At 70.8% G+C, this 57,671-nt stretch carries 43 protein-coding genes and 3 pseudogenes (1 of these 46 running past the window's edge); 22 read left to right on the forward strand and 24 right to left on the reverse strand.

Features of this window, described 5'->3' with window-relative positions; genetic code table 11:
* Window positions 1-30: 30 nt before the first annotated feature.
* Together ACFP3V_RS25405 and ACFP3V_RS25410 are read right to left on the reverse strand one after the other, a co-directional pair.
* Window positions 31-2,604, reverse strand: a complete 2,574-nt coding sequence (locus ACFP3V_RS25405; RefSeq protein ID WP_380587895.1) for a right-handed parallel beta-helix repeat-containing protein — start codon at window positions 2,602-2,604, stop codon at window positions 31-33.
* A gap of 121 nt (window positions 2,605-2,725) precedes the next feature.
* Window positions 2,726-3,730 carry a LacI family DNA-binding transcriptional regulator gene (locus ACFP3V_RS25410; protein ID WP_380587897.1) on the reverse strand — a complete coding sequence of 335 codons (1,005 nt, stop codon included), beginning with the start codon at window positions 3,728-3,730 and terminating at the stop codon, window positions 2,726-2,728.
* 220 nt (window positions 3,731-3,950) lie between these two features.
* On the opposite strand from ACFP3V_RS25410, the gene ACFP3V_RS25415 reads away from it, so the two are divergent.
* The 6 genes from ACFP3V_RS25415 (at window position 3,951) to ACFP3V_RS25440 (ending at window position 12,226) form a co-directional block, all read left to right on the forward strand.
* Window positions 3,951-5,330 carry an ABC transporter substrate-binding protein gene (locus ACFP3V_RS25415; RefSeq protein WP_380587900.1) on the forward strand — a complete coding sequence of 460 codons (1,380 nt, stop codon included), beginning with the start codon at window positions 3,951-3,953 and terminating at the stop codon, window positions 5,328-5,330.
* Window positions 5,331-5,421: 91 nt separating this feature from the next.
* Window positions 5,422-6,360 (forward strand): carbohydrate ABC transporter permease, encoded by a 939-nt coding sequence (locus ACFP3V_RS25420; RefSeq protein ID WP_380587903.1) that lies wholly within the window; start codon window positions 5,422-5,424, stop codon window positions 6,358-6,360.
* Window positions 6,361-6,372: 12 nt separating this feature from the next.
* The gene (locus ACFP3V_RS25425) at window positions 6,373-7,257 is read left to right on the forward strand and encodes a carbohydrate ABC transporter permease (protein WP_380587906.1); all 885 of its coding nucleotides are present in this window, start codon (window positions 6,373-6,375) and stop codon (window positions 7,255-7,257) included.
* A gap of 45 nt (window positions 7,258-7,302) precedes the next feature.
* Complete coding sequence (locus tag ACFP3V_RS25430; protein ID WP_380587909.1) at window positions 7,303-9,819, forward strand: discoidin domain-containing protein; 2,517 nt, start codon at window positions 7,303-7,305, stop codon at window positions 9,817-9,819.
* Window positions 9,820-9,901: 82 nt separating this feature from the next.
* Window positions 9,902-11,521 carry a glycoside hydrolase family 13 protein gene (locus ACFP3V_RS25435; RefSeq protein WP_380588069.1) on the forward strand — a complete coding sequence of 540 codons (1,620 nt, stop codon included), beginning with the start codon at window positions 9,902-9,904 and terminating at the stop codon, window positions 11,519-11,521.
* 177 nt (window positions 11,522-11,698) lie between these two features.
* Entirely contained in the window at window positions 11,699-12,226 is a 528-nt protein-coding gene (locus ACFP3V_RS25440; RefSeq protein ID WP_380587912.1) for a DinB family protein, read from the forward strand.
* A 105-nt stretch (window positions 12,227-12,331) separates the two neighbouring features.
* Here the strand turns inward: ACFP3V_RS25440 and ACFP3V_RS25445 are convergent, their stop codons facing one another.
* The gene (locus ACFP3V_RS25445; protein WP_380587915.1) at window positions 12,332-15,565 is read right to left on the reverse strand and encodes a TIM-barrel domain-containing protein; all 3,234 of its coding nucleotides are present in this window, start codon (window positions 15,563-15,565) and stop codon (window positions 12,332-12,334) included.
* 744 nt (window positions 15,566-16,309) lie between these two features.
* On the opposite strand from ACFP3V_RS25445, the pseudogene ACFP3V_RS25450 reads away from it, so the two are divergent.
* Window positions 16,310-16,881: pseudogene (locus ACFP3V_RS25450) on the forward strand (MerR family transcriptional regulator).
* A 115-nt stretch (window positions 16,882-16,996) separates the two neighbouring features.
* On the opposite strand, the gene ACFP3V_RS25455 reads toward ACFP3V_RS25450, so the two are convergent.
* Window positions 16,997-17,512, reverse strand: coding sequence for an NUDIX hydrolase (locus tag ACFP3V_RS25455; protein WP_380587918.1), 516 nt, complete (start codon window positions 17,510-17,512; stop codon window positions 16,997-16,999).
* A gap of 264 nt (window positions 17,513-17,776) precedes the next feature.
* Between ACFP3V_RS25455 and ACFP3V_RS25460 the strand changes: the two genes are divergently transcribed.
* Window positions 17,777-19,561, forward strand: a complete 1,785-nt coding sequence (locus ACFP3V_RS25460; protein ID WP_380587921.1) for a cellulose binding domain-containing protein — start codon at window positions 17,777-17,779, stop codon at window positions 19,559-19,561.
* A 163-nt stretch (window positions 19,562-19,724) separates the two neighbouring features.
* Here ACFP3V_RS25460 and ACFP3V_RS25465 read toward each other — a convergent pair whose 3' ends face one another.
* Window positions 19,725-20,021 carry a hypothetical protein gene (locus tag ACFP3V_RS25465; protein ID WP_380587923.1) on the reverse strand — a complete coding sequence of 99 codons (297 nt, stop codon included), beginning with the start codon at window positions 20,019-20,021 and terminating at the stop codon, window positions 19,725-19,727.
* 427 nt (window positions 20,022-20,448) lie between these two features.
* The gene (locus ACFP3V_RS25470; protein ID WP_380588072.1) at window positions 20,449-21,108 is read right to left on the reverse strand and encodes a TetR/AcrR family transcriptional regulator; all 660 of its coding nucleotides are present in this window, start codon (window positions 21,106-21,108) and stop codon (window positions 20,449-20,451) included.
* Between the two features lie 157 nt (window positions 21,109-21,265).
* On the opposite strand from ACFP3V_RS25470, the gene ACFP3V_RS25475 reads away from it, so the two are divergent.
* From ACFP3V_RS25475 to ACFP3V_RS25485, 3 genes and pseudogenes are all read left to right on the forward strand, one after another.
* Window positions 21,266-22,753: an MFS transporter gene (locus tag ACFP3V_RS25475; protein ID WP_380587926.1), complete on the forward strand. Its 1,488-nt coding sequence runs from the start codon at window positions 21,266-21,268 to the stop codon at window positions 22,751-22,753.
* A gap of 481 nt (window positions 22,754-23,234) precedes the next feature.
* Window positions 23,235-23,369, forward strand: a pseudogene (locus ACFP3V_RS25480) (hypothetical protein); the annotation flags it as partial.
* A gap of 39 nt (window positions 23,370-23,408) precedes the next feature.
* On the forward strand, window positions 23,409-23,621 hold the full coding sequence (locus ACFP3V_RS25485) for a hypothetical protein (RefSeq protein ID WP_380587929.1): 213 nt from the start codon (window positions 23,409-23,411) through the stop codon (window positions 23,619-23,621).
* A gap of 137 nt (window positions 23,622-23,758) precedes the next feature.
* On the opposite strand, the gene ACFP3V_RS25490 is transcribed toward ACFP3V_RS25485, so the two are convergent.
* The 5 genes from ACFP3V_RS25490 to ACFP3V_RS25510 all read right to left on the reverse strand — a co-directional run bounded on the left by ACFP3V_RS25490 (window position 23,759) and on the right by ACFP3V_RS25510 (window position 31,299).
* Window positions 23,759-26,809 carry an alpha-mannosidase gene (locus ACFP3V_RS25490; RefSeq protein ID WP_380587932.1) on the reverse strand — a complete coding sequence of 1,017 codons (3,051 nt, stop codon included), beginning with the start codon at window positions 26,807-26,809 and terminating at the stop codon, window positions 23,759-23,761.
* A gap of 55 nt (window positions 26,810-26,864) precedes the next feature.
* Window positions 26,865-28,130, reverse strand: a complete 1,266-nt coding sequence (locus tag ACFP3V_RS25495) for a glycoside hydrolase 5 family protein (protein ID WP_380587935.1) — start codon at window positions 28,128-28,130, stop codon at window positions 26,865-26,867.
* Window positions 28,131-28,191: 61 nt separating this feature from the next.
* Window positions 28,192-29,112 (reverse strand): carbohydrate ABC transporter permease, encoded by a 921-nt coding sequence (locus ACFP3V_RS25500; protein ID WP_380587938.1) that lies wholly within the window; start codon window positions 29,110-29,112, stop codon window positions 28,192-28,194.
* Complete coding sequence (locus ACFP3V_RS25505; protein WP_380587941.1) at window positions 29,112-29,984, reverse strand: carbohydrate ABC transporter permease; 873 nt, start codon at window positions 29,982-29,984, stop codon at window positions 29,112-29,114. Before ACFP3V_RS25505 ends, ACFP3V_RS25500 begins: the two co-directional genes overlap by 1 nt.
* 64 nt (window positions 29,985-30,048) lie before the next feature.
* On the reverse strand, window positions 30,049-31,299 hold the full coding sequence (locus ACFP3V_RS25510) for an extracellular solute-binding protein (protein ID WP_380587944.1): 1,251 nt from the start codon (window positions 31,297-31,299) through the stop codon (window positions 30,049-30,051).
* Window positions 31,300-31,459: 160 nt separating this feature from the next.
* On the opposite strand from ACFP3V_RS25510, the pseudogene ACFP3V_RS25515 reads away from it, so the two are divergent.
* From ACFP3V_RS25515 to ACFP3V_RS25530, 4 genes and pseudogenes are all read left to right on the forward strand, one after another.
* Window positions 31,460-32,486: pseudogene (locus tag ACFP3V_RS25515) on the forward strand (LacI family DNA-binding transcriptional regulator).
* A gap of 203 nt (window positions 32,487-32,689) precedes the next feature.
* Complete coding sequence (locus ACFP3V_RS25520) at window positions 32,690-34,012, forward strand: ricin-type beta-trefoil lectin domain protein (RefSeq protein ID WP_380587947.1); 1,323 nt, start codon at window positions 32,690-32,692, stop codon at window positions 34,010-34,012.
* A gap of 62 nt (window positions 34,013-34,074) precedes the next feature.
* Window positions 34,075-38,319 carry a glycoside hydrolase family 38 N-terminal domain-containing protein gene (locus ACFP3V_RS25525; protein ID WP_380587950.1) on the forward strand — a complete coding sequence of 1,415 codons (4,245 nt, stop codon included), beginning with the start codon at window positions 34,075-34,077 and terminating at the stop codon, window positions 38,317-38,319.
* A complete protein-coding gene (locus tag ACFP3V_RS25530) occupies window positions 38,316-39,041 on the forward strand; it encodes a DUF7158 domain-containing protein (protein WP_380587953.1) in 726 nt (241 codons plus the stop codon). The genes ACFP3V_RS25525 and ACFP3V_RS25530 overlap by 4 nt, the downstream gene beginning before the upstream one ends.
* A gap of 111 nt (window positions 39,042-39,152) precedes the next feature.
* Here ACFP3V_RS25530 and ACFP3V_RS25535 read toward each other — a convergent pair whose 3' ends face one another.
* The 3 genes from ACFP3V_RS25535 to ACFP3V_RS25545 form a co-directional block, all read right to left on the reverse strand.
* On the reverse strand, window positions 39,153-39,320 hold the full coding sequence (locus ACFP3V_RS25535; protein WP_380587956.1) for a hypothetical protein: 168 nt from the start codon (window positions 39,318-39,320) through the stop codon (window positions 39,153-39,155).
* Window positions 39,321-39,331: 11 nt separating this feature from the next.
* Entirely contained in the window at window positions 39,332-39,688 is a 357-nt protein-coding gene (locus ACFP3V_RS25540) for a PRC-barrel domain-containing protein (protein ID WP_380588075.1), read from the reverse strand.
* A 647-nt stretch (window positions 39,689-40,335) separates the two neighbouring features.
* Window positions 40,336-40,845, reverse strand: coding sequence for an AAA family ATPase (locus ACFP3V_RS25545; protein WP_380587959.1), 510 nt, complete (start codon window positions 40,843-40,845; stop codon window positions 40,336-40,338).
* A gap of 248 nt (window positions 40,846-41,093) precedes the next feature.
* Between ACFP3V_RS25545 and ACFP3V_RS25550 the strand changes: the two genes are divergently transcribed.
* Both ACFP3V_RS25550 and ACFP3V_RS25555 read left to right on the forward strand, forming a co-directional pair.
* Complete coding sequence (locus tag ACFP3V_RS25550; protein ID WP_380587962.1) at window positions 41,094-41,429, forward strand: ArsR/SmtB family transcription factor; 336 nt, start codon at window positions 41,094-41,096, stop codon at window positions 41,427-41,429.
* Between the two features lie 28 nt (window positions 41,430-41,457).
* On the forward strand, window positions 41,458-41,931 hold the full coding sequence (locus ACFP3V_RS25555) for an SRPBCC family protein (protein ID WP_380587965.1): 474 nt from the start codon (window positions 41,458-41,460) through the stop codon (window positions 41,929-41,931).
* A 312-nt stretch (window positions 41,932-42,243) separates the two neighbouring features.
* Here ACFP3V_RS25555 and ACFP3V_RS25560 read toward each other — a convergent pair whose 3' ends face one another.
* Window positions 42,244-43,125: an SDR family oxidoreductase gene (locus ACFP3V_RS25560; protein WP_380587967.1), complete on the reverse strand. Its 882-nt coding sequence runs from the start codon at window positions 43,123-43,125 to the stop codon at window positions 42,244-42,246.
* Window positions 43,126-43,285: 160 nt separating this feature from the next.
* Here ACFP3V_RS25560 and ACFP3V_RS25565 point away from each other — a divergent pair, with 160 nt between their 5' ends.
* On the forward strand, window positions 43,286-43,915 hold the full coding sequence (locus ACFP3V_RS25565) for a TetR/AcrR family transcriptional regulator (protein WP_380587969.1): 630 nt from the start codon (window positions 43,286-43,288) through the stop codon (window positions 43,913-43,915).
* Between the two features lie 447 nt (window positions 43,916-44,362).
* Here ACFP3V_RS25565 and ACFP3V_RS25570 read toward each other — a convergent pair whose 3' ends face one another.
* The gene (locus tag ACFP3V_RS25570; protein WP_380587972.1) at window positions 44,363-44,764 is read right to left on the reverse strand and encodes a DUF4345 domain-containing protein; all 402 of its coding nucleotides are present in this window, start codon (window positions 44,762-44,764) and stop codon (window positions 44,363-44,365) included.
* Between the two features lie 87 nt (window positions 44,765-44,851).
* Here ACFP3V_RS25570 and ACFP3V_RS25575 point away from each other — a divergent pair, with 87 nt between their 5' ends.
* The 3 genes from ACFP3V_RS25575 (at window position 44,852) to ACFP3V_RS25585 (ending at window position 46,865) form a co-directional block, all read left to right on the forward strand.
* Entirely contained in the window at window positions 44,852-45,469 is a 618-nt protein-coding gene (locus ACFP3V_RS25575; protein ID WP_380587974.1) for a TetR/AcrR family transcriptional regulator, read from the forward strand.
* 206 nt (window positions 45,470-45,675) lie between these two features.
* On the forward strand, window positions 45,676-46,065 hold the full coding sequence (locus tag ACFP3V_RS25580; RefSeq protein WP_380587975.1) for a VOC family protein: 390 nt from the start codon (window positions 45,676-45,678) through the stop codon (window positions 46,063-46,065).
* Window positions 46,066-46,424: 359 nt separating this feature from the next.
* A complete protein-coding gene (locus tag ACFP3V_RS25585; protein ID WP_380587978.1) occupies window positions 46,425-46,865 on the forward strand; it encodes a globin domain-containing protein in 441 nt (146 codons plus the stop codon).
* A 198-nt stretch (window positions 46,866-47,063) separates the two neighbouring features.
* Here the strand turns inward: ACFP3V_RS25585 and ACFP3V_RS25590 are convergent, their stop codons facing one another.
* From ACFP3V_RS25590 to ACFP3V_RS25620, 7 genes are all read right to left on the reverse strand, one after another.
* Window positions 47,064-47,534 (reverse strand): SRPBCC family protein, encoded by a 471-nt coding sequence (locus ACFP3V_RS25590; protein WP_380587981.1) that lies wholly within the window; start codon window positions 47,532-47,534, stop codon window positions 47,064-47,066.
* A 95-nt stretch (window positions 47,535-47,629) separates the two neighbouring features.
* Window positions 47,630-49,903 carry a DEAD/DEAH box helicase gene (locus ACFP3V_RS25595; RefSeq protein WP_380587984.1) on the reverse strand — a complete coding sequence of 758 codons (2,274 nt, stop codon included), beginning with the start codon at window positions 49,901-49,903 and terminating at the stop codon, window positions 47,630-47,632.
* A gap of 56 nt (window positions 49,904-49,959) precedes the next feature.
* Window positions 49,960-50,658 (reverse strand): helix-turn-helix domain containing protein, encoded by a 699-nt coding sequence (locus ACFP3V_RS25600; RefSeq protein WP_380587987.1) that lies wholly within the window; start codon window positions 50,656-50,658, stop codon window positions 49,960-49,962.
* Window positions 50,655-52,886, reverse strand: coding sequence for a hypothetical protein (locus tag ACFP3V_RS25605; protein ID WP_380587990.1), 2,232 nt, complete (start codon window positions 52,884-52,886; stop codon window positions 50,655-50,657). The genes ACFP3V_RS25600 and ACFP3V_RS25605 overlap by 4 nt, the downstream gene beginning before the upstream one ends.
* Before the next feature lie 4 nt (window positions 52,887-52,890).
* Window positions 52,891-53,538, reverse strand: coding sequence for a DNA-binding protein (locus tag ACFP3V_RS25610; protein WP_380587993.1), 648 nt, complete (start codon window positions 53,536-53,538; stop codon window positions 52,891-52,893).
* Between the two features lie 722 nt (window positions 53,539-54,260).
* Window positions 54,261-54,686 carry an HIT family protein gene (locus ACFP3V_RS25615; protein ID WP_380587996.1) on the reverse strand — a complete coding sequence of 142 codons (426 nt, stop codon included), beginning with the start codon at window positions 54,684-54,686 and terminating at the stop codon, window positions 54,261-54,263.
* 442 nt (window positions 54,687-55,128) lie between these two features.
* Entirely contained in the window at window positions 55,129-55,620 is a 492-nt protein-coding gene (locus tag ACFP3V_RS25620) for an SRPBCC family protein (RefSeq protein WP_380587998.1), read from the reverse strand.
* A 529-nt stretch (window positions 55,621-56,149) separates the two neighbouring features.
* Here ACFP3V_RS25620 and ACFP3V_RS25625 point away from each other — a divergent pair.
* On the forward strand, window positions 56,150-57,277 hold the full coding sequence (locus tag ACFP3V_RS25625) for an NADH:flavin oxidoreductase (RefSeq protein ID WP_380588001.1): 1,128 nt from the start codon (window positions 56,150-56,152) through the stop codon (window positions 57,275-57,277).
* 370 nt (window positions 57,278-57,647) lie between these two features.
* On the opposite strand, the gene ACFP3V_RS25630 is transcribed toward ACFP3V_RS25625, so the two are convergent.
* Window positions 57,648-57,671, reverse strand: partial view of an anti-sigma factor gene (locus ACFP3V_RS25630; RefSeq protein ID WP_380588004.1) — the 3' end only. 732 nt of this gene lie beyond the right edge of the window; the window shows 24 of its 756 coding nt (coding positions 733-756); its start codon lies off the right edge, out of view; its stop codon occupies window positions 57,648-57,650.

Below are 57,671 nucleotides of genomic sequence, written 5' to 3' on the forward strand. Positions count from 1 at the left end.
GCACCGCTCGGCGACCGTGTTGGTCCGTGCTCAGAAGCCGAGGTCGCCGGCCCCCCGGTTGATCGTGTAGTTCCCCGGGTTGTTCAGTCCCCCCGAGGCGGCCCCCGACACGGTGACGGCGGTGGCCGTCATGCTGCCGGTGACGTTCTCGATGTCGATGCCCCAGGTGCCGGCGCCCGCGAAGGTGTCCCCGCTCAGTTCCAGGTTGGAGATCTGCTTGCCGTAACTGAGCAGCAGTCCCTGGTAGCTGCTGTCGTTCGCGGTGTTTCCGTCGAGGTGGACGGGTTGGGTGAGGTCGTAGTTGACGGCGTAGACCCACAGCGCGCCCAGTGCCGAGCCCCAGTTGGAGTTCCATGAGCCGGCTCGGGTCAGCAGGTTCCCCGACACGGTGGTGGGGCCGGAGAAGCCGGGACCGTAGGCGTTGCTGACGGTGATGCCGGAGCCGAAGGCGACGGTGTCGCTGACCCGGTTGGAGCGAACGGTGTTGTCCGCGCCGCTGTAGACGCCGATGCCGTTCGCCTGGATCGGTGAGGAGACGGTGTTGTAGGCGACGTCGCTGCCGGTGACGGTGCCGCCTTCGGAGTCGAGGGCGATCTCGTCGTCGCCGGTGTTGCGTACCTCGCACTGGTCGACGCGGACCCCCGTGCTGCCTCCGTGGACGTGGATGCCGTCGGCGAAGACGTCGCGGACGCGGACGCCGCTGATGTGCAGTCCGGTGCCGGGCACGGCCCAGATGCCGACCTTGGTGTGCTCGATCCAGACGTCGGAGATGAGCGATCCGGCGGCGAAGCTGCCCTCGATGCCTGCGGCGCCGCTGTCGTTGTTGCGTGAGGTCTGGTCGCCGAGGATGCTCAGGTCGGCGATCTGGACGACGCCTCCGGTGGAGTACAGGCCGCCGCTGCCGTTCTCGGCGGTGGACTTGAGGACGGTCCGCCATGGGCCCGCGCCGCGGACGGCGACGCTGCCGAGGTTGATCCGCCCGGAGATGAGGTAGGTGCCCGGCGGGAACCACAGACCGGTTCCGGTGCCGGACAGTGCGGCGAGCGCGGTGTTGACGGTGTTGGTGGCGTCGGCGGAACTGTCGGGGGTGACGCCGTAGTTGGTGACCGAGACGAAGCCGGCGGGCATGGTGGGCGCCGGGTCGACCTGTTCGGTGTCCAGGACGTCGAGGGTGTAGGAGGCAGCGGTGTCGGCCGCGTCCTTCTGGAGTTTCAGCACGGTGCCGGCGGGCCAGTCGCCGATCAGCGCGTGCACCTCGTCGTAGAAGTGGTGGGCGGGCCCGCTGCTCGGGTTGCGGGTGTCGTAGTACCCGCCGCCGTAGAGCCAGGAGTACTGGCTGGTGAGCGTGAGGTCCTGGAGCTTGGTGCCGTTGGCGTAGAGGGCCAGTGGGGCGGTGGCGGTGGAGCCGTCGGGGTTGCCGGGGATGGAGTAGCGCACGGTCAGTGCGTTGGCCGGCTTGGTGAGCGTGATCTGCAGGTACTGGCCGGTGGCGGTGAGCTGGACGGGCTGGCGGGCCGTGGCCTCGGCCTGCAGGCTCGGGTAGCTGCGGCTGGGGGCGAGCACGGTGCCGTTGGTCTGCGCGGACGCGGCGGGGTATTCGGTGTAGGGCAGGGTGGCTCCGGTGGCGGCGAGTGCGCTGCCACCCGTGACGGTCAGGTCGTCCAGGGCGACGCCGGAGCCGTTGTCGGCGCTGTCGGCCTGCAGGCCGATGAGGTTGATGCCGCTGCGCAGCGGCACGTTCTGGGTGACGGTCAGCCAGCCGCTGCCGGTGGGCAGGCTGAGCTGCTGGTTGCGGATGCCGTCGAGGTAGAGGGAGAGGGTGCGGGTGGCGCCGGTGGCGTTGGCGTACCGGAGGGTCAGCGGGTAGCTGCCGGTGGTGGGGGCGGCGACGGTCACGGTGGCTCGGGCCCCGCTGCTGAAGCCGGTCAGGTATCCGCTGCCCGTGTAGCCGGCGAGGGAGGTGGCGAGGGCTGGGCCGCCGGTGGTGAAGGCGGTCTCCGCCTCGTAGAGCTGCCCGCTGGGCGGCGGCGTGCTGGAGGAGGAGGCCGACGGGGACGGTGAAGGCGAACCACCGGCTCCGCCGGTGGTGTCCAGGGTGATGCTGTCGAGGTTGACGTTGCCGGTGTCGGTGGAATCGAAGCGGTAGGCAAGGGAGTTGGCGCCTGCGGCCAGGGTGACCGTCTCGGTCTCGGTAGCCCAGGTGTTCCAGTCCGCCGTCGCGGGCAACGACACCTGCTTGACCTTCGACCCGCCGACGTACAGGGACAGCGTCATCGTCGCGCCGGTGCCGTTCGCGTAGCGCAGCGCGACGCTGTACGCCCCCGCCGCCGGCGCCTGCACCGAGAACGTCGTCGCCGCCGAACCCTTGTCGGCGTCGGTGTACCCGGCCACGAACCCGCTTCCCGTGTAGCCGGAATGGTCGCTCGCGACCACCGCACCACCCGACAGCGAGGCGCTCTCCGCCTCGTAGCGGGTCGTGGCGGTCGCGCTGGCTCGGGGTGCGGACCAGGTGATCAGGGCGAGGAGGAGGCCGAGGGCGGCGGGGACGCCGAGCCCGGCGGCGCGGACGCGCCGTCGGGGCATGGCTGGGGACAGGGGTGGCATGGGGCGCTCCGAGGGTGGTGGGGGCGGGGGCGGGAAACGGAGCGCACAGTAGTATTCAGGACGGGATGCTGCAATAGGTCGTTCTGATGACGCAATTAATGGACTGTTCGGCCGGAATATCCTACTCCGCTTGCACGGCGGCCCGCAGCATCGGCGCCTGTCCCGTCGATCGGCGGACCACCAACTCCGGTTCGTGGAGCAGCTCTTTCGGCGTGGGGGCGTTGCCGCTGATCTGGTTGAGCAGCAGCGAGACCGCGGCGCGGGCCATGGCCTCGATCGGCTGGCGCAGAGTGGTCAGCGGCGGGTCGGTGTAGTTCATGAAGACGGAGTCGTCGAAGCCCACCACCGACACGTCCTCGGGCACCGACAGACCCGCCCGCCGCACGGCCCGCACCGCGCCCAGGGCCAGCACGTCACTGCCGCAGATCAGCGCGGTGCAGCCGGCCTCGACCAGTTCGGCCGCCACAGCCGTGCCGCCCTCGAAGGAGAACAGGGCGTGGCCGATCCGCGGTCGCACCCCCGCCTGCTGACTGAGCTTCCGGTACGCCTCGGCCTTGTGCAGCGAGGGCGCGTGCTCGGCCGGTCCCACGAGCAGGCCGACGTCCTGGTGCCCGAGCGAGCGCAGGTGCGCCCAGGCCTGCTGCACCGCGGACGCGTCGGAGGTGCTGACCTGCGGGAAGCCGGTGTAGTCCACGGCGGCGTTGACCAGGACCACCGGCACACCCCGGTCCAGGAGTTGACGGTACTCCTCCTCGCTGAGGCCCCCGCAGAAGACCACGCCGGACACCTGCTGGTCGAGCAGCATGGTCACGTACTCGGCCTCGCTCAGTCCGCCCGCGGAGCGGGTGCACAGCACCGGCGTGAAGCCGAGCTGGACCAGGGCGCCGCCCACTACCTCGGCGAGCGCGGGGAAGATCGGGTTCTGCAGCTCGGGAAGCACAAGGCCCACCAAGCGGGCGCGTACGCCCCGCAGTTGGGTCGGCCGTTCGTAGCCGAGGACGTCCAGTGCGGTGAGCACCGCCTGTCGCGTGCTGTCGGAGACGCCCGACTTGCCGTTGAGGACCCGGCTGACGGTCGCCTCGCTCACGCCGACCTTGCGGGCCACTTCAGCGAGTCTGCGAGTCATGGCAACGGAGTATGTCAGCTTTCTGCGTCGGCTTGCACCTGTCCTGAATCAGATTTCTTCCATAGGTAGATTCCTTGCGTAAGTTGGTCGAACTCTTGCGGAGCGCCACCGCCGGGTCCTAGCTTGAGCACCACGCCGGGCCGCAGCAGCCTCAGAACACGGCTCTGAGCTGCGCTTTCGCCCGGCCAGCAGCCGCAGACCACCACCTCCAGGGGCCCTCATGACTCACCATCGGACGGGCAGCAGAAGCCGCACCGCCCTCGCCGCTCTGCTCGCCGCCGGCATCACCCTCACCGCCGCCGCCTGCGGCAGCTCCTCCGACGGCAAGGCGACCTCATCCGCCGACGGCGTCGTCACCATCACCGTCAACGACGAGCCTCCGGCCACCGACCCCGTCCACCGCAAGAACTTCCTGGCCGACGTGGCCGAGTTCGAGAAGCTCCACCCCAAGATCAAGATCGTCCCGCACGAGGGACAGATGGACCCCCAGACCTTCTCCGCCAAGCTGGCCGGCGGCCAGCTGGAGAACGTCTTCTACGTCTACTTCACCGACCCCGCCGGACTGATCGCCAAGCACCAGGCAGCCGACGTCACCCCCTACCTGGACGGCTTCCCGCAGATCAAGCAGGTCAAGCCGGAGCTGCTCAAGGTCTTCCAGGACACCCAGGGCCACACCTACGGCCTGCCCGAGGGCAACTACAGCATGGGCCTGGTCTACAACCGCAAGCTGTTCACCCAGGCCGGGCTCGACCCCGACAACCCGCCCACCACCTGGGACCAGGTCCGCACGGACGCCCAAAAGATCGCCGCGCTCGGCCACGGCATCGCCGGCTACGGCGACTACAGCAAGTCCAACACCGGCGGCTGGCACTTCACCGCCGAGATGTACTCACGCGGCGGCGACGTCGCCAAGCAGGACGCCGGCGGCAGGTGGACCGCCGACTTCGACAACGCCACCGGCCGCGCGGTGCTCCAGCAGCTGCACGACATGCGCTGGACCGACAACTCCATGGGCCAGCGCCAACTGCTCGAATGGGCCGACCTGCTGCAGATGATGGGCGCCGGCAAGCTCGGCATGTACGTCGCCACCTCCGACAACATCCCCACCATCGTCGGCCAGTACAAGGGCGTCGCCACCGACTTCGGCCTCGGCCCGATCCCCGGCGGCCAGGGCACACTCGCGGGCGGCGGCGGCTTCATGTTCAACCCCAAGGACACCCCCGAGCAGATCAAGGCCGGCCTCGCCTGGCTCACCTTCAAATACGACAACCCCGACCGGATCGCCCTGGGCGTGCAGCGCGACGCCCAGGCCAAGCTGCCCGTCGGCCTGCCCGAGCCCAACCTGTGGACCGGCACCGCCGCACAGACCCGCGCCGACGCGGTGAAGGCCAACGCGAACCTCCCGGCCGCCAACTACCAGAAGTTCGTGGACGCTTCGGCGACCATCCCGCTGCATCTCGAGCCGCCGAACGCACAGCAGATCTACGCCGTCCTCGACACCGTCATGGCGCAGATCCTCACCAACAAGGACGCCGACATCGACACGCTGCTGTCCACCGCCACGACCCAGGTGAACAGCATCCTCGCCACCGTCAAGTAGCCACCGCCGCAAGCCCGTCCGGAGCCGGGGTGCCCTCCCGGCCCCGGACGCCCCCGACCGACCGCAGATCCGCACAGAAGGGCCCCGCCCGGTGACCACCACCACCGTCCCCGCCCCGGCCGTCGCCCCGCCGCGACCTGCCCGCTCCGCCCGCAGGGACCGGCTGCGCCGGCGCGCGGGCGACAACCTGATGGCCTACTGCTTCCTGGCCGCCGGCATCGTCTGCTTCGCCCTCTTCTCCTGGTACCCGCTGATCCGCGGCATCGTCCTCAGCTTCCAGCAGGACAACCTGGTCACCCCGCCCACCTGGGTCGGACTGCAGAACTACCGCACCCTGTTCAGCGACCCACTGTTCCTCACCGCCTGGAAGAACACCGCCGAGTTCACCGGCCTGGCCCTGCTGCTCGGCTACGCCGTGCCGCTGGCCATCGCGATCCTGCTCAACGAACTGCGCCACTTCAAGGGCTACTTCCGCATCGCCGTCTACCTGCCGGTCATGCTGCCGCCCGTGGTCGGCGTGATGCTCTGGCAGTACTTCTACGACCCCGGCAGCGGCCTGTTCAACACCCTGCTGCACGACGCCCACCTGCCCACCTCGCAGTGGGTGCAGTCGCCGCACACCGCCATGCTCTCCCTGGTCCTCGTGTCCACCTGGGCCAACATGGGCGGCGCGACACTGATGTACCTGGCCGCCCTGCAGTCCGTCCCCGGCGAGCTCTACGAGGCCGCGGAACTCGACGGAGCCGGCATGTGGCGGCGCATCCGCCATGTCACGCTGCCCCACCTGCGCTTCATCATGCTGGTGCTGCTGCTCCTGCAGATCATCTCCACCATGCAGGTCTTCGTGGAGCCCTTCCAGCTCACCGGCTTCACCGACCCCGACACGATCACCGTGATGACGCTGATCTACCGCTACGCCTTCGCCGTCAACAACGACTTCGGCCTGGCCGCCTCCATGAGCGTGCTGCTCTTCGCCGTCCTCGGCGTCTTCGCCGCCCTCTACCTGCGCCTGACCCGAGAGACCGACTGAGGGGCCGCACCGATGACCGTCCGCAGCCTGATCTCCGAGCAGCAGCTCGCCCGCCCGCGCAACCGCGCCCTCTACTTCACCGTGGTCACCGTGACCATCGTGGCCTTCGCCGCCGCCTTCCTCTTCCCGATCTACTGGATGGCCACCGCCGCACTGGAGACCCCCACCGAGTTCGCCGCCGCCACCCCCACCCTGCTGCCCAAGTCCGTGCACCTCCAGGCCTACAGCGACGCCTGGAGCCAGATGGACCTCGCGCACTTCTTCCTCAACACCGTCTACTACGCCCTCGGCGGCTGGTTCGTGCAGCTGGCAGTGGACGTCAGCGCCGCCTACGCCCTGTCCAAGCTCCGGCCGGCCTTCGGCAAGGCCGTCTTCGCCGCCATGCTGGCCAGCCTGATGCTGCCGGCCGCCGCGCTGCTCGTCCCCGCCTACCTGACCGTCTCCGACCTGCCGGTCCTGCACATCAGCCTGCTCAACTCCCCCTGGGGACTGTGGCTTCCGGGCGCGGCCAACGCCTTCAACGTCTTCGTGCTCAAGCGCTTCTTCGACCAGATCCCCGCCGAACTGCTCGACGCCGCCCAGATCGACGGAGCCTCCCGGCTCCAGGTGCTGCTGCGGGTCGTGCTGCCGCTGTCGCGCCCGGTGCTGGCCGTCATCTCGATCTTCGCGATCATCGGCATCTGGAAGGACTTCCTGTGGCCGCTGCTGGTGCTGCAGGACCCCGACAAGCAGACGCTCGCCGTCGCCCTGCACCGGCTGTCGCTGTCCAGCTCGCAGATCCCGGTCACCGAGTTCATCGCCGGACTGGCCATCGCCGCCGCACCGATGATCGTGCTCTTCCTCTTCTTCCAGCGCCACATCCTCGGCGGCCTGTCCGCCGGGGCCGTGAAGGGCTGAACCGCCGGCTCAACCACCGGCCCTCGAACCCCTCGGAGTCACCCCATGAACCGAGCGCTCGCCGCCGCGCTCCTCGCACTCCCCCTGCTGACCGCCGCCACCCCGCTCCCCGCGACCGCGCACCACCGGCAGGCCGGCGCCGACCTCCCCTTCGTCGAGGAGAACGCCGCCACCAGCCCCCACGCCCGCACCAACGGGACGATCCTCGGCCCCGACTACCACTACGGCACCCTCGCCGCCGAGGCCACCGGCCGCACCGCCGTCCAACTCACCGGCCAGGGCAGCTACGTGTCCTTCCGGCTCACCCGCCCGGCCAACGCCGTCGACTTCCACTACGCCCTGCCCGACTCCCTGCACGGCGGCGGCATCACCGCCCCACTGCACCTGTACGTGGACGGGCACGCGGTCACCGCGCTCGACCTGACCTCGCAGTACAGCTGGCTCTACGGCAACTACCCCTTCAGCAACCGCCCGAGCGTCGGCAAGCCCGACGGCCAGGTACCGCACGACTTCTACAACGACATCCGCTACCGCTTCGACCGCACCCTGCCCGCCGGAACCGTGGTCAAGCTCCAGATCGACCCGGGCGACAACGCTCCCTGGTACGTCGTCAACACCGCCGACTTCGAACAGGTCGCCCCGCCGACACCCCGCCCGGACGGCTTCACCGACGTCACCCAGGCCCCCTACGGCGTCGACAACACCGGCACGACCGACACCACCGACGCCCTGCAGCACGCCATCGACGCACTCTCCGCCGCCGGCCAAGGCGTCTACCTCCCACCCGGCCGCTACCTGCTCACCCACCCCTTCGACGTGGACCGGGTCCGGATCACCGGCGCGGGCGAGTGGTACACCGAACTGACCGGCAAGAACTTCGGATTCGCCGGCAAGCAGGACCCACCCAGTACCGGCGTCGAGATCACCGGCCTCGCCCTCTTCGGCGACGTCGGCGTCCGCGACGACAGCAACAGCCAGGACACCGGCTTCAACGGCGGCTTCAGCGACTCGCATCTGTCCCACGTGTGGATCCAGAACGAGAAGGTCGGCGCCTGGATCCTCGGCCCCAGCCGCGGCCTGCGCATCGACCACCTGCGCATCCAGGACACCACCGCCGACGGCATCAACCTCAACGCGCACGCCGGCCCCGTCGCCGACACCACCGTCAGCGACACCTTCCTGCGCAACACGGGCGACGACGGCCTGGCCCTGTGGTCCCAGAACGCCCCCGACAGCGGCATCACCCTCGCCCACAACACCGTCGACTCCCCCGTACTGGCCAACAACATCGGCGTCTACGGAGCCGGTGCCGACATCACCATCCGCGACAACCTGCTCCAGGACACCGTCACCCGGGGCGGCGGCATCGGCATCGGGCAGCGCTTCGGCTCCGTCCCCATGACCGGCCCGCTGCGGATCACCGGCAACACCCTGGTCCGCACCGGCCAGTGGGACCCCGGCTGGGACCAGGGCACCGGCGCGATCTGGTTCGACGCCGAGCAGGGCGACATGACCGCACCCGTCGAACTCACCGGCAACACCCTGCTGGACAGCCCCTTCGCCGCCTTCCAGTTCAAGGGCGACCCCTACCGCGTCGCAGGCGTCCGCATCACCGACACCACCATCCGCAACGTCGGCACCTACGTCTTCCAGGAACAGGCCCCGGGCTCGGCCACCGTCGCACGCACCCACGCGAGCGGCGTCGCGATCGCCGGCCAGTACCGCTGCGGCGACACCTTCACCCTGACCGACGCCCGCGGCAACTCCGGCTGGAGGAGCACCAGTTGCTCCATGCCCGCCAACTCCCCCCTGTGGGCCTACCCCGGTACCACCACCTTCGAGGCCGCCACCGTCGGCACCGCCACACCGGCCCAGAAGGTCGTCCTGCAGAACACCGGCACCGCCGCGCACACCCTGCGCCGCATCACCGCCTCCCCCGGCTTCACCCTCTCCCCCGACCGCGACCGCCCCTGCGGCACCCGACTTGACCCGGCGTCAGCCACCGACCCCGGCTCCTGGTGCGTGGTCGACGTCGCCTTCACCGCAGGACACGAAGGCATCACCACCGGTTCGCTCACCGCCGACGGAACCACCGTCCAACTCGTCGGATCCACCGACCCCCTCGGCGGCAGCGGCGGCGACGCCCCGCCGAACCTCGCCCTCGACGCCACCATGACGGCCAGCTCCGCGCTCGCGTGGTTCCCCGCCACGCAGGCCGCCGACGACAACGACGGCTCCTACTGGGAGAGCCAGGACGGCCTCCCCTTCCCCCAGACCCTCACCGCCGACCTCGGCACACCCACCGACGAGAGCCGCATCGTGCTCACCCTGCCCGCCACCTGGGGCCCGCGCACCCAGACCATCGAGGTCCAGGGCTCCCTGGACGGCACCACGTGGACCACCCTGGCACCCGCCACCGACCTCCTCTTCGACCCGGCCACCGCCAACCACGTCACCCTCGCCCTGCCGGCCGGCACCCACCAGCGCTACCTGCGGCTCGTCGTCACCGGCAACACCGGCTGGAGCGCCGCACAACTCTCCGAATTCCAGATCTTCGCCTGACGACACCCCCGACCAGGGACCGTCGACAGCCCACCCCACCACCTCCGAGGAGTCCTCCACCGTGGCCATCCACACCCCCGCCGTGCCCACGACCGCGTGGTGGCGCAGCGCCGTGATCTACCAGGTCTACGTGCGCTCGTTCGCCGACGCGAACGGGGACGGAGTCGGTGACCTCGCCGGCGTCCGCAACCGGCTGCCCTACCTCGCCGAACTCGGCGTCGACGCCCTGTGGTTCAACCCCTGGTACGCCTCACCCATGGCGGACGCCGGCTACGACGTGGCCGACTACCGCGCCATCGACCCCTCCTTCGGCACCCTCGCCGACGCCGAGGCGCTGATCCGCGAGGCCCACGACCTGGGCCTGCGCATCCTCGTCGACATCGTCCCCAACCACGTCTCCGACCGGCACGCCTGGTTCCAGGAAGCCCTGTCCGCAGGACCCGGCTCCGCGGCACGGGAACTGTTCTGGTTCCGCCCGGGCCGCGGCAGCAACGGCCAACTGCCGCCCAACGACTGGCAGTCGGTCTTCGGCGGCCCCGCCTGGACCCGGGTCGCCGACGGCGACTGGTACCTGCACCTGTTCGCCCCGGAGCAACCGGACCTGAACTGGAACAACGCCAAGGTCCGCGAGGAGCACGAGTCGGTGCTGCGCTTCTGGTTCGACCGCGGCGCGGACGGCGTCCGCATCGACTCGGCCACCATGCCCGTCAAGGACCCGACCCTGCCCGACTTCGACCCGGCCGCCCCGCCGGTGCCACACCCCTACATCGACCAGGACGACGTCCACGCGATCTACCGCGCCTGGCGCGCCGTGGCCGACTCCTACCCGGAACCCCGCGCCCTGGTCGGCGAAGTCTGGCTGGACGACCCGGTCCGGCTCGCCGCCTACCTGCGCTCGGACGAGATGCACACCGCCTTCAACTTCGACTACCTGAACTGCCCCTGGGACGCCGAGAGACTGCGGGCGGTCATCGACTCCACCCTCGCCGCACACGCCCCCGTGGGCGCACCGGCCACCTGGGTCCTGTCCAACCACGACGTCACCCGGCACGTGACCCGCTACGGCCGCGCCGACAGCGGCATGGGCCGCAACCCCGGCCAGGACGGCGCCCCCTGGGACCTCACCCTCGGCACCCGCCGGGCCCGCGCCGCGCTGCTGCTCAACCTCGCCCTGCCCGGCTCCTGCTACCTCTACCAGGGGGAGGAGCTGGGACTCTGGGAGGTCGAGGACATTCCCGCGGCGCTGCGCCAGGACCCGATCCACGCCCGCAGCGGCGGCGCGGACCAGGGCCGCGACGGCTGCCGGGTACCGCTTCCCTGGTCCGGCACCGAGCCGCCCTTCGGCTTCAGCCCGGCGTCGGCCACCGCCGACCCCTGGCTGCCGCAGCCGACCGACTGGTCCACCTGCACCGTTCAGGCGGAAGCGGCGGACCCCGGCTCCATGCTGTCCCTGTACCGCACCGCGTTGCGGCAGCGCCGCGCCGAACCTGCCCTGCGCGGAGAGGAGTTCGCCTGGCTCTCCGCCCCTGGCGACCGCCTCCTCGCCTTCACCCGCGGCGCAGGCTGGACCTGCATGGTCAACCTCTCCCCCGCCCCGGTCCCCCTTCCGGACGGCTCCCGCGTCGTCCTGGCCAGCGGACCGCTCGGCGAGGACGAGCGGGAGCTGCCCACCGACACGGCGGTCTGGCTCCGCCAGGCCTGAGGCGGGCGACTTCGACCGCGCCGACTGCGGTCATCGTGGTGACGATCAGTTCGACACCGTGGAAGCGGATCCGGACGGGCTCTCCCGGCGCAGGCAGGCATCACCGCCTGCGCCGCGTCGCGGGGCCGGCCCTGTCACTTGTTGATCGTCTCCCGGGGAGCAGTGCAGGCTGGATCCATGGCATGGACGGCACCACGAGTCGGACGCACCCAACGGCTGGGCGACCTGGGGACCGTGTCGGAGCGTCACATGTTGGAGGGCTGGCTGCTCTGGCACCGGGAGACCCTCCTCGTCAAGTGCGCCGGTCTCGAACCCGATCAATTGGCCCGAACGACCGTGAAGCCGTCCAGCCTCACCCTCCTCGGCCTGGTACGGCACATGGCCGAAGTGGAGCGATGGTGGTTCCGGCGCAGCTTCGCAGGTGAGGACATCGGCGACATCTTCACCGGCCCCTCGGACGGCGACGAGGGCCTCGCCGGAGTACGCCCCGCCGATGCCGAGAGAGACTACGGACTGTTCCAGGACGAGGTGCGAGCGTGCGACGCGGCGGCCGCCGGCCATGACCTCGAGGAGACCTTCATCTCCTCGCGCGGCACGCGTCTCAGCCTGCGCTGGGTCTACCTGCTGATGATCCAGGAGTACGCACGCCACAACGGCCACGCGGACCTCCTGCGGGAACGGACAGACGGGGCCACGGGCGACTGAACCCACTCCATCGACAACCCCCCACGACCCCCGCCCGTACGAGGCCGTGCAGGGGCCGCCCAGGAACCGCCGCGGTATGCGTCGGCTCCTGGGCGGTCGCGTCGGCTACCGGTAGGCGACTGTGATCGGCCGGTCCGTCGTGAGCCGCGGCAAGGTGATCGTGAGGATCCCGGTGGCGCAGTCCCAGCGGTAGTCACTCGGATTCAGCTGCGCCCCGAGGGCGGTGACCTTGGCCGGTGCCCGGCTCGTTCCGAGCAGGGTGAGCGTCCACTGCCGACTCTGCACCTGGCCGGGGAAGGAGCCCCGCACCGGGCCGATCGAGATGATGTGAAGCGGACCGCTCTGCTTGTACCGCACCGTTGTGGTGGCGCTGTGGCCCTTGTGCTGTGCGGCAGCCGCAGTCCCGTCGTCCTCGTAGAGGCTGTACGAGCCCGGCGCGCCGGAGGCGATGGTCAGCGTGAGGGCGTCCAGTGGGGCCTTGTCGCTGCTGGAGACGTTGCCGGTGCGGGTGGGCAGGATGCCGCCGGCCTTGACGAACACCGGCATCGTGTTCAGGTCGGTGGTGATGTCCTGGGTGGTGCCGCCCTGGTACGTCTTGCCGGTGAAGTAGTCCGTCCACTGGCCGGGCGGGAACCACACGGACGTGGTTGCGGTCGTACCCGGCGTCGTCACCGGGGCGACCAGAACAGCCGATCCGTAGAAGTACTCGCTGCCTGCCGTGGCGTACGCCTGCGGCTCATCCGGGTATTCCAGGTAGGTGGGTCGGACGATCGGCACCCCGGTCCGGTTGGCCTCCTCGGCCAGCGAATAGGTGTAAGGCACCAGGTTCTCGCGGAGGTTGAGGAACCTGTCGGCCGACCGCCGCGCCTGGGCGCCGTACTGCCAGGGCAGCCGGTCGCTGTGGTTGCTGTGGAGGCGGTCGATGGGTTGGAAGGCGCCGAACTGCACCCAGCGGGCGTACAGGTCGTCGGGCAGCCTGTGCGTGGTGTGCGTGCCGCTGCCGTCGGTGTAGGTCTCCGAGCCGGTCAGCCCCGTGGTGTCGTTGTGGCCGCCGATGTCGTGGGTGATGGCCGCCATTCCGGTCGCGGCGGACTCCCCCGGCGTGTAGCCGACCTCCAGGTTCAAGGTGCCCCAGGTGGAGGAGGTGTCTCCGGTGAAGTGGACTGTGGTGCGCTTGTCGGCCCACGGGCCGGTGGGCAACGCGGCCTGGCCGCTGTAACCGCCCGCCTGGAGCGACCCGTACGCCCGCGACAGGACGAAGCCGCGGCCCGTGCCGGACGTCTGCGCGGTGAGGTTGGCGTACTGCTGGTTGATCCAGGCGTCCGGTGTCACGCCGGGCATCGACGCCTGGGATTGGTCGCAGCACCAGTCGAGCCACCAGAAGTCGTTGCCCTGGTCGTCCAGAGTCCGGTGCAGGTCCAGGTACGCCTTGAGCTGGTCGGGGTCACCGAAGTCGAAGGTGTAGCAGTTGTTCTGGACCGAGGCGTCCGGGGCGCAGCCGCCCTTCGTCAGCTTGCCCTTGGCGGTGGCCATGGCCTGGGCGAACTGCGGATCGGAAGCGAGGATGCTGGGGTGCACGTTGAGCGTGTTGTGCAGGCCTTGCGAGGCCGCCCAGTCGAAGAAGCCCTTGGCGTCGGGGAACTTCGTCGGGTCCATCTCCCAGCCGCTCCAGGAGTTCACGGCCTTGAAGTCGGTATCGGTCACCAGCACGTCCAGCGGCACCCCTTCGGCGCGGAACGCCGGCAGGATCGTGTTCTCGTAGTCCGCAGCGGTCCTGTCGATGTACTCCGAATACCAGACGCCGTAGGCCCACTGCGGCAGAAGTGCGGGCGGTCCGGTCAGCGTTGCCAGGTCGCTCAGGCCCTGCTTGTAGTCGTGGCCGTAGCCGAAGAGGTAACCGTCCTGGTAGGGAGCACCGCCGTGCGAGGTCCGCTGCGTGACCTGCTGGGTCGCGGTGTCGTACAACGCCGACGGGGTGTCGTCGAGCAGGTACCAGCCGTCCTTGTTCAGCAGGCCAGGCGTGGTGGCGGGGGCGGGTCCGTTACCCGTCACGCCGTCGAGCCCGCGGCGGTAGCCGCCCAGCGCCAAGTGCGGCTGCGGCGCGGGGGCGCCGGTCGCGGTGACCGAGAGGGTGTCCAGGTTGACGTGGCAGCTCGTCAGGTCCGGGCAGCTGAGAGTGATGTCGTCCTCACCTGCCTTGAGGGCGACCGGAGCCGACGCGGTCTGCCAGTCGTTCCAGTCCTTCGTCACCGGAAGGGAGACCGTGCTGCTGGTTCCACCAGCGGTGACCTGGGCGGTTCGCGTCTGGTGCAGGCCGTCGCCCCCGGCTCCGTTGGCGTAGCGCATCCACAGCGTGTAGGCACCGTCGGCGGGCACACCCACGAGGTGGGCGGTCAGGCTGGATCCCTGGTTCAGCTCCGCGACGAAACCGCTGCCCGAGTAGCCCAGGTGATCGGTGGCGTCCGTCGCGGTACCGGTGATCCGTCCGGATTCCGCCTCGCAGCTGGTGTCGACCTGGCAACTGGTGATCGCGGTGGTGGACACCGCCGGGAACGGGTCGCCAGGCTGGACCAGGGCGACGCTGTCGATGTTGACGTTCCCGGAGTCCGAGGCGGTCCGGGTGAGCGCGATAGTGTGGCGACCGGCGCTCAAGGAGACCGGCACGGTGGCGAGGCTCCATGTGTCCCAGTTCGCGGTCGTGGGCAGGGGCACCGTCCTCGGTGCGCCCCCGTCCACCGTGAGGGTCAGCGTGCGGGACACGTTCTGGCCGTCACCGCCGAGGGAGTTGGCGTACCGCAGATCGAACTGGTAACTCCCGGTGCTGGTGACATTGACGTCGGCCGTCGCCGAGCTGCCGGTGGTGGTGAAGCCTGCGGCGAAGCCAGGCCCCGTGTGGCCGGTGTGGTCCGAGGCGACCCCCACACCGTTGAGCTGGAGACTCTCGGCCTCGCACAGTGCGCCGAGCGAACAGGTCAACCGCTGCCAGGGGCTCGCCGTCACTTCGGTGCCGCCCGCGGATTGGCGTACGGAGAGGTTGTCCGCGTCGAACGGCCCAGAATCGATCTTGTAGCGCAGCTCCACCTTGCTGGTCGTGATGGTCAGCCAGCCGTTGGAGGTGCTGGTGGCGTAGGCGGCAGGGGCGAAGGCGTCACGGCCGATCGCGTTGAACGTGGGATCGTCCGTGAAATGCCCGTCGCCGGCGTATTCGGTGCGTATCAGCGTCGGCGAAAGGATCTCGAACCGCGCATCGCCGGAGGTGACGGTCGGGATGAGATGGTCGGCTACGGCTGCGGCGGACACGCTCCTGGCGACGGCGGGACCCGTGCCGGTGAGAGTCATGGTGACGGCGATGAGCGCCGCGGTCGTGCCTGTTCGCCGCCGCGAGGGCTTCAGCGGTCGCCATTTCGACTGGACTTTCACACGAACTCCGTCTGCTTGCTCATGTGGTGGATGAGTCGGCTCGGGAACTGACGTCCTGTCATACCTTGGGCCTGCGCGCGGTGTTGCCCCAGGCGCAGGGATGGCAGGGATCGGCTTCCGTAGCGGCAGGACAAGGCCGCCACGGCGGATGACAACGTTGGAAGGATCTGGGGCAGCAAGATGACAGCACGGGACTCCACGAGGTGTCCACCCCTTGCGCCGACCCAGTCCTGAATTCGCCACCGGTCTGTGATCGCGCTCACCGTGCCCACCATGCAACTAGGGCACGGAGCTGCGCCGTTGGCTCACCACACGGTGACTGTGTGCAGATTTGAGTCCGGACCTGCGGGACGTGGCGTGAGCTCAGCCGGCGTCCGGCCATGGAGGTTGACGGGCTCTCGGCCCCATGCCCCACCCCTTCTTACATCGTTGAACGACGCCGCCCGCTGCCCGGGCGTGAGGCTGGAGACGGCATCGGGGGGAGCCTGCCTGGCGGGCGTCCGCGACCGGGTGGATCTCGCGATGGTGCGCGAGCCGGCTCCAGTGGGGCGTCCGCGTATCCAGAGGTGGGGGGTCTCCCTGTCTCGTGCGCCCGGACCGGGCGGTGACGTGTTCGACCCTGACGCAGCGTCATGCCGGACAGTCGACGGCGTGGACGAGCACATGACTGTGGGACGTGCTGCAGAACTGGCCGGCGTGACGGTGCGCACGCTGCATCACTACGACCGGGTCGGCCTGGTGAAGCCGTCCGCGCGGACCGCGGCCGGATACCGCGCCTACTCGCCGGAAAACGTGGAACGGCTGCGGGAGGTGCTCGCCTACCGGCGACTGGGCTTCGGCCTGCGGGAGATCGCGGCGCTGGTGAACGACCCCGATACCGACGCGGTCGCCCACCTGCGCCGGTTGCGCGGGTTGATGGCGGAGCAGCGCGACCGCGCTCACGCCACGGTGAGAGCCGTCGACCGGGGACTGCACGCGCGGGCTCGGGGAGTCAGGACGACACCGGAGGAGCAACTCACAATGTTCGGAGCGCAGTTGGGCGCCGGCCCGAGGCGTATCTGGACGTGGACGTCCGCCGGGCGGTGTCGGTGTGGACGAGGGGAGGACCGCAGGCCGAGCAGCGGGCCGTGAGCATGCTCCGCGACGACCTCGCCTCGGGCCGGTGGGCCGACCGCAACCGCGACCTGGTCGCCCTCGACGCAGCAGAGCTCGGCCTGCGCCTGCTCGTCGCGTGAGGCCAGTGCGGGGTTGCGGCTCCAAAGGAGCGGTCGTCCAGGAAGGCGCGACGGCGACCACCCGGCAGAAACCGAACGCGCCGCTTCGGCAACCACGGCGTCGGCCGGACGGAGGTCACCCGCCCCGGGCGCGTTCCGCACCCTCGGTCAGAGCCCGGTACCGGGTGAAGGCCTCCCGGGCATCGGACACGAAGGTCGGGCTGCGCAGGACGTCGCGGAGTTCGGCCTCGGTCAACCAGGTGAACCAGGACACCTCGGAGGCATCCGGCGTGATCTGCCCGGTGATGGTGGCCTCGTGCACAGCCAGCCAGTAGGGGCTGATCTCACCGCGGCACAGGTACTTGAAGACGAACCGCGGAAATGTCCGGACACCGATTTCCTCGGCGAGCTCGCGGGCCGCGGCGCCCTCGTACGACTCCCCCACGTTCACCGCGCCGCCCAACAGCCAGTTCAGCTGGCCAGGAAAGCGGGAGTCGTCGTCGGGACGCCGGTGGACCAGGAACCGGCCCTCCGGGTCGCGGCAGACGGTGGTCGCCACGCGATGCAACCACTGCCGGCGGATCGCCTCGCCCCGCTCCACGACGGCCAGTACGCGGTCTTCCTTATCTACGCGCTCCACCAGCTCAGGCATGGCGGACACCCTGCCACAGGCCACTGACAAGCTCCCAGGGGGATGGCGCTGCAACCCTGCGCAGTCCGGGGCCACCTGACGGCCTGTCAATCCGCGGGTGCGGGGCCTCCGCTCTCCGGCGCCCGAGGCCGGCAGCAGCGGAGTGGGGCCCGGGGTCCGTCGTCCCGTCGCGCGCTACGGCAACCTTTCGGCTGTCCGCGGCAACTGGAGGGTGCGCGTCCCCCGCGCGATGCTCACCCTTCGGACGGAAGGTTCCTCGGACCTATGCACCGCAAATCCCGCCGCCGCGTCGTCTTCGCAGCCGGCGTAGCAACTGTGCTGGCACTGCCCATCGCCGGCCTCCTGGTCACCCAGGGCGCGGACGCCAGCAACACCGTCGCGATCAACGTCAACGCGTCCCAGAACCTCGGCATCGTGCCGAGCATCGCGAACGGCGTGAACACGGCGACCTTCGACGGCCACCTCAACGACAGCGCGGCCACCGCCGCTCTCGCGGGCGCCGGCGTCGACGCGCTGCGCTATCCCGGTGGTTCCACAGCCGACGCCTACCGCTGGCAGACGAATACGACCGTCGACGGACTGGGCTACGCGAACCCCGCCAACGGCTTCGACGACTTCATGGGCATCGCGCGCAAGATCGGCGCGAGCCCCGTCATCACGGTCAACTACGGCTCCGGTACGGCGGCCGAGGCCGCGGCGTGGGTGAGGTACGCCAACGTCACCAAGCACTACGGCGTCAAGTACTGGGAGCTCGGCAACGAGATCCCCGGCGACGGCACCTACGGATCGATGTGGGAGCACAACCTCAAGCCCAAGGGCGCCACCGCCTACGCGAACAACATCGCGGACTACATCACCGAGATGAAGGCCGCCGACCCGTCCATCAAGGTCGGCGCCGTGCTGACGCTCCACAACAGCTGGCCGGACGGCCTGGTGGCCTCCAAGTACGGCGACACCGCGGACTGGAACACGACCGTCCTCAAGAAGGACGGCCCCAAGCTCGACTTCGTGATCCTGCACTACTACCCGACATCCAAGAGCGAGGCGGACCTGCTCACGCAGTACCGCACCATCGCGTCCATCGTGCAGGCCACGCGAGCCGAGATCACCAAGTACGCGGGCAGCAACGCCGCGAAGATCCAAATCATGATCACCGAAACGGACGCAGGCTTCGAGTCCGACTCCGTCCCGGCGGCGCTGTACACCGCTGACAGCTACATGACCTTCCTGCAGAACAAGGTCCAGAACATCGACTGGTGGGACGAGCACAACGGCCCGTCGAACATCACCACCCTGCCCGACGGCTCCACCGACTACGGCGACGGGGGCATCCTCTCTGCCGGCGGCTGCGCCGGCAGCGTCTGCGAGCCCGCGGCGAACACCCCGTTCCCCGCCTACTACGGGCTCAAGGCCGTGGGCGCATTCGCCGCGCCCGGCGCCCGGATGGTCCGCGCCACGACCTCCAACTCCACGGTCACGGCCTACGCGGTCAGGACCTCGAGCGGCCTGAACCTCCTGCTGGTCAACCACAGCGCCAAGACCAGCGAGCCAGTGAGCATCTCCTACGCCGGATTCAACCCGGCGAACGTCACCTCCGCGCAGCAGTTCAGCGAGGCGAACAAGAAGCTCCAGCAGATCCCGGGCGTGAAGGCCCACGGACTGACTCTCCCCGCCTACTCGATCACGGTCCTGAAGCTCGCCAACGCCGGAGCCGCTCCCATTGCCGCCACTTCCTGCACCGTCACCACCGGCAATTCCGTGTCCTGGCGCGGCGGCTACACCGAGAACGTCCGGATCACGAACACCGGGTCCAAGGCCGCGAGCGCATGGAAGGTCACGTTCGGCCTCCCGGCACATGAGCGCCTCACCGCCAGCTGGAACGCCACACACACCCAGCGCGGCAACCTCGTCACGCTGCGACCGGTGGACTACGACAGGACCATCGCGGCCGGCGCCACCCTCCCCTTCGGGTTCACCGCCTCCGACTCAGGAACCGCGGCGCGCCCCACCTGGTACGCCCTCAACGGCGTGCGCTGCAACGGCCACTGACCCGCCGCCCCGACAGGGGGTGGGCACGGGACGCTCACCCCTCAAGGCACAGCGGGTCGTCGGCGCAGCCCGTCCTGGACGGCTCCACGACAAGCACACGCCGCGGGCCCCGATGGTCGGGCCCGGAAGCACGCGCCGGCAGTCGCGGGTGTCAGGAACGTGCTCAGGACGTGACCACGTTGAACGCGGGGTAGATCTTCGGCCGGACGTCCGGGGCGCCGACCTCCTTCAGCATGGGCATGAGGACCTCGCCGAACTTGCGGAAGGCGTCCTCCGACTCCCAGACGTCGACGACGAGCCAGCCGTCGGGAGTGGGGCCGGCCGCGTGCGAGATGAGACCAGGGACGGGCCAGTCGGACGCCTTCTTGACGCCGCCCTGGCCACCGGTGATCTGGTTGGTGCCCTGTTCGTACATGGCCTGGGTCATGCCCGGCGCATCGAAGACAGCGATGATCGCCACAATGAGCTCCCTTGTGAGGGTGCGGAATCGGACGGAGCCAGTCGAGCACGCCGCGCGTTGCCTCGCCCGCCGGTCTACGACGGCCGGGCGATCGACCGGTCGCGGACCGCCGCGACTGGCCCGCGGCTTCCAGCGCGTGGCGGGGCCCGGGCTCGATCCCGTGCGCAGGCGCCTCGATCAGGCCGTCGGTGTACAGCGGCAGCGGGCATCCAGGCGGCAGCGCCTTGGCTGCGTCCACCCGAAGGCGCGGATACCGGCGCCCATGTGCGGCGGACGAGGAGCCTCCAGGTGCTCGGCTCGCCCGTCAGGGGTCGCCAGGAGTGGCGGCGGATGGCCCGCGTGGGCCGGGTCTGACTGGACCGTGGCGGTGCAGGGGCCGCGACCTGGGGCCCGCCGCCGCAAGGGTGACCGCGTACTCACTCCGCTCTCAGCGACCGGCGCCGGCGCCTGCCTGGAGGCGAAGGCCGGCCAGCGTCAGGTCCAGGGCGGAGCGGAACTGGTCGGCGTCGTCGTGGCCGTCGAACTCGTCGACGATCTCGTGGACGAAGGGGAATTCTGCGGGGTCCAGTTGCCTCCATGTCTCGGCCACACGGCCCAGGACGTGGTTGCGGTCGACGGTGCCGTCGAGGACCTCCTGCGGCGGTTCCTGGCCGAGGTCGACGGCGGAGCCGACGACCACGCCGACGATCGCGGACACCGCGTGGAACCGCTGGCGTGGGGTGAGGTCGAGGCGCAGCGTCTGCGCGCCGAGCCGTTCGTACAGGCGGAGCGAGTTGCTCTGCGCGGTGGTGTTGCGCATGAAGTACGCGCCCAGCCAGGGCCGCGCCACGATCGCGTCGAACAGGGTGACGGCCATCGCGCGCAGATCGTCGATCGGGTCGTCACTGCCCGGCAGCGCCTCGATGTCCTTGAGCAGCGAACCGATCACATGGTCGGTGGCGAGGTCCAGCAACTCGTCCTTGCTGGCGACGTACCAGTAGATGCTGGCGACACCGCCGCCGAGGCGCTGGGCCAGCGCGCGGAAGGTGAGCGCGGGGGCACCGGCCTCGTCGAGCAGGGCCACCGCCTCGGCGAGCACGGACTCCATCGAGTGAGAGGCCCGTCGACGTCCCTGCCCCGGACGGCTCTGCAGACGTTCCATGGCACGCATCCCTCCGGCACTTTGCACAGCATCGAACGATGTTCTACCGTACTTCATCGTACGCCGTTCGATACTCGAACCCCGTTCGACCGAAGGGACCGCCATGACGACCGCAACGCTCCAGCCCAAGCCCTCCTCCCAGCGCACCTACTCCTCACTGCGCGCGGCATGGATACCTCTGGCAGCCCTCTGCCTGGCCTTCTTCGTCGAGATGGTCGACAACACCCTGCTGTCCATCGCGCTGCCCACGATCGGTCGCAGCCTCGGCGGCGGCACAACCGCCCTCCAGTGGGTCACCGGGGCCTACTCGCTGACCTTCGGCGGGTTGCTGCTCACGGCGGGCTCGATGGCAGACCGCTTCGGGCGCCGCCGGGTGCTGCTCGTCGGCCTGGCGGTCTTCGGCTCGCTCAGCCTGTGCGTGGTGTTCGTCGCCACCGCGGGCGAACTCATCGCACTCCGGGCTGCGCTCGGCGTCGCCGCGGCGGCGATGGCACCCATTACCAACTCGCTCGTGTTCCGGCTCTTCGACGAGAAGGCGCTGCAGATGCGCGCGATGACCGTGATGATCGTCGTCGGCATGTCGGGCTTCGTCCTCGGCCCGCTGCTCGGCGGCACCGCACTGGCCCACGTCAGCTGGCAGTGGCTGCTGGTCGTGAACGCCCCGATCGCTGTGCTCGCCTGTATCGGCGTCCGCCTGGGTGTGCCCGCCGACCGCCCGCAGGACCTGACGAAGGACCGGATCGACCTGCTTGGCGCAGCCCTCAGCATCGCCACCATCGGGCTTGGCTGTTATGCGCTGACCAGCGGCGTCGAGAACGGCTGGCTGTCCGCGCCCACGCTCGCGACGATAGGCGGCGCAGTCGCGGCCGCGACCGCGTTCGTACGCCACGAGCGCCGCAGCGCCACACCCATGCTGGACCTGCGCCTGTTCACCGAGGGCACCGTTCGCGGCGCCGCGATCGCGCAGGTGGGGACGTCCATCGCCATGGCCAGTGTGATGTTCGGACTGATCCTGCACTTCCAGTACGCCTACGGCTGGAGTCCGGTCCGCGCCGGCCTGGCCAACCTGCCCATCATCGTCACGATGCTCGTCGCGACGCCGCTGTCCGAGTGGCTCGCGACCCGCTTCGGCCACCGCGTCGCCTGCCTCATCGGCGCGGCCTGCCTGGCCGGCGCGTTGGGCGGCCTGGCCTGGGCAGTCGGTCACGGCTACCCGGCCATCGCCGTCTGCATGGTGCTGATGACCGTGGGGCTGCGCACCGTGATGACGATCTGCGCGGTCGCCCTCGTCGGCGCGATGCCGAGCAACCGCACCTCCATCGGCGCGGCGCTCAACGACACCGCCCAGGAAGTCGGCTCCAGCGTCGGCACCGCCGTGATCGGCACCATGATCGCAGCGTTGGTGACCACCCAACTCCCAAGGGGGGCCTGGAGCACGGAACTCGTCGAGACGTTCTTCCGCGGCGAGCGGATCACCTTCGCCCTGCTGGCCGTCGTCGTCGGCGTGATCGCCGCGGCCGGCGCGCTGAGCCTGACCGACTCCCACAGCGTCGAGGAGGCTCCCGGTCACGAGGACGACGGCCGGGCGTGATCCTTCGATCCGGGCAGGAGCGCAGGGGCGGCTCCTTCCATGCAGGGCCGGCCCGCGCCGACAACCACCGTGAGGCCGCCGTGCCACCAGGGCGCGGCGCCGCACTGGCCGCCCCTGCTCCCGGCTTCGACCTCCTCACTGCGACCGACGACGAGCTCGACGCCAACGGCTACCCGACCCGGCCCGAGGACGACGCGGACCTGCCCGCCTGGCAGGCGGACATCGCCGCCCCGCGGAGCACGACGCTCTGCCCTCACGACACTGCGAACCACACCACCGGCGCGAACGGGGACGCCCACCCGGACGTCGACACCGACATCCCGGTGCCCAGCAGTCTCCCCGCCACCGGGGACGAGGCCACCGCCACCCCCGACTCCACGGCCACCGGCTCCGAGCACAGCGCGAACTGGGCCGGCGCCAAGACCCGCATCGAGGTGTCCAAGGTCAACGTGGGCGGCAGCGGGGACTACTCCTCCTCGTCCTGGGCCGGCATCGGCCGGGGCGTTCGAGCTCACGCCCGCTCGTCCAGGCCGGCGTCGAGGCGGACGCGTCCCACTACTTCTCGCACTACGCGCTCTGGTGGGAGGTCTACCCGCAGAACGCCGCGCAGGTCGTCAGCACGAACGTCACCTTCGGCGACTCCGTCTGGGTCTCGGTGACCTTCACGGACGCCTACGCCAGCTACGGCTCCACCACGAAGCCCCTGGGAAGCCTCAGCCACGACTACACCACCATGTGGAACTGCCACGGCGCGCCGGACACCAAGCTCGCCTATCCGGGAGCCATCAACAGCGCGGGCAACTCCTTCCCGGCACACTTCCGGAGCTTCGGCGCCCGCCACAAGGCCAGCACCTGCAACGTCTGGTGACGAGCCGTCAGTGACCCGCGGGTCGGGCTTGCCAGCGGGGAGGGGGACGTCCAGGGACCGTCCCTCTCCCCCGTGGCCTTCCCGACGTCCGGCGGCTACGACATGCGGGACAGGCGAGTTGCGCCGCGGCGGCGCTGTCAGTCGAGCGCTCCCCCACGGACCAGACGAAGCGTCACCAGCTCGAACGGGCGCAGTCGCAGCCGGATCCCCTCCGTCCCGGCGGCGGCGACGGAGTCGGGCTGCACGTCGAGGGCCCGTTCCAGCAGGTCGCAGGCCTGGACCTGGACGTGCGGGAAGTCGGTGGTGAGCCGGGCCTGCGCCCGTCCTCCGTGGGCCTCGTGCAGGCGCACGACCAGGTCGCCGCTCTGGTCGTCGGCCAGCTTGACCGCGGTGACGACCACGGCGTCGTTGTCCAGGGTCACCAGCGCCGGGACGTCCGCGTCACCGGGGACCCGGCGCTCGGGGAGATTGATGCGGTAGCCCTCGCGCACCGCGTCGGCGATCGCCGCTCCGGGCACCAGCGCGTGGTGGAAGTGGTGCACGCCCTGGTCGGTGTGCGGGTCGGGAAAGCGCGGGGCCCGCAGCAGGGAGGCGCGCACCGTCGTGGTGGTGCCGCGGTCCGCGCGCACGCTGCGGGTCACGTCGTGGCCGTAGGTGGAGGAGGTGACCAGTGCCACGCCCCAGCCGGGCTCCTCCAGGTGGACGAAGCGGTGGTTGCAGGCCTCGAACTTGGCGGCCTCCCAACTGGTGTTGGTGTGGGTGGGCCGGTGGATGTGGCCGAACTGCGTCTCTGCGGCGTAGCGGTCGGTGTGGATGTCCAGCGGGAAGGAGAGCTTCAGGAACTTCTCCGTCTCGTGCCAGTCGACCTCGGTGTCGATGTCGAGCCGGCCGGCGTCCGCCCTGAGCGTCAGCGTCTGGACGGCCTTCGACTTCCCGAAGGAGCGGACGACGCGCACGGCGACGGCCTGATCCGAGTCCGCGCAGACCGCGAGGTCGTCCACGCCCGTGAGGTCGCTGACGCTGTTGCGGTAGAACTGGTCGACGTCCCAGGCGTCCCACATGTTGGGGAAGTCGGGGTGGAGTTGGAGCAGGTTGGCGGCCGCCCCAGGGGCGACGGTCTCCCGCGAGCGGACGAGGTCGTACACCGACACCACAAGGCCCTGGCCGTCCACCTCGACCTGCAGCAGGCCGTTGGCCAGCACCCAGCCGCCGTCCCGGCGCGGCCGGATGCTGCAGCCGGCCGCCGGGGCCGGGTCGGTGCGCCCCGCCCCGGCGGGGACTCCCCCGCGCTCGTGGGGCGTCGCGTTGAAGACCACGTGGGTGCCGGCTCCGGGGTCGCCGGCGAGCGCGCGCTGGGCGCTGCCGATGATGGCGTTCAGTTCCTCGGCGACCCGGGCGTAGGTCCGCTCGGCCTCGCGGTGGACCCAGGCGATGGAGGAGCCGGGCAGGATGTCGTGGAACTGGTGCAGCAGGACGGTCTTCCAGATGCGGTCCAGGTCCTGGTAGGGGTAGGCGTATCCGGTCCGTACGGCGGCGGTGGCCGCCCACAGCTCCGCTTCCCGCAGCAGGTTCTCGCTGGCGCGGTTTCCCTGCTTGGTCCTCGCCTGGCTGGTCAGGGTGGCCCGGTGCAGTTCCAGGTACAGCTCGCCGACCCAGGTGGGCGGGTCCGGGTACTCGGCCTGCGCTGCGGCGAAGAAGGCAGCGGGCTTCTCCCACACGACGCGGGCGGAGCCTTCGAGGTCGCGCAGGCGGGCCGCCTTGGCGATCATTTCGCGGGTGGTCCCGCCGCCGCCGTCGCCCCAGCCGGTCGGCGCCAGGGAGTGGCCGGCCCTGCCCTTGTCCTTGAAGTTGCGCACGGCGTGGGCGATCTCGCGGCCGTGCATGTGGCAGTTGTAGGTGTCGACGGGCGGGAAGTGGGTGAAGATCCGCGTGCCGTCGATGCCTTCCCACCAGAAGGTGTGGTGCGGAAACGTGTTGGTCTGGCTCCAGGAGATCTTCTGCGTCAGCAGCCACTTGGAGCCGGCCGCCTTGATGATCTGCGGAAGGCCGCCCGCGAACCCGAAGGTGTCCGGCAGCCAGGCCTCCTGGTTCTCGATGCCGAACTCTTCCAGGAAGAACCGCTTGCCGTGGACGAACTGACGGGCCATCGCCTCGGATCCGGGCATGTTGGTGTCCGACTCCACCCACATGCCGCCCGCCGGCACGAACCGCCCGTCGGCGACGGCCTTGACGACGCGGGCGTACACCTCCGGCCGGTGCTCCTTGATCCACGCGTACTGCTGGGCCTGGGACATCGCGTAGACGAAGTCGGGCTCGTCCTCCAGCAGCGCGGTCATGTTGGCCGTGGTCCGGGCGACCTTGCGCACGGTCTCGCGCAGCGGCCACAGCCAGGCCGAGTCGATGTGCGCGTGGCCGACCGCGCTGATCCGGTGCGCCGAGGGCACGGCGGGCGCCGAGAGCACCTGGGCCAGTTCGGCGCGGGCGGCGGCGGCCGTCGCGTTGACGTCCTGCAGGTCCACGGCGTCCAGAGCCCGGTCGACGGCACGCAGGATCTCCCACCGACGCGGGCCCTCCACCGGCAGTTCCGCCATCAGTTCGCCCAGGACCTCAAGGTCCATGGCCAGGTTCCAGACCGTCTCGTCGAAGACCGCCAGGTCCATCCGGGCCAGCCGGTACTGCGGCTTGCTCCCGGCGGTCTCCTTCTCGCCCAACTCGGTCGGCAGGAACGGGTGGTAGTCCATGATGACGGGATTGGCGGCCGCCTCCACGTGCAGCAGCACCTCCTCCCCGCCCACCGCCGGGGAGGCGACGCGCACCCACTGGTTGCGCGGGTTCAGTCCCTTGACCGGTGATCCGTCGGGCCGGTAGACGAGACCTTCGCACTGGAAGCCGGGCATGTTCTTGTCGAAGCCGAGGTCGATCAGCGCCTCGACCGTCCGGCCGGCCCAGGCGACGGGCACGGTCCCCGACACGGTCAGCCAGCTGGTGCTCCAAGGGGCTCCCCACTGGTCGCCGACCGCGATGGGGGTCGGCGGCTGGGCGAGCCCCTCGGCCACCGGGACCGGCTCGCCCGGTGCGGTCCAGATCCCGACCTCGAGCGGCACGGACTCGGGGTACACCGCGGGCCAGATGCGCTCCTCCAGCACGCGCTTGAGGCGGGATTCGATCAGGGTGCGGTCGTCGTGCATGGACTCGGCTCCGAACGTCGTGCGAGGGCTGCTGGTGTGGTCGAAGGCGGCGGGGTCAGACGTCGTCGATGGTGATGATCTCAGTGATGCCGCGGGCCGCAAGGTGCTCGTGGTCGCCCGCGCGCTCGGCGAGCACGGCGGTGGGGCGGGCACCGGCCTCGACCAGGCGCATGAAGGCCTCGAAGTAGGTTCCACCGGGGGCGAGTTCGGCCCGTTTGAAGGATTCCTGGGAAGCGTCGACGACCAGTCCGGTGGCCCGCGGCCGCGGGGGTCGGTGGCCGTCGGCGCGGACGGCCTGGATGATCCGGGCGATGCTGCGCCCGGCGGGTTTCACCTGACGGTCGTTGGTCAGGAGGCCCAGGCTGTACTCGAGTTCCGGGAAGTCGGCGAGGGAGCGGTCGACGTCGTGCGAGCACCACCAGGTGATGCCCCACAGGTCGGGGCAGTCCAGCGCGGCCGCGACGGTGGCCTCGGCGAAACCGGGTGCCTGCGGCGCGGGGATGTGCGGGGACGGTGCGCCCACTTCCTGCAGCCAGACGGGCCGGTGCGGGTCGCGCGCCCAGGCCTTGGACAGCTCGATCATGTACGCCGCGTGCTGCGCGGTCGCGGTCGCCTGCGAACCGTAGCGCTGTGCGGTGCCGTTGAAGACCCAGGAGTGCACCGCGGTGGCGCCGCCCAGTCGGGCGGAGTGGGCCAGGGTGAAGGGGTGGGCGTCCTGGTACCAGGCGGCGTCGTACTCGGCGTGGACATGGAGTCGGCCGGGAGCCCCTTGTTCGCAGGCGTCGAGCATGCGCAGCAGCCACGTCTCCGCCTGCTCGGGGGTGATCAGGTCGGGGTCGGGGTGCGGGTCGCTGGAGAACTGGTTGATCTCGTTGCCCACGGTCAGGCCGATGAAGTTGCGGCGGTCGGCCAGGGCGGAGCCGAGGGTGCGCAGATAGGCGGCCTGGGCGTCCACGACCTCGGGTGCGGTGAAGATGTTGCGGCGGTGCCAGGTGAGCGTCCAGGCCGGCCGGAAGTCGAAACTGGACAGGTGGCCCTGCAGGCCGTCCACCGCGACGTCCAGGCCGCGCTCCCCGGCCGCGTCCACCAGCGCGACCAGTTGCTGGACGGCCTTGGGGCGGATCAGGGTGCGGTTGGGCTGGAAGATCGGCCACAGCGGGAAGGCGCGGATGTGGTCGAAGCCCAGATCGGCGATCGAGTCGAGGTCGGCACGGACCGCGTCGAGGTCGAAGTCGAGCCAGTGGTGGAACCAGTCGTCGGTGGGCGTGTAGTTGACGCCGAACCGCGGTGCCGGCGGGGCGCCGTTGTGATGCTCAGTCATGCTGCGGTAGGTCCTCGGTGAGTGGTGCGGTCGCGGCGGGGCGGTTGGGGCCGGTCCAGGGTCAGCCCTTGACGGCCCCTTCGCCCACGCCCTTGAAGAAGAACCGCTGCAGGGCGACGAAGAGCGCCATGATCGGCAGGAGTGCGATCATGGCCCCCGCGGCGATGGTGCGGGGGTCGGCCGAGAAGGTTCCCTGGAGGTAGGCCAGGCCCACGGTGAGGGTGAGCTTGTCCGGGCTCTGCAGGACCAGCAGCGGCCACAGGAAGTCGTCCCAGGCGCCGATGAACGTCAGGATGGCGATGACGCTCAGGGTTCCCTTGACGCTGGGCAGGCCGATGTGTCGCAGGCGCTGCCAGACCGTCGCGCCGTCGATGACGGCCGCGTCGTCGATGTCCGCGGGGATGGCCAGGAAGGCGTTCCGCATGAGCAGCACGTTCAGGGAGCCGATCATCGCGGGCAGTGCCACGCCGATCAGGGAGTCCGACAGGCCGAGCCGGATGACGGTCTGGTACTGGGAGATGACGGTGACCTCCCCCGGCAGGACCAGGGTGGCCATGAACAGGCCCAGCACCAGGCGGCGCCCGCGGAAGCGGAGCCTGGCCAGCGCGTATCCGGCGGCGGTCGCGCCCACGAGGTTGCCGCCCACGCACAGCACGGCGACGATCACCGAGTTCAGGGCGAAGTGCCAGACCGGGATGGTCCGGGCGACCTGGGCGTAGTTGCCCAAGGTGGGGTGCTGCGGCAGCAGTTGCGGGGTGGCGGTGTAGACGTCCTCGGTGACGCTCTTGAGCGAGGTCGACAGTTCCCACAGCATGGGGCCGACGGTGACGGCCAGGACCAGCAGGAGTGTCAGGTACCGGAGGGTCAGGCCGAGGGGGGTGACCGCGTCGAAGACCGGCGAGCGGCGCCGCCGCCCCTGGGCGGCGGCGGGTGCGACGGCCACGGGTGCGCTCTTCTGCGCTAGGCGGTAGGTGGTGGGCATCAGTCGGCCTTCCGGTTCCAGGGGACGAGCAGCAGCATCGGTCCGACGGTGAGCACGAACAGCAGCACGCTCAGCGCGGAGGCGTAGCCGATACGGCCGTCGGCGCCCGAGGCGGCCTGCTGGATCAGCATCACCAGGGAGACGTCCTGGCCGCCGATTCCGCCGGTGCGGCCGCCGAGTACGTACAGCTCGGAGAAGACGCGCATGGCGCTGACCGCGATCAGCACGGAGACCAGGGCCATGGTGCCGCGCACCCCGGGCACGGTCACCGTCCAGAAGCGCCGGATCGTCCCGGCGCCGTCGACGGCGGCCGCCTCGTGCAGTTCCCGGCGCACGTTTCCGAGGGCCGACAGGTACAGCACCATGTAGTAGCCCATGCCCTTCCACACGGTCAGGGCGATCGCGCTGAACAGCAGCAGCCACCGGTCGGAGAGGAAGGGGACAGCCGCGTGCAGCAGCCCTGCCTGCTGCGCGAGCCCGTTGACCAGGCCCCGGTCGTCCAGGAGCCACTGCCACATCAGCGCCACCACCACGGCGGAGGCGATGACCGGGAAGTAGAAGACGGTCCGGAAGAAGCCCATGAACGGCAGCGTGCGCTGGACCAGCAGCGCGAGCAGCAGGGGCAGGAACGTCAGCAGGGGCACGCACACGGCCATGTAGAGGACGGTGTTCAGGATGGCGTCGCGCAGGTGCGGGTCCTGCCACATGAGGACGTAGTTGCGCAGGCCGATGAAGCGCCCGCCGCTGAGCATGTGCACGTTGGTGAAGGAGAGCACCCCGGTGTTGAACGCCGGCCACAGGCTGAAGACGGCCAGCCAGGCCAGCGCGGGGAGCAGCATCAGCCAGGGTGTGCTCAGGCGGTGGGACTTCATCGGCTCCTCGCTCGGGTGGGGACGGGCCGGGCTCACCGGCCCGAGGGGGTGGAGACGCGCAGGCTCACTGGCCCAGCAACTGGTTGGCCTGGTTGACGGCGTTGTCGAGCGCCTGCTTGGACGACTCCTTGCCGCTCACCGCGAGCGCGATCTGCTGGTTCAGGGCGGTGTTCATGGCGTCGGTCCACACCGGCGGGGTGAAGTTCACCGCCTTCTGCATGTCCTGGTAGGCGATGACCGCCGCGTCGCCCTGCGGGGTGCCGTCGCTCTTGCTGTACTTGGGGTCGTGCGCCGAGGCGGCGCTGCCCGGCAGGAAGCCCGGCGCCAGCTTGATGAACGCGACCTGGTTGGCGTTGTCGGTCACGAACTTCGCGAAGGCCAGGGCCAGCGGCAGGTTCTTGCTCTTGGCGGCCACCGAGATTCCCTGGACGTAGAGCGGGGGCGTGTCCAGCGCCGGCGAGGGGATCACGTCCTGGGCCAGGGTGGGGTTGCTCTGCTTGAGGCTGTCGATGAAGTTGCCGCCCGCGGTGGTCCAGGCCGCCTGACGCTTGGTGAACAGCGTCGAGTTGCCTTCGTAGGTGCTGGTGAGCACGTTCGACGGCAGGTAGCCGGCCTTGAAGGCGTCCCGGTACTTGTCCAGCATCGCGGCTGCGGCCGGGGTGTTGAACGCGAACTTCGAGCCGTCCGAAGTCATCAGCGGAGTACCGGAGTTGACGATGTCCGACAGGCCCGGGGCACGGCTCATCAGGAAGTCCTTGCCGCCGGAGCGGTCGTGCATGATCTTGGCCTGGGCGACGAGCTCGTCGAAGGTGTGCGGCACCTTGGCGGGGTTGAGGCCGTCGCGCGTCAGCATGGCCTTGTTCCAGAAGCTGACGTCGGTGCCGAGGTACCACGGGAAGCCGTAGGTGCCGGAGCCGGTGTCGGCGTAGGTGTAGGCCTGCAGCCCGCTGTGGACGTAGTCCTGGTCGAGCGTCGGGACGTTCTTGCCCAGGTCCAGCAGGGCCCCCGCCTTCACGGCGGCGTGGGCGATGTCCGGCGGCAGGTTGACCACGTCGGGGAGGCTGCCGCCGGTGACCTGGCTGACGATCTTGTCCGAGTAGCCGTCGCCGGGCTGGTCGATCCAGTTGATCGTGGTGCCGGCGTGCTGCTGCTCGAAGGACTTGATGAGCGCGGTGAAGTAAGGCGTGAACTTGTCGTTCTTCAGGGACCAGGTCTGGAACGTGATGCTCCCGTGCAGCGGCGCGTTCGCAGCCACGGTCTGCTGGCTCGACGCGCTGCTGGTGCCGCCGCCGACGCCGCAGCCGCTGAGCGTCACCGCGACTACGATGCCCGCAGCCAGGCCTGCCCAACCTCTTCGCATGAGATCTCCAGTGATGGTGAACTTGAGGGTGCGGAGGGTATTTCTTCTAAAGCGCTTCAGCTCGACGGACTATGCTCCGGTTGTTCATCCGGTGTCAAGGAGGGGAACAGAACTGATGGGTCGCCCGACGATCGTCGACATCGCCCGGCGTGCCGGCGTGTCCACCGGTGCGGTGTCCTTCGCCCTCAACGGGCGCCCAGGCGTCAGCGAAGCCACGCGGGCCCGCATCCTGCGCGTGGCCGAGGAGATGAACTGGCGGCCGCACAGCGCCGCACGGGCGCTGGGCGGAGCCCGGGCGGGNTGCTGTAGGCCTGGTCCTGGCCCGCGCCGCACGGACCATCGGCGTCGAGCCGTTCTTCCCCCAACTGCTCTCCGGCATGCAGGCGGCGCTGTCCGCGCACACCATCGCGCTGCAGCTCATGGTCGTCGAGGACACCGAGGCCGAGATCGAGATCTACCGGCGCTGGGTCTCCGAGCACCGGGTGGACGGCCTCGTGGTGGTCGACCTGCAGGTCCGTGATCCGCGGATCGCCGTCCTGGAGCAACTCGGCGTGCCTGCGGTGGTCCTGGGCGGCCCGGGCAAGCACGGGAACCTGCCCAGCATCTGGGCGGACGACCGCGAGGCGATGCTCTCGGTGGTCAACTACCTTGCCGCACTTGGCCATCGGCGGATCGCCCACCTCGCGGGCCTGCCGGCCTTCCAGCACACCCAGCGCCGCATGCGCGCACTGCGGGACGCGGCGCGCGCCCTCGGCCTGACCGACGCGGTGTCGGTGCCGACCGACTTCAGCGACGCGGAAGGCGCCGCCGCCACCCGCACGGTGCTCGCGCGCACGCCCAGACCGACCGCGATCATCTACGACAGCGACGTCATGGCCGTGGCCGGACTGGGCGTCGCGGCCGAGATGGGCGTCACGGTCCCGACCGAACTGTCGATCGTGTCCTTCGAGGACTCCACGCTCGCCAGGATCGTCCACCCCTCCCTGACCGCCCTGTCCCGCGACGTCTTCGCCCTCGGCGAGCAGGTAGCCAGGACCCTGCTCGCGACCATCGAGGACCCGTCCAGCCCCCGCGACACGAAGAACCCCACGCCCCTTTTGACCGTTCGGGAAAGTTCCGGCGCACCCATTGACACCGCGTAGGTAAAGCGCTTTAGAGTCTGTCCCCGGCCGGCCCGTCACCCCCGGCGGGCCGGCCGGGGCGTGACCGCGGACGCGCCCGCGGGGCCGCCCGTGCACAGGCGCGCCCGCTCCACCGTGCCCCCGGGCCGACACACCCTGGCCATGGGGCCCCCTACCTAGCCCGGCACCATCCACCCGCTGGTCCTTCCAAGGCAGGTACTCCCATGTCGTTCCGCACGCGCCGCCTGACCCGCTCCGCCCAGGCCCTGCTCGCCGCCGCGTCCCTCGCCACCGCCTGCGGCCTGGCCGCCACCCCCGCCTCCGCCGCCACCGCGCCCCACCACGTGCTCGCGTACTACCAGACCCAGTACAGCAACGGGACCTACGTCTCCCCGCTCCCGCTCCAGGGCATCGCCACCGACGTCGAGGTGGCCGCCTTCCACCTGAACACCGGCGGCACGATCACGCTCAACAACGACGCGCCGTCCTCGTCGATCTACACCCAGATGTGGTCCGACCTCGCCGCCATGCAGGCCAAGGGCACCAAGGTCGAGGCGCTGCTCGGCGGAGCCGCCCAGGGCAGCTACGCCGACCTCCACAGCGACTTCGCCACCTACTACCCGGTGCTGCGCGACACCCTCCGCACCTACCACCTCGACGGCGTCGACCTGGACATCGAGGAGACCTTCTCGCTGGCCGACACCGAGAAGCTGATCAAGCAGCTGCGCACGGACTTCGGCAGCGGCTTCCTCATCACCCTCACCCCCGTCGCCACCGACCTGTCGGGGACCTCGTCCTACTCCGGCGGCTTCAGCTACAAGCAGCTCGAACAGGACCTGGGCAGCAGCATCTCCTGGTACACCGGCCAGTTCTACTGCGGCTGGGGCAGCCTGGGCAGCACCGCCGACTACGACCAGGTCGTCGCCAACGGCTTCAGCCCCTCCCGCGTCGTCGCCGGCACCGTCACCAACTCCGCCAACTGCTCCGGCTACGTCCAGCCGAGCCAGCTCGCCTCCACCCTCAAGTCGCTGACCGGCAAGTACCCGACCTTCGCGGGAGCGGCCGGCTGGGAGTACTTCAACGCCACCCCCGTCTCCACCTACGGCACCGGCCCGGCGTCCTGGTACCAGAACGCCGCCGACGCCATGTCCGGCACGGCCGCCAAGTCGGGCCCGATCACGTCCGGGATCACCGGCAAGTGCGCGGACGACAGCTCCCAGAACACCGCCGATGGCACGCCGATCCAGCTGTGGGACTGCAACGGCACCGCCGCCCAGCAGTTCACCGTCAACGCCGACGGCAGCCTCGGCGTCATGGGCAAGTGCATGGACGTCACCCACAGCGGCACCGCCGACGGCACCAAGGTGCAACTGTGGGACTGCAACGGCACCGGCGCCCAGGTGTGGCAGCAGACGTCGAACGGCTCCCTGCTCAACCCGCAGTCGGGCCGCTGCCTGGACGACCCGCAGTCCAGCACCACGAACGGAACACAACTGCAGATCTGGGACTGCAACGGCACCGCCGCCCAGGTGTGGAAGCTTCCCTGACACCCTGAGGGCAGCCCGCCCACGGACGTCCCACCGCACCTTCCCGGTAAGGATCCCGCCCCGTGCCTGTCGCCATCACCGCCGTCGAGAACACCGACCTGTTCGTCGGAACCGAGGAGACCCCGCTCCAGGTCCTCCGGGTCACCGTGGACGCTCCTCACGACGTCGAGATCACCGTCGCGGGGCCCGGCGTCCACGGCGCGGCGACCGGCGCGGGACAGGTGGACGTACCGCTGACCGTGTCCGGGGCCCCCGCGCCGGGCGCGGTCCTGCCCGTCGTCGTCCGGGCCGGGCAGACCGAGCGGGCCACCGAGGTCCTCGTCGCCGAGCCCGGCTGGGCCATGTTCCTGGTCTCCCACTTCCACTACGACCCCGTGTGGTGGAACACCCAGGCCGCCTACACCTCCCCGTGGGAGCTGCTGTCCGGGGACGCCACCACCCGGCCGTTGTTCGAACGCAACAGCTTCGCCCTGATCGACGCCCACCTCGACCTCGCGCTGCACGACCCGGTGTACAGGTTCGTCCTCGCGGAGATCGACTACCTCAAGCCGTACTTCGACCTTCACCCCGAACGCCGCGCCCAGCTGCGGCAGTTGCTGGCCGAAGGACGGGTGGAACTGGTCGGGGGGACCTACAACGAGCCCAACACCAACCTCACCGGCTCCGAGGCCACCATCCGCAACATCGTCTACGGCATCGGCTACCAGCGCGACATCCTCGGCGGCGACCCGCGCAGCGCCTGGCAACTGGACGTCTTCGGCCACGACCCCCAGTTCCCCGGCCTGCTCGACGCCGCCGGCCTGACGGGCAGCGCCTGGGCCCGCGGCCCCTTCCACCAGTGGGGCCCGATCCAGAAGAACTTCCGCGAGGCCAAGGACGACGCCACCGTCATGCAGTTCCCGAGCGAGTTCGAGTGGATCTCCCCCTCCGGTCGCGGCGTGCTCACCCACTACATGCCGCACCACTACTCCGCCGGCTGGTGGATGGACTCCTCCCCCGACCTGGCGACCGCCGAGCAGGCGGTCTACGAGCTCTACCGCAAACTCAAGCCGGTCGGCGCGACGAAGAACCTGCTGCTGCCGGTCGGCACCGACTACACGCCGCCCAACAAGTGGGTCACCGCCATCCACCGCTCCTGGGCCGCCAAGTACGTCTGGCCCCGCTTCGTCTGCGGCACCCCGCACGACTTCCTCACCGCCGTGCGGACCGAACTGGCGGCCACCGGCCGCCGGCCCAGCCCACAGACCCGCGACATGAACCCGGTCTACACCGGCAAGGACGTCTCCTACATCGACACCAAGCAGGCCCAACGCGCCGCCGAGGTGGCGGCCGTGGACGCCGAGAAGCTGGCGACCATCGCCGCCCTGCAGGGCCTGGGCGGCTACCCGGACGTGGCACTCGACAAGGTCTGGCGCCAACTGGCCTACGGGGCGCACCACGACGCCATCACCGGGTCGGAGTCCGACCAGGTCTACCTCGACCTCCTGTCGGGCTGGCGTGAGGCCTACGACCTGGCGGCCGAGGTCCGCGACACCGCGCTGACCGCGCTCGTCGCCCGCGTCGACACCCGCCCGCCCTCAGCCGCGGACACCAACGGGACGGCCGTCGTCGTCACCAACACCCTGTCCTTCGACCGCTCCGGCGCCGTGCGCGTCCCACTGCCCGCCGGCACCGGCCAGGTCCGCGTCCTCGACGACCACGGAACGCCGGTTCCGTGCGCCGTCGAGCACGGCGTTCTCCACTTCCACGCCACGGACGTCCCCGCTCTCGGCTGGCGCACCTGGCACCTGGCCGAGGGGACGCCCGACGCCCTGTGGTCACCCACGGCGCCCGAGCCCGACACGCACCCGTCGGCGGAGAACCAGCGCTACCGCGTCGCGGTCGATCCCGCTCGCGGCGGCGCCCTCGTCAGCATCGTCGACAAGCAGCACGACCGGGAGCTGCTGCGCCCGGGCCAGGCCGGCAACGAACTGCGCGTCTACGAGGAGTACCCCCAGCACCCGGACTTCGGCGAGGGCCCCTGGCACCTGCTGCCCAAAGGGCCGGTCACCGGCTCCGGCGCCGGCCCTGCCGCCGTCCGCGGCGAACACGGACCGCTCGGCGAACGCCTGGTCGTCACCGGCGCCGTCGACGGCATCAGCTACGAACAGACCGTCACCCTGCGGGACGGCACCGACCGCATCGACTTCCGCACCCGCATCGTCGACCACCAGGCCGCCGACCGTCTCGTGCGGGTGCGCTTCCCCCTCGACCTGCCCGGCGCCCTGCCGGTCAGCGAAGTCGCCGACGCCGTCATCGGCCGCGGTTTCGCCCTGCCCGAGGTGGACGTCGCCGACGCGCCATGGACCCTCGACAACCCCGCCAACACCTGGTTCGGACTCGGCTGGACCGCGCAGGTACGCCTGACCGGTGCCGACGGCGCGCCCCTCGGCGCCCGCGCCCTCGGCATCGCCGAAGTGATCGTGCCGCGTCTCGACGACGCCGCCGACGCACGCGGCCTCGTCGCCGCCCTCGCCCGCGCCGGCGTGACCGCCACCACCTCCGGCGCCGACTGGTCCAGGTACGGCTGGCTCGACGTCGACTCCAACCTGCCGGACTTCCGCATCGTCATCGGCGGCCCCGACGCCAACCGTTGCGCCCGCGAGATCCTGGCACGCGCCGACACCGCCTACGCCGAACTGCTCGCCGAGCACGGCCGTGTCTGGGTCCCCGCGGAGAAGCCGCTGCACGACCTCTGGCAGCCCGGTGCCGACCTGCGCGACCTGCGCGCCCTGCCCGCACTGATCACCACGGACGCCGCCGCCCTCACCGCGGACCTCGCCGACGCCCAGGTCGACGCACCCTCGGCGGCCGCCCCGCCGGCGAGCGAGACGCTCACCGACCACACGGCGGCACTGCTCACCTACGGCCTGCCCGGCTTCGCCGTCGATCCCACCGGCGCGCTCCACCTGTCCCTCATGCGGTCCTGCACCGGCTGGCCGTCCGGCGTGTGGATCGACCCGCCCCGGCGCACCGCTCCGGACGGCTCCTCCTTCCAACTCCAGCACTGGACCCACGAGTTCCACTACGCCCTGACCTCCGGTGACGGAGACTGGCGGGCCCTCGCCCTGCCCTCCCAGGGGCAGGAGTTCAACCATCCCCTCTATCCGAAGCCGGCCCCCGCCCGGGCCGGGGCCCTGCCCCCCGTCCTGTCCTGGCTGCGCGTGCACCCGCAACGACAGGTCCGCCTCAACACCCTCAAGCCCAGCGGAAACCCCATCGCCCACGGCTCGCAGGCCCCCGCCCTGCCCGCCGACGGCGTCACCGTGCGCCTCGTCGAGTCCACCGGCCTGGGCAGCACGGCGGAAATCGAGGGAGCACTGCGGCTGCAACACCTCCACCGCGCCGACCTCCTGGAGCAACCGCTCGCTCCCGTCCCCGGACCGCTCGCCCTGCAGGGCGCCGAGATCGCCACCCTCACCGCCGTCCCCGCGACACCCGAGACGACGACCGACCCGGTCCGCACGGCTCCGCTCGGCCCCGTCACCGAGGTCGCCCAGCCGGTGCACAGCCGGTACTGGCTGCACAACCGCGGCCCGGCGCCGATGGGCTACCTCCCGGTCTCCGTCGGGCTCACCCCGGGCCTGCTGCACTCGCACGGAGGGCCGGTCCAGCTCTCCGCCGTCCTCGCCTCCCACCTGACGGACACCGCAGTGGAGGGAACCGCCCACGTCCTCGCGCCCGACGGCTGGCAGGCGGACCTGCGGCAGCGCCCCTACCGCCTGGACCCCTCCGGCCACGTGCGGTTCCCCGTCACCGTCACCCCGCCGACCGGGGCCGAACCCGGCCTCTACCACGTCGCCGTACGCACCGAGTACGCCGGCCAGCACGTCGAGGACGTGGCCGCCGTCGTCCTCGGTGACGTCCCAGGGCTGCTCCCCGTACCCGTGCCGAGCATGGAGGAGTGGCAGCAGGCCCAGGGCACCAAGGCGGACACCGGCCGGGACACCGGTCTCACCGTCGAGGCCTCCAGCGCGGCCCTGCGCCTCGCCCCGGGCACTCAGGCCGACCTGACACTGCGGCTCACCAACGGCACACGGGGCGAGATCCGCGGGGAACTCCAACTGGTCTCCCCCTGGGGAACCTGGGAGATGATCGACGCCCCGGTGCGCGGCTTCCAGGTGGCCGCCGGCGACCGCTTGGACGTCGCCTTCACCGTCACGGCCCCACCCGACATGCCTGCCGGCGCCTACTGGGCCGTCGTCAAGGTCATGTGGTTCGGCCGCTGCCAGTACGCTCCTACGGTCGAACTGGTGGTGGCACCGTGAGCGCGGATCACCCTCACCACCCTTCCCCGCCCGCCGTCCTGGGCCTGCTCGACGGCAGGCCCCTGTCACGCGCCGCACTCGACCACCGCCTGGCCGCCCTGCGCTACGGCCCCCGTGCCTCGGCGCTCCCGAGGCCCGGCAGCGCCGAGGCACGGCAACTGACCCGATGGCTGGCGCAGGTGCTTCTCACGGAGGCGCTGTGCGAGGCGGAGGCCGAAGCCCGTGGACTGCGCGTCGACGCCGCGCCGCCGGTCCGGCTCGACCAGCGCGAGGCCGTGGAGCTCGGCTCGATCACGGCAGCCGCGTACGAGGGCAGCGCCGCCGTCCGGGCGGTCTTCGAGGCGGTCACCGCCGACGTCACCGTCCCCCCCGACCAGGCAGCGCCTGGCCTTCCCGGACCGCCGGTCCCCCGCGAGATCTGGCACGTGAGCACCCCTGCCGGGGACTTCGAGGCCGCACCGGAGACCCTGCCCCGCGAATTGGCCGCAGCCCTGCGCACGACGCCTCCGGGCGAGCAGGTCGTCGTCGGTCCGTGGACCGCCGCCCTGACGGGTCGGCACATCCCCGAGCCCGAGGCACCCACCGCCGACCCCCTCCCCAGGGCGCGGCGCGCCGCCTTCGTCCGCTGGCTCGACCGCGCCCGCGCCGAGCGGCTCACGCTGGTCCCCGGTCTGGAACACCCCGGGGACCCGAACCAGCCCGACAACCACCACCAGCACTGACCCACGGCTGGGGCGCCGCGCGGCAAGCGAGCGAGCGCCCCAGGACCATTTCCCGGGCGAGGGCGGGCATGGCGATGGTGCCGCCAGGGTCAGCTGCGACGTGCCCGCTGACTAGCGGGCGGCGTGGCGCCCGCCGCGGCGGAACACCGTCGCGCCGAGGACGAGGGCGATCAAGAAGACGATCACTCCGATCACCAGCAGATACAGCAGTCCGTGGACGACTGCGCCGACGAGCCCGAGAGCGACGGCAATGATGATCAAGAGGAGTATCCAGGCCATGGTCAGCTCCCTCAGCGCCGGGCGAGGCGGCGTTCTCCGCCGGCCCCGGGTGTGTACGTGTGGCCGTAGTGGGAGAACACACTCGGCTCATCGGCGGCGGCCAGCACCCCATCGGTGTCGATGGCCGGCGCGTCCTTGACGACGGACTTCGCGAACGGGACCTTGACGTAGCCAGGTCCCAGTACGGCGTCCGCGATGGGGACGAACACCAGCCGGTGCCTGCCGGGAAGTCCGACCGTCACAGTGCCGAACGAGGCCTCGTCGGTCGCGGTGTCGACGTACACGGACTCGAGAGTGCCGATCTTCTTGCCCGCATCGTCCAGCACGTCGTGACCGCGCCACTCCCGGATGTCGGCGATCTGCAGCATCCCGTCCTCCTTGCCTGCGTCCTCGCGGCTGTCGCTGCTCCCCGCGCGCATGCCCCGAGGAGACCGCGGAAACCCTGGCACTCGAAGCGCGCTACCAGGGGACTCCCGCACGAGGGGGGCGTCTCCCCCCGCCGACCCGGAGCCCCATGGGACACCCGCGCGCCGCTGCCCTGGTTCGTTGGCCCCACCATGCGGGCCTCCTCCGCGCGGCACTCCCGCGACAGCGTCCGACCCGCCGTGCCATGGAAGCAGCGCACGGGGGGCCGCGTCGCGTCCCCTTGAGGACAGCCCGCCACGCATCTTCGGCCGTCGGTCACGGACCATCTGCTCAGTCTGGCCGGCGGCCGTTGTCACGATCCGGCGGAGGCGGGTCGTCCGCGGTGTCGAGAAGCGAGGCCGCCAGAGTGCGCAGGGCATTCGTCAGGCGCCTGAAGACGGCGGTCCACGCCCGGCTTCCGCTCAGCGACGCGTCCGAAGCCCGCCGGCTGCTTGAGGACCGGACAAACCTGGGCCGAGTCCCGCTCCTGCCCTGGCGGCCACTCGGAGGCAGAGCGGCGAAGGGGCCACACAGCACTCGCGCGTGTTCACGGCGGCGACCGGGGCCGCACGTGTCCGTGGCGGGCCGGGCCGTGATGAGGGGTCCGGGGTCATGAGCGGGTGGTTCTTCGTTCGAGTGAGCGGATGAACCGGGCCATCTCGGACGCCACGGCTCGGGGTTCACGCCCGGTGGTGTCGATCAGCGGCAGTCCGAGTTGCCGGTAGCGGCGCCCGTCATGAACACCTTCCAGTCGACGTTGTGGGTTGGAGGTCTTGGCCAGCCGACGCTCGCGTTCGTCGTCCGTGCAGTCGAGCAGTATCCACGCTCCGATCGGCCAGTCCTTGAGCTCGTCCGGGGTGCAGACGCCAAGCAGCACGACCGGTAGGTGCGCCACCGAGCGCAGAACAGCGTGGACGAGCTGGCGGTAGGCAGCCCAGGTTTCGGGGTTGGCTGCTATGGGTCGCTCGGCCAGCGCGGCGGCGGGTTCCATGAACGCGTCCCAGTCGAGTACGACATGGTCTGGCAGGAGCTTGGCCAGTTCGGGGACGAGGGTGGTCTTCCCGGCGCCCGGGGCTCCCAGGACGGCTGTGACCGACCGCCCCGTCTTGGGCTCGCGCATGCATGCCGCCCCTCGGAGATACAACTCACTGGCCTTAGCAGGCTTCCCAGGTCGAGGGAGCCGAATGCGGGAGCAGCGTCATTCGTCCCGGGGGGAAGCGGGGCGGAACCTGGGCCACACGGACGGGCGCAGGGATGGGAGCGGCGCTGCTTCACCCGAGGGGGACAAGGCCCTGCCGCCGGAGACCGGCACGCACGCAGTCGGTGGGGCTTGAACTGCGGGGGCTCGCACCCCCTACAGTTAAGCCAATGGTTAACTATAGGGTCGACTTCGACCAGGTGTTCCACGCCTTGGCTGATCCGACGCGGCGGATCCTGCTGGAGCGGCTGACCCAGCGTCCTGCTTCGGTCAGCGATCTGGCCCGGCCCCTGTCCATGTCGCTGCCGGCCGTGCTCCAGCATGTGCAAGTCCTGGAAGCAGCCGGTCTGGTGGCGTCGGAGAAGGTGGGACGGACACGGATCTGTCGGCTGGAGCCGACCACCTTGCGGGCGGCCGAAGGATGGCTTCGAGAACGGCGGACAGCGTGGGAGCTGCGGCTGGACAGGCTCGGTGACCACCTGGCGCAACAAGCTGACCCGGAATGAACACGACGCCAGGAATGGAGGGGGAATCATGACTGAGCGTTCCACGACGCATGCCACTTTCACGATCGAGCGGAGCTTCGACGCCCCGATTGCCCGGGTCTTCGACGCCTGGGCGGACGCCAAGGCCAAGAGCCGCTGGTTCGCCGGCGCTACGGATGCATCGGAGCGGGAGGCGATGGAGGTCGACTTCCGTGTCGGGGGAGTCGAACGCAGCGTGGGCACCCTGCTCGACGGTGGCCCCGTGTACACCTACGAGGGCGTCTTCCAGGACATCGTGCGCAATGAGCGGATCGTGCTCACTCATCACATCTCGCGCGACGGCGAGCGGATCTCCGTCAATCTCGTCAGCATCCAGTTCGCGCCTGACGGTGATGGCACCCGGCTGACCGTGACCGACCAGGGAACCTACCTCGACGGACTCGACCAGGCGCACTGGAGGGAAGCCGGCACCCGCAGCCAACTCGACGTGCTACAACGGGATTTGAGCCAGCAGAACGGCTGACCGTTGACGCGGGTTCCGCGCACGCCGATCTGCCGCACGCCAGCTCCCCCTTCCTGGCCGTAGCGTCACGGCAGCTTCGATCACCGTCGCGGCAGGCCTTTCGCCCTACCGAGTTCACGAAGCGGTCGGGGGCCGGGTGATCGAGTCGGCCTCGGCCGGCATGGGGCCGCAGGAGCCCACCGGTCCGCCCTTTCGGACTTCGACGGTCCCCAGCCGGACAGCGGAAAGGGACGCGATGGGGATGCCGCGAGCCGGGCATCCCCCGTGAGATCGCTGCGAAGACGGCGTCTCACCCCCAGGGCGGGCGGCCGGTCAGCGGAAGTAGTGGCCCTGGTCGATGTCGTCGATGAGACCGGGGTGGGTGGGCTTCCAGCCGAGAAGGTCCTGGGTGTGGGTGCTGGAGGCGGGCATGTCGGTCGTGAGGAGCCGCTGGAGCACCGGGCTGAACTCCTCTGCGGGCAGCGACCGCGCGGGAAGGTCGAGATGCCGGCCGATGGCGTCGGCGATCTCGCGGACCTGCACGCCCTCGTCGCCGACGGCGTGCAGGACGGAACCGGCCGTGGCCTGTTCGAGGGCCAGCCGGTAGAGGGCGGCGGCGTCCTGGACGTGGACGGCGGGCCAGCGGCTGGTGCCGTCGCCGATGTAGCCGCTCACGCCCTTTTCCCGGGCCCTGGCGATGAGTTGGGGGATGAACCCGTGGCGCTCCCCCTGGCCGTGGACCGAGCGGGGCAGCATCACCAGGCTGCTGCGGACGCCTGCCTCGGCGGCTGCGAGTGCGGTGCGCATGTTGGCGACGCGGGCGGCGAGAGGGCCGGTGGCCACGAGTTCATCGTGTTCGGTCGCGGGCCGGCCCGGTGTCGTGAGGGTCGCACCGGAGATGACCAGGGGCTTGCCGGAGCCGGCGAGGGCGGTGGTGAACGTCGCGATGGCCTGGGCATCGGTCCGCGTCGCGGCCTCGCTCATGCTGGGGACGACGAAGGCCAGGTGGATGACGCCGTCGCTGCCGACAGCACCCGCGTGCAGCGCGTCCGTGTCGGCGAGATCACCGCGCAGCACCTCGGCGCCCATGGCCGCCACCGCCCGCGCGGAGCCGTCCGAGCGGGCCAGGCCGACGACCTGGTGGCCGGCGTGGAGAAGTTCGGGGACGACGGCTGAGCCGATCCAACCGGAAGCTCCGGTGACGAAGACGCGCATGGCAGGACTCCTTGGGAGGCGGGGCCGCGGGCGGACGGGCGTGCAGGGGCCGCTCACAGACCGATGCGACTGTGTTGCATCAACACTACTCCCACGACGCGACCCCGTCGCATCATTCGGGAGGATGATGCGACCTGGTCGCGTCACATAGAATGCGGCGGTGAGCAGATGGGCACCCGACGCACGCGAGCGCCTGGAGAGTGCGGCGCTGGACCTGTTCGTGGAGAACGGCTTCGAGGAGACGACCGTCGCCCACATCGCGGATCGCGCCGGCTTGAACCGCGCCACGTTCTTCCGTCACTTCGCCGACAAGCGCGAAGTCCTGTTCGGTGGCGAGGACGTGCTGGCCGGCCTGTTCGCCGAAGGCATCCGCGCCGCCGCCACGGAGGCCACCCCTGCCCAGTGCCTGCAAGCGGCGTTCGCGGCCACCGGGGCCGCGATGACCCCGCAGCAGCGGGCCAAAGCCGCCAAGCGCATGCAGGTGGTCGCGGCCAACAGCGACCTGCAGGAACGCGGACTGCTCAAACACGCCCGGATCGCCGCCGCCATCAGCACCGCCCTGCGGGACCGGGGCACCGACGAGCTGACCGCCCGGCTGAGCGCCCACGTGGCGCTGCTCGCCTTCGCCATCGCCATCGAGCGCTGGACGAAAGCCGAGGACGACCAACCGTTCCCGCCCCTCGCCCAAGCAGCCCTGGGCGACCTGCAGGCACGCGCCGCCGAACTCGGCGCCCAGCCCCGCCCGGACAAGCGCGGCGCCGATCCCGAGACGCCGTCGGCGCCGGTCTGATCGCCACCGGCGTCGAACCGGCCCGAACCGGCGGCTCCGACCCGGCGTGCTGCGGGGGCAACCCGCATGGTGAGCGTGTCCCCAACGCCGCCTACCGGCACCTCGCCGACCGCGACCAACCGGGCCTTCCGCCACGGCCTTCAGCTGCCGCAGCACCATGCTTAACCGCCTCCCCCGCCCAGGCTCAGGCGGGCGCGGGATCCCAGCCCGCTCGGTCAACTACGAACCGCGCCGGACGGATTGGTGGCCGCCGGCGTCCTCTCCCCACCCCGCCGTCCCGGCCTCGAATTCCCCATCTGATCCGCGGTCCACGGCCTCGCCGTCCTCACCCGGCCAAGGCCCGCTGCGGGACGTCGGCGACGCCAAGCGCGCCTGACTGGGGGCGTCCCTGCTCGCCTTCGTCGGCGAGAGCGTGGCGGACAGCGCCGGTTGAGCCGCTGGAGTACTTCACTGCGCGCTCCCGGCGGCAGGGCGTGCCCGCTCGTCGGCTGCGGCCAGCCAGAAGTAGACCGGGGGCAGGGCGAGTTCGATGACCGTGAGCACGATCTGGAACGCGTTCGGCCAGCCCTGCGTCGCAGCCGAGAGCAGGCGGCTGAGCCCTCCCAGCAGGAAGATGCCCGCGAGCACCCGCACACCTGCGGCCGGAACCGGGCGCTGCCGGGCGACCAGGAGCCAGGCCAGGCCGTAGCCCGCGAAGATCGCGCCGAGGAAGCGCGTCAGGCTGTCGACGGTCGGCCCGGCCTGCGCCTCGCCGGGGATGGCCGCGTTGCCGGCCAGGACGTGGAACAGCCCGATTGCCACGCAGCTCCACCCCATCGCGTGGGCGAGCACCCGCAGAGTTCTGGCCACGGTCCACCACTCCCCATCCTGGTTGACGTGTGTCTACTAAGCCAGCCTACGACTCGTTGGTAGACACGTGTCAAGTAAGCTGGCTCCATGCCTCCCCGCCGACGCCTCGATCCCGAACAGCGACGCGCCCAACTCCTGGCCGTGGGTGCGCAGTTCTTCGCCGCACACCCCTACGAGGAGGTGCTGATGGAGGAGGTCGCCGCGCGGGCGGGGGTCTCGCGTGCGCTGCTGTACCGCCACTTCCCCGGCAAGCGAGAGCTGTTCGCGGCCGTCTACCAGCAGGCGGCGCAGCAACTCCTCGCCAGCACGCGCTTCGACCCGCAGGCCACACTCGTCGAGCAACTCGCGCAGGGCCTCGACGCGCACCTCGACTACTTCATCGCCAACCGCAACGCGGTGCTGACGGCCAACCGGGTCCTGGCGGGCGATCCGGTGATCCAGACCATCATGACCGACGAACTCGACGCGCTGCGGGCCCGGTTGCTGCATGTGCTGCCCCTCGCGGACGAGGGCTCCCGTGCGGCCGTGTCCGGGGTGCTCAAGAGCTGGCTGGTCTTCGTCCAGGTGCTCTGCGTGGACTGGCTGACCGAGCAGACCTGCAGCCGGGGGGAACTGCGCGACGTCTGCATCGGCGCCGTCCTGGGCGCGGTACGGCCCCTCCTGGCCGTCGACCCGGCACCGGAATGGCCCCCCGCACGCGCCTGAGCATCCTGCCCCCACCCCATGAAGGTTGAGGACTGCCCGGGGACGACTGCCAGAGCCGGTGCCCAGCCGGCCGGCTGAAGGCGCAGCCCGCCGGGCCGCCTACCTGCCGTCCCCACCACCGCCGTGCCGTGCAGCACGAGCCACCCGCCCGAGCAGCGGCAGTGGGTGCGCTGGCTGCGGGGCAAGCGGCCCGTGAGAATCGGGTCATGACGGATGTGCCCATGCAGATCAATGCCCTGATCGTCGATGCCACGGACCCCGAACGGCTGGCCCACTTCTGGTCACAGCTGCTCGGCAGGCCCGTCACGGCTCGCACGGGTCCCTATGTGTGGCTCCAGAGGGACAACGGCCTCGGGCTGGGATTCCAACGGACCAGTGAACCCAAGGTCGGCAAGAACCGCATGCACTTCGACATCGCCTCACCCGACCCGGCAAGCGAGCAACAGCGAGTGGAAGCGCTCGGCGGCCGCAGGCTGGAGCAGTACGCCGAAGGCGGCTTCCTCGTCATGGCCGACCCCGAAGGCAACGAGTTCTGCATCATCCCCACCGGTCCCTGCAAGCTCGACGAGGAAGGACGCGCCCACTATCTCGACTGAACGCGCCTGCCCAGCCAGCTGCCGGGCACCGCGGGGCCTCAGGACCTTCAAGCGGTGATGGCGCAGAATCCCGAACGCGGGCGGCGCTGACCCGCACCGTTCGCTGCCCCCGCAGGACGCTGGGGACGTCCAATAGGTCTCGTCAGCGGACCAGTGCGCCAGGCCGACGCCATCCGGTGGTCTGCTTTCGTCGTCGCCGAGCGTGTCGCGGGCCGCTGCCGTCGTCTCACAGGTGTTGCGCGGATGTCAGTGTGTTTACATCCACCTCTCAGTGATCTTGGTCGCAGGTTGAGGAATCCGACAAGTACCCACCATCGATCGGGCATGGAGCGGTAACAGTGTCCGCCTACGGTCGCGGCATGACTTTCGACCCCACTCTGATCGCCAGCAGCTTCGCAGCCGTCGAGCCCCATGGAGTCAAGATCACCAAGTACTTCTACGAGCACCTCTTCGACAACAACCCGGGCGTCAGGCCCCTGTTCGCGCGGCACATGGAGGAGCAGGAGGACCGGCTCTGGAACGCCCTCGGCGGCCTGGTCGCCAACGTCGAAGACACCGAATCGGTCACACGCATCCTGCGAAGCCTCGGAACCCGGCACGTTGGCTACGGCGCCCTGCCTGAGCACTTCCCGGCCGTCGGCGCCAGCCTGCTGGCCACCCTCAGGCACTTCGCGGGCGAGGCCTGGACGCCGCAGATCGAGGAGTCGTGGACCGCCCTGTACGGGGTGATCACCGCCACCATGAGTGAGGCGATGACCGAGGCGGCTGTCGGCACGGGCAGGGCGGCCAACAGCGACTGAGGAGCAGCCGGCGCCTCTCCGGTCCGGAGGTCCCCTCCGTCGCGGCCTCGCCGCGGTGGACGGGCGGGCGGACGACACGGTGCTCTGGCACGTCCGCACATTCCCTGGCACTGGGCAACTCGGCGACGACCAGGTGCCGCCACGGCGAGTTGCTGACCGCTGGGTGCGACCGCGCCCTGTGACGGCCTCTTCGGGCCCCTACGTCGCCGTCCCTTCGAGGAACGACGCGAGATTGGCCAGCGAGGAAGCGATGCCTGCCTCGTGGGCGGCCTGGTCGATGCCAGGTGGGACGTCCGTCGCGGTGACGGTCACCTCGGTTCGGTCGCCGATGGGAACAAGCTGCCAGGTCATGGTCATGGTGCCGGCGTATGACGGATCGTCGGCGACGAACACCGCCTCCTGGACCACCCGCCCCGTCGGGAGCAGCTCGGCGAACCTGACATCGACGACGTCGGTTGCAGCTGAGGTCTTGCCTGGGCCCTCGTCATGGTCGAGGTAGGTAAGGACCATCCGGAATCCTCCGCCAGGCGCCGGATCCCACCGGTCGAGCCGTCCGCGCATGCCGTGTGGCGGCAGCCATGTCTCGAGGGATTCCCGGTCCAGGAGGGCGCCGTATACCGTCGCCGGGTCCGCGGCGACAACCCGGCTGGCACGATCTGTCCTGCTCATGCTTGGACTCTAGTCGGGGCATTCCACCGACGGGCCCAAGCAGATTCGCGTTCCGACGCATGCGCGAAACGGCGTGGGCTCGGGGCCGGGCAGCGTCATCGCCACTGTCCGAGGGCGTCGAGGAGGCCGATCTGGTCGGGGTGGAGGGTGTCGGCTCGGGCCTGCTGCTGGTGGAGCCAGGCGCCGGGCCGGAAGGCGGGGTCGTCGCCGGGACCCGGACGGTGCTTGGGACCGGTGAGGGTGCCGCCGGCGGCGAGGTAGGCCTGCAGGCGGCGGTAGGAGCGGGCCCACTTGGGGTCGAAGCGCCACAACGGGTCCAGGGTGTCGAGGCGTTGGCGCTGTTCGTCGGTGAGGTTGGCGAGGTTCTTGCGCTGGCGGCGCAGCCAGGAGCCGAGGGCGTAACCGTCGAGGTGGGCGGTGGCGGGGACGAGGAGTTCGCCGTGGTGGGTGTGCCAGGCGGTGGCGTAGGCGGCGCCGCGTTCCCAGGCGGCGGCGTGCAGGGACCAGATCATGCCGAGGGCGTCGAGTTCGCTGATCCGGGCCGGGGAGAGCATTCCGGCGTTGCGCTGCTCCCGCTGGCGGTGCAGCCACGCCTTCAACTCGCCTTCTGCCGGGTCGAGGTGGCCGTGCTCCGCGACGAAGGCTTCTGCCCGCTCGTACATGCGCTCCCATTCGCGGGAGCGGGGGGTGAACATGCGCAGCTTGATGGCGCGCAGGATCTGCTCGTGGTGGGCGCGGGCGTCGATGTGCAGCCAGGTCGTCTCCGCCGTCGACTCCCTGAACTCCGCGTCGGCCGTGGGCGCGGAGGTTCCTTGGGCCTGCTCTCCTGCCCTGCCTTCGGCCTTGCGCTCCTCCGCGGCCAGGAGGGCGAGGCCTTGGCTCGGGACGCGGCGCTTGGTGCGCAGTTCGGCGATGCGGGCGGTGACACGGGCGTCGTGCTCGGCCAGCGACGACAGGACTCGCCAGACCGTGGAGAACGCGGTGCGGTCCAGTTCGGCGGCCTGTTCCCGGCTGGGGTCGCCGCCCTCGTCGTCGTGCTCACCTTCGGGCAGGTAGACCGGAAGGATCACCCGGGCGGTCTTGGGCAGGCCGCGGGGGTGGAGGCGCTGGGCGCGGCCCAGGCCCTGGATGATGTCCACGGTCGAGGACTTGGGGTCGACGTAGACCACCGCGTCGACGGTCGGGACGTCGACGCCTTCGCCGAACAGGCGGCAGTTGCACAGGACGGCGAGTTCGTCGCTGTCGGGGTCGCTGTGGCCGGCGAACTCGTCGAACGCCTTCTTCCGCACCCGGGGTGAGTCGGTGCCGGCCAGCGCCCGAGACCACAACGCGGAGGGGCGCTCGTCCTCGGGCAGGAGGTCGAACGCGGCGTTCAACGCCTTCGAGAACGAGCGGGCGTTGTCGTTGCGGGAGTGGAACGTGATGATCCGGCGCAGCCCGTGCTGCTTCGCCGCCCGCAGCAGGGCGATGCACAGTGCGAGTTCCTGCAGTTCGGCGTTGACGCGACGGCTGCGCAGGTCATTGATCGCGGGCAGGGTGAGCAGGTCGCGCAGGTCCTTGTCGGTGACGACGGGGACGAGGACCTGGTAGTCGGTGATCAGCCCCAGGTTGATGCCCTCGTCGACGGTGAGGCGGTAGACCACCGGCCCGAACACCGCCTCGTCGTCCATGCTGTAGACGGTCCCGTCGCGCTCGTCGTCGACGCTCTCGGAGACCTTCACGGTGGCGGTGAAGTTGACCCGGCGGGCCGCGGGCACCTTGTCGTCGTCGTGGACGGCGGCCCAGTCCTTGCCCGCGGCGCCCGCGGTGCGGTGGGCCTCGTCCACCACGATCAGGTCCCAGGCCGGCAGGCCCCACAGCCCGTGGGCTTCGACGATCCTCTCCAGGCTCGCGTAGGTCGCGTACACCGTCAGCGGCCCGTCCGGCGCGGCCTTGACGATCTGGGCCAGCAGCTTCGCGTCGGTGGTCACCGCGCGGCGGATCCGCCCGTGAGTCGCAGCCACGTCCAAGGCCTCGCGCGCGGAGCAGGCGGCGACGGCCTGCCCCCGCCGACCGCCCAGGGTGGACCAGGATGTCGCGGTCTGCTGCAGCAGGTCGATCGTGGGCACCAGCACCAGCACCCGCCCACGGGGCGCCAGGCGACGCGCACACCCGGCCGCCATGACGGTCTTCCCCGAGCCGCAGCAGGACTCGACCAGAGCCCGGCCACCGTCGCGCACCTGACGCCACACCGCCGACACGGCCTCGCGCTGGTGCGGGCGCAGCGCGGCCGCGCGCGGGAGGTGACGGTGGACGGTGCGCGGGCGGGCCGCGATCGGTTCGGCCGGGTACTCGGGATCGACGGTGGTCGCGGCTGGGGCGGTGGTCACGGTGGATCCTCCAGCGGGGCCGAACAGAGCAAGGGCAGTGGGGAGTTGGCGGTGAGTCAGCGGCGGCGTGGCACCCATCCGCGGACCTGGAGGAATCCGATCTCGGCGCCCGGGCGGGCACGGCCGGTCTCCACCAGCCACGTCAGCACGGCGTCGGTGACGTCGCCGCGGGCGGCGACGACCCGGGCCGACCACTCGGCCGCGTCCATGCCGCTGGAGACCTTCGACCCGTAGGAGCGCTCCTCGGTCCGGTCCGCGCGCGTGACCACGCCCCGGCGCAGCCCCGGGGAGTCGTCCAGCGATCCGGCGGGGAGGGTGAAGTCCCGTGCGCGCATGCGGACGGTGAGGGCGATACGGCCCCCCTGCTGCGCGGTCTGGTGGATCGCGTCGGCCAGGTGCGCGGCCCCGGAGGCGATGGCCTGCCGTCCTGCCTGCGCCGTGACCGAACCACCCGGCGTGGCGACCGTGTCGCGGGCGCGGGTGCGCGCGACGCGTCCGTCGCGGGTGGTGCGCGGGCGGATCTGCGCGGCCGCGATCGCGCGCAGCTCCTCCATGTCGCGGACGCCGCCCTGGACCGCGGCGACCAGCTGGCGCAGGGCAGGGACGAGGGAGGCGCCCTTGTTCCTGGTGAAGAACTGGGACACGAGGGAGGCGTTGCGGCCGAGCATCCGGGCGACCTGGGAGCGGTTGTAGCCGGCGTCGACGAGCTGCTGCGTCAACCGGGCCGCCTCGTTCCGTTCCTGAGGGGATGTCACCGCTCACCTCGGGCGGCGAGTTCCGTGCGGCCGAGGTTGCGCAGCTGCAGCAGCTCCTCCTCCGTCGCCGGGGCCTGGATCGGGCCGGTGAGGTGGCCCTTGAGGAGGTAGTCGCCCGGCTCGGCGTGGTAGGGCCACTTCGGGTCGTAGGTGAGGTAGATCGCGTCGGTGCGGAACGCGACCACGCTGCCCTCGGGGACGTGCAGGGCGCCGACCTTCACGCCGTCGGCGCGCATGTTCATCTCCAGCAGCGCCGCCCGCGCGCCCGACCACACGCCTGCCGCCCACTCCGGGTGTGCGTAGGCGTCGCTGGAACCGGTGCTGACCCGCTGCCAGGTCACGGTGCGGGCGTCCATGGCGATGATCTCCGCTCCGGCCGGGACCTGGTCCAGCCGGTCCGCCGGCACGCTGCCGGTGACCATCCGGGGGCGGGCGGCGAAGCCGCCGATGCCGAACAGCAGGATCGAGCGCACCGCCCGCGACGCCAGGTAGGCGGCGGTGCGCTCGCCCGGGTCCGCGTGGGTGTGGGAGAGGCCGGTCAGTTGGGACCAGGCGGACTTGAGGCGGCGCGACCACTCGTCCAGCGGCTTGCCCTCCTTCCACACCAGCCCGTCGAGCACCTCGACCCGCCACGGCGCCAACGGGTTCGTCAGCGCGGCGTACACCTCCGCGCCGCCGGCCCAGGTGGTGAAGGTCTGCCCGGGGGTGGCGGGGTAGGTCCAGTCCCGGTCCCCGCCCGCGGGTGCCGGCAGCAACCCCACATGCTCCCAGCCGTCCGGGACGGTCACCCGCACCTGCCAGTGCGAGACCGACATCATCGCCTTCACCTGGGCCTTGCCGTCCATCGCCGCCCACTCGCGGGCGGTGACCCGGCGCGGGGCGCCGACACCGGAGCGCCAGGTGTGCCGGGCGTAGGCGAAGGTGCGGTCCAGCTCCACCAGCGCGGGGAGTTCGACCGGAACGCGGGGAGGGGTGAGCAGTTCGGTGCGGCCCTGCCCGGCGGTCGCGTGCATGAGCGCGCGCAGTTCCTCGGACATCACCGGGAACCCGCCCGCGAACTCCCCCTTGGTCGGGATCGTGCGCGACCACAGGTCCCGGCCGGTCGTCGACGGCGACCCCAACAGCACAACGTCCGGCCAGAACTGACGCAACGTCTGCCACAGCAACCGGAACGCGCTGCGGACCACCAGCGGGTCCGCACCCGCCGGGTCGAACCACTCCCCCACGGACCGGATCTCCACCTGCCCCGAAGGCTCGTCCGTCCCGGCGCGCATGTAGCGGCCGACCGGAAGCCGGTGGTGGACGTAGTGGCCGGCCTGCCGGTCGCGGCCCTTCCCGACACTGACCGTCCACCGCTCACTCGGGGTGTTCAGCCACGCCGCGACCGCGTCGCGCAGCGTGGGGTAGCGCTCCGCGCCCAGATGCCACGGCGCCCCACCGGTCACCAGGATCCGCTGCACCCCGGGCACGGAAGCGGTGACCGCGTCCAGGATCGCCCCAGGCGACCGGTCCCCCAGGTCCAGCCGGACCGCGTCCCCGCGCGCGACCAGCACCCCGGTCCCGGTGTCCAGGAACACCGTGTTCATCGCCTGCTGCGTGAAGTTCGGGCGCCTGGACACCAAGCCCTGCGCCACCTCGGTGAACGCGTCACCGGCCGGACCCTGCGGAATCGACGGCAGGACCCGCTGCATGCCGCCCTGCGCGGGCGCAACCGGGGAAGCGACGCCCGGGTCGAGGGCTTCTGGCCGCAGCTCCGCCCCCCGCAGATCCTCGGCGCGGTGATCGGGCCGGGCGGCCGCAGCCAGCGCTTCATCGGCGTCCTGCTCGGCCTCGGGCAGAGGCGCGGCTGACGACGCGGGCGCCTCTGCGGCTGCGGCAGGAGGGGGCGCGGACGGGACGGCCTGGTCCCCAGGGGCAGGAGCCGGGGCGGGCGTGGGCGGGACGGGCTGGACGACGGGGGCGGCGGTTGCCGCACGTGCTGAGGCCGGGGTCGGGTCCAGCAGCGGCGCCAGCCGGACCACCTCCCCGACCGACATCCCCGCCGCCTTGGCGATCTCCGCAGCCTTCGCCTTCTCGTATCCCACCAGGGAAGCGACCTGCCGGTCCTGAACACCCGTCAGCTTGTCCAGGGCCTTCTGCGCCGCCTCAACCGCCCTCGCGGCCTGCGCGATCTCCGAACGGCGCGCCCGCAGCTCGCTCAGGGCCCGGGTATAGGCCTGCCGGTCCATCCCGTCACGCTCCCTCTGCCGATACGCCCATGGAGGGGCCGGCGGGCACATAGGCGATCGGGCCGCCGGACTCCGACGGCAAACGGCAGCCCAGCAGTTGACGGGCGATGGCCTGGTCCTCAGCGGCCGCCCGCGTGCTGATGGTGCGAGCAGTGGAGTCGGTCAGGTCGGTGACCCAGCCGAGCAGACTGGCCCGGGTGAAGTGCCAGCGGCGCATCGTCGCCGGAGCACCGTTGTGCACCGCCTGCTCCAGACCAGTGAGGACTGCGACCACGAACTCCCCGACCGTGACCGCGAGATAGCGGCCCGCAGCCACCCGCTCCGGGTCGCACCGCCACCAGCGATCGGACGCGGCCAGCAGCTGATCGGCGGTCAACCCGGCCCCGAAGCCGATCCACTCACGCTCCGGGGCCGGATCGTCGTCCGGCGCCGCGGCAGCGGGCCCCGTCCGCAGAACGGCGAGCGTGGGACCGGGCAGGGTGGACAGGTCGGCCATCGGCACGGACTTCAACGCATCCAGCGCAGCCAGCGGGAAGACCTGCCCCTTCGGCCGGTCGAGCACGTCCGGGACCAGCCCGGTCGCGATCAGCTTCCGCAACGGCGCACCCGTCATGCCCAGTTGGCCGGCTGCCTGCCCTGTCGTGAGCCTCACGTCGCTTCCCTCCCGCACGGCTCCCCATAGCATATCAGGAGAGTCCATGAGGCATATGCGTATGACTTGAGTAGCGCCCGCTATCCGCTATACAGCGCGAGGGTCCTACTCTGTCCGAGGGCCGGCGTTGCGCACTCCAACTGGTCCGCGTGAAGCCGGCCGGCTGACCTGACGCTGACGTCCTGGGGAGCGATTGACGGTGTTCAGGTTGAGCTGCCTTCCGGCCCGGTCTCCGACCGCTCCGCACGACGAGCCTCCCGTCGCGAGCCGAGCACCGCGCTCGTGCCCGCCCGACCGGCCGTCATCTCGTCCCCGTTCTCAGCCCTGAGCCCGGCGGCCCAGCGACCGGCAAGTTCCTCCAGCTCGGCGGCACTGGCGTTGGCCAGGGCCCGGGTCAACCGCTGCGGCAGAGCGAACCTCCACCCCGTCGTTCAGCGGTGGGGTGACCCACTCCGGCCACGGCCACCGATGGAGTTGCTCAACCGACGAGGCCTCGGCCGAGGGCTCCTGGAAGTACATGTCCCAGTCCGCGATGGCGCTGTCCGGCTCAATGAAGTGGCAGGCCACAGACTCCAGGAGCACACCAGGGCCCCGCAGGCGCGTTGCGGCGGCGGCCTCGTCGTCCGGGGGCAGGAAGAGCGCGATGTCGTGGGCCACCTGGGCATGGTCGCAGACTGCGGTGCCGGGGCGCGTGACACCTGCCGCCCCTTCAGGGCCCTGGCTCAACCTCCGTGACGTTGCCCCCGAGCCAGGAAGGCGGCAAGCCTCGCGCCCGGGTCGTCGGTCACGTGGTGCGCGGACCGTCCGGTCGGCCAGGTCGAGATGCCGTCGCCCATCCACCGTGGCAACACGTGGAAGTGAAGGTGCGGCACCGACTGTTCCGATCCCGGACCGCTCGCGCTCAGGATGTTGACTCCGGTGGCGTCCAAGGCGCTCCTCATCGCCCCGGCCACGCGCTGGACCAGTGCCATGGTTGCGGCGAGGACGTCGTGCGGCGTGTCGAAGACGCCCTGGTAATGCCGTGTGGGAACGACGAGGGTGTGCCCGGGCGCCAAAGGATCCAGCGGGGAGAAGGCACAGGTCACGGCTTCACGAGCCACCCAGTGCGCAGCGTCGTCACGTATGAGTCCACAGAAGGTGCAGTCCACCGGTTGAGCCTGCCACAGGCGGCGGCAGCGCCGTTGCCCTGGCGCCTCGTCTCGAAGAGGGCGGCCCTGTCGACCACGGCGACAGAGCGGGTGAGGCGCACGCAGCGGGGCTCCTTCGGGGAGAGAAGAGGTTCGGGGCAGAGTCAGGGAGGCGTGGCCGAGCTGCTCACGCAGCAGGGCGGCCCAGTCGGCGGGAGCCCGGACTTCCAGTTGGAGCGCCGGGCCGTCCAGGGTGTTCGGCGGCGGTGAGTGTCGCGACCGTGCTGGGCCGTTCGACCGGCAGGGACGGCCGCACGCCGTCGGCCCTGGCTCCGACTCGGCTGTTCGGCTCACCGCGGGCACCGCGGGCAGCGCGGGCGCAGCCTGGCGGCGGCCATGAAGTAGCGGGCACTCCACACGGGTCGGGACCCGGCGTTGGCGGACGCCGGGCCCCCTGCGCGCGTCAGGGTTCGGTGCCGCCTTCCAGGATCTCCTTCAGCCGCTGCTCGTTGCGCGGGAACTCCTTGCGCGCGTGGGGCCTGAGCAGCAGCGGCGCGATCACCTTGCCCATCCCGTGGGTCTCGAAGTCGAGTGACATGGTGACCCGGGAGCGCCGGCCCTCGTCGAGCGGCTCGATGACGGCGGCGAAGTGCGGCCGGACCGGCCCGTCGAGGCCGTGGGCCTTGAAGCTCCGGGGCGGGTCCATCTCGTCGATCTGTGTCGTCATGGTGAACTCGCGCTGGTTGACGCGGCGCGTCACCACCGTCTTGGAGCCGACGTGCGGCGCCGTGTCGTCGGTCGACCGGACGGAGACGACGCCCTCCTGCCACTCACCCATCCGGGCAGGGTCCGTCACGTAGGCATAGACGTCCTCGGGACGGCGCGAAATCTCGATGGTTTCCTTGATCGCGGACATTGCTGCCCCCTTGTTCTGGATCTTCGAGATCAGGGCCATTCTCCCACCGCCGTACCGCCCCGGCCTGCCGGTTCGCAGTCACCGCCCGCCTCCTGACGAAGCGACACCGGTCGCCCCCTCGTCGGGGCGCGGCCCCTCACGGCGTCGATTCTCGACGCGATCAGAGCGGCCGCGGACGGGCACGGGCTGATCAACAGTCGCCACCGTCACCGAGATGCCGGCCCGGTGGGTCGCCCAACTCCCGGGCCCCTGGGGCGCGTTGCGCCAGGCCCACCGGAAAGCGACGTCATGCGGCCCTTCGTAGCGGGCCGAACGGTCAACCGGCCCCAGCAGCAAGGAGCATGCGGACCGTTCGCTCCCGGGCTCGCGCCCGGTCGGCGGGGCCCGGCGCGGTCGGCGGGGGCGCGCGGGCTGTGGGCGGGGCCGGCCGCCGCGATGTGGATCCGGCGTTGCCCGAATCTCATCACGAGAAACTTGACCACATCAAATATGCATGTCTACTGTCAGTTCATCACTTGAAGTTCTCAAGCATCAAGCTGCCAAGCAGTACCCCGTGAGGAGCACCCCTGTGACCGCCACCACGAACACCGCCTCCCGCGCAGCCGAGATACTCTCCCGGCCCGTGACGCTGAACGGCCTGACCGTCCCGAACCGCATCGTGATGGCGCCGATGACGCGCATGTTCTCCCCTGGGGGCGTGCCCGGAGAGGACGTGCGGTCCTACTACGCTCGCCGTGCCGCCGCCGGGGTGGGCCTGATCGTCACCGAGGGCACCTACGTGGGCCACGAGTCGGCGGGACAGAGCGACCGGGTGCCGCGCTTCCACGGCGAGGAGCAGCTGGCCGGATGGGCGAAGGTCGCCGAGTCGGTGCACGCGGCGGGCGGCACGATCGTGCCGCAGCTGTGGCACATCGGCATGGTGCGCGAGCAGGGCCAGGCCCCCTACGCCGACGCCCCCGCCATGGGTCCCTCGGGTATCCGCGTCGACGGCACCGAGGGCACGGGCAAGGCCATGACGCAGCGCGACCTGGACGACGTCATCGGCGCCTTCGCCGAGGCCGCCGCGGCCGCCGAGCGCATCGGCTTCGACGGCGTCGAACTGCACGGCGCCCACGGCTACCTGGTCGACCAGTTCCTGTGGGAGCGGACGAACCGGCGGACCGACGCCTACGGCGGCGACCCGGTGGCCCGGACGAAGTTCGCGGCCGAAATCGTCACCGCCGTCCGCGAAGCGGTCTCCCCCGAGTTCCCGGTGATCTTCCGCTACTCGCAGTGGAAGCAGGAGGCCTACGACGCCCGGCTCGCCGAGACCCCCGAGGAGCTCGAGGCGATCCTGGCTCCGCTCGCCGCAGCCGGCGTCGACGCCTTCCACGCCTCGACCCGGCGCTACTGGCTCCCCGAGTTCGAGGGTTCGGACCTCAACCTGGCCGGCTGGACCAAGAAGCTCACCGGCCGCCCCACCATCACGGTCGGCTCCGTCGGTCTCGACGGGGACTTCATCCACGCGTTCGCGGGCAAGGGTGCCGAACTCGGCAGCCTCGACAACCTGCTCGACCGGCTGGAGCGCGACGAGTTCGACCTGGTCGCCGTCGGCCGCGCCCTGCTCCAGGACCCGGAGTGGGCCGCCAAGGTCCTGGCGGGCCGGACCGACGAGCTGAAGCCGTACGACGCGGCGGCGCTCAAGACGCTGAGCTAGTCCTCGACGGATCGCGGTTGGTTCGCCGACCGGGTCGGCGAACCAACCGCGGCCATGAGCGGTCCGCGCTGGCGCCGCACAACTGCTCGCCCCAGTGAAGCGAAACGGTCCACCTGCGCGGCGATCGCCGCATCCGCGGTTCCGTCGTCCAATCCGGACCGGACCACCCGTTCCAGTCGTCGGCGTCGCCGCCGACCTGGCGCACCGCATGCCCGACATCGCCGACACGATCGACCCGCGCCGCCGGGTCGTCCGGTTGCGCGTTCGGTCGCATCTGCTCGTCGGACAGGGAAAGTACCGTCTGTTGATCCGTTCTCCGCGTGCCTTCCGGATTCGCGCCCGCCGACCGCTCGGCGCCGCCCGCTCGCCCTCATGTGGTGGGGAACGCCATGAG

This window comes from Streptacidiphilus monticola, from assembly GCF_042658505.1.
GTDB classification, from domain to species: Bacteria; Actinomycetota; Actinomycetes; order Streptomycetales; family Streptomycetaceae; genus Streptacidiphilus; species Streptacidiphilus monticola.

Coding starts and splice junctions, on each gene's coding strand:
- ACFP3V_RS25445 (WP_380587915.1), bottom strand. CDS start 15,565: ATGACTCTCACCGGCACGGGTCCCGCCGTCGCCAGGAGCGTGTCCGCC.
- ACFP3V_RS25490 (WP_380587932.1), bottom strand. CDS start 26,809: ATGCACGACGACCGCACCCTGATCGAATCCCGCCTCAAGCGCGTGCTG.
- ACFP3V_RS25590 (WP_380587981.1), bottom strand. CDS start 47,534: ATGAGCAGGACAGATCGTGCCAGCCGGGTTGTCGCCGCGGACCCGGCG.
- ACFP3V_RS25460 (WP_380587921.1), top strand. CDS start 17,777: ATGCACCGCAAATCCCGCCGCCGCGTCGTCTTCGCAGCCGGCGTAGCA.
- ACFP3V_RS25505 (WP_380587941.1), bottom strand. CDS start 29,984: ATGAAGTCCCACCGCCTGAGCACACCCTGGCTGATGCTGCTCCCCGCG.
- ACFP3V_RS25550 (WP_380587962.1), top strand. CDS start 41,094: ATGGTTAACTATAGGGTCGACTTCGACCAGGTGTTCCACGCCTTGGCT.
- ACFP3V_RS25425 (WP_380587906.1), top strand. CDS start 6,373: ATGACCGTCCGCAGCCTGATCTCCGAGCAGCAGCTCGCCCGCCCGCGC.
- ACFP3V_RS25585 (WP_380587978.1), top strand. CDS start 46,425: ATGACTTTCGACCCCACTCTGATCGCCAGCAGCTTCGCAGCCGTCGAG.
- ACFP3V_RS25545 (WP_380587959.1), bottom strand. CDS start 40,845: ATGCGCGAGCCCAAGACGGGGCGGTCGGTCACAGCCGTCCTGGGAGCC.
- ACFP3V_RS25405 (WP_380587895.1), bottom strand. CDS start 2,604: ATGCCACCCCTGTCCCCAGCCATGCCCCGACGGCGCGTCCGCGCCGCC.
- ACFP3V_RS25500 (WP_380587938.1), bottom strand. CDS start 29,112: ATGCCCACCACCTACCGCCTAGCGCAGAAGAGCGCACCCGTGGCCGTC.
- ACFP3V_RS25575 (WP_380587974.1), top strand. CDS start 44,852: ATGCCTCCCCGCCGACGCCTCGATCCCGAACAGCGACGCGCCCAACTC.
- ACFP3V_RS25580 (WP_380587975.1), top strand. CDS start 45,676: ATGACGGATGTGCCCATGCAGATCAATGCCCTGATCGTCGATGCCACG.
- ACFP3V_RS25475 (WP_380587926.1), top strand. CDS start 21,266: ATGACGACCGCAACGCTCCAGCCCAAGCCCTCCTCCCAGCGCACCTAC.
- ACFP3V_RS25535 (WP_380587956.1), bottom strand. CDS start 39,320: ATGGCCTGGATACTCCTCTTGATCATCATTGCCGTCGCTCTCGGGCTC.
- ACFP3V_RS25415 (WP_380587900.1), top strand. CDS start 3,951: ATGACTCACCATCGGACGGGCAGCAGAAGCCGCACCGCCCTCGCCGCT.
- ACFP3V_RS25410 (WP_380587897.1), bottom strand. CDS start 3,730: ATGACTCGCAGACTCGCTGAAGTGGCCCGCAAGGTCGGCGTGAGCGAG.
- ACFP3V_RS25605 (WP_380587990.1), bottom strand. CDS start 52,886: ATGGACCGGCAGGCCTATACCCGGGCCCTGAGCGAGCTGCGGGCGCGC.
- ACFP3V_RS25470 (WP_380588072.1), bottom strand. CDS start 21,108: ATGGAGTCCGTGCTCGCCGAGGCGGTGGCCCTGCTCGACGAGGCCGGT.
- ACFP3V_RS25560 (WP_380587967.1), bottom strand. CDS start 43,125: ATGCGCGTCTTCGTCACCGGAGCTTCCGGTTGGATCGGCTCAGCCGTC.
- ACFP3V_RS25540 (WP_380588075.1), bottom strand. CDS start 39,688: ATGCTGCAGATCGCCGACATCCGGGAGTGGCGCGGTCACGACGTGCTG.
- ACFP3V_RS25520 (WP_380587947.1), top strand. CDS start 32,690: ATGTCGTTCCGCACGCGCCGCCTGACCCGCTCCGCCCAGGCCCTGCTC.
- ACFP3V_RS25455 (WP_380587918.1), bottom strand. CDS start 17,512: ATGCCTGAGCTGGTGGAGCGCGTAGATAAGGAAGACCGCGTACTGGCC.
- ACFP3V_RS25620 (WP_380587998.1), bottom strand. CDS start 55,620: ATGGCCCTGATCTCGAAGATCCAGAACAAGGGGGCAGCAATGTCCGCG.
- ACFP3V_RS25440 (WP_380587912.1), top strand. CDS start 11,699: ATGGCATGGACGGCACCACGAGTCGGACGCACCCAACGGCTGGGCGAC.
- ACFP3V_RS25555 (WP_380587965.1), top strand. CDS start 41,458: ATGACTGAGCGTTCCACGACGCATGCCACTTTCACGATCGAGCGGAGC.
- ACFP3V_RS25430 (WP_380587909.1), top strand. CDS start 7,303: ATGAACCGAGCGCTCGCCGCCGCGCTCCTCGCACTCCCCCTGCTGACC.
- ACFP3V_RS25495 (WP_380587935.1), bottom strand. CDS start 28,130: ATGACTGAGCATCACAACGGCGCCCCGCCGGCACCGCGGTTCGGCGTC.